At 72.5% G+C, this 55,206-nt stretch carries 51 protein-coding genes (1 of these 51 only partly in view); 27 read left to right on the top strand and 24 right to left on the bottom strand.

Annotation, left to right across the window (positions count from 1 at the left end):
- Together LZ495_RS38910 and LZ495_RS38905 are read left to right on the top strand one after the other, a co-directional pair.
- Positions 1-308 carry the final stretch of a TetR/AcrR family transcriptional regulator gene (locus LZ495_RS38910; protein ID WP_235057932.1) on the top strand. Its footprint begins 334 nt before the window's first position, so only the last 308 of its 642 coding nucleotides appear in the window; its start codon lies beyond the left edge, outside the window; it ends in the stop codon at positions 306-308.
- Positions 309-356: 48 nt separating this feature from the next.
- Positions 357-2,573 (top strand): HelD family protein, encoded by a 2,217-nt coding sequence (locus LZ495_RS38905; RefSeq protein WP_235057931.1) that lies wholly within the window; start codon positions 357-359, stop codon positions 2,571-2,573.
- 67 nt (positions 2,574-2,640) lie between these two features.
- Here the strand turns inward: LZ495_RS38905 and LZ495_RS38900 are convergent, their stop codons facing one another.
- Positions 2,641-3,546, bottom strand: a complete 906-nt coding sequence (locus tag LZ495_RS38900; protein WP_235057930.1) for a LysR family transcriptional regulator — start codon at positions 3,544-3,546, stop codon at positions 2,641-2,643.
- 431 nt (positions 3,547-3,977) lie between these two features.
- Between LZ495_RS38900 and LZ495_RS38895 the strand changes: the two genes are divergently transcribed.
- Together LZ495_RS38895 and LZ495_RS38890 are read left to right on the top strand one after the other, a co-directional pair.
- The gene (locus LZ495_RS38895) at positions 3,978-5,066 is read left to right on the top strand and encodes a Gfo/Idh/MocA family protein (RefSeq protein ID WP_235057929.1); all 1,089 of its coding nucleotides are present in this window, start codon (positions 3,978-3,980) and stop codon (positions 5,064-5,066) included.
- 118 nt (positions 5,067-5,184) lie between these two features.
- Positions 5,185-5,601 (top strand): nuclear transport factor 2 family protein, encoded by a 417-nt coding sequence (locus LZ495_RS38890; RefSeq protein WP_235057928.1) that lies wholly within the window; start codon positions 5,185-5,187, stop codon positions 5,599-5,601.
- 81 nt (positions 5,602-5,682) lie between these two features.
- Here the strand turns inward: LZ495_RS38890 and LZ495_RS38885 are convergent, their stop codons facing one another.
- Together LZ495_RS38885 and LZ495_RS38880 are read right to left on the bottom strand one after the other, a co-directional pair.
- On the bottom strand, positions 5,683-6,342 hold the full coding sequence (locus tag LZ495_RS38885) for a DUF1326 domain-containing protein (protein WP_235057927.1): 660 nt from the start codon (positions 6,340-6,342) through the stop codon (positions 5,683-5,685).
- A gap of 142 nt (positions 6,343-6,484) precedes the next feature.
- On the bottom strand, positions 6,485-7,249 hold the full coding sequence (locus LZ495_RS38880; RefSeq protein ID WP_235057946.1) for a DUF2182 domain-containing protein: 765 nt from the start codon (positions 7,247-7,249) through the stop codon (positions 6,485-6,487).
- A 294-nt stretch (positions 7,250-7,543) separates the two neighbouring features.
- Here LZ495_RS38880 and LZ495_RS38875 point away from each other — a divergent pair, with 294 nt between their 5' ends.
- The 4 genes from LZ495_RS38875 (at position 7,544) to LZ495_RS38860 (ending at position 12,082) form a co-directional block, all read left to right on the top strand.
- Positions 7,544-9,001: an MFS transporter gene (locus tag LZ495_RS38875; protein WP_235057926.1), complete on the top strand. Its 1,458-nt coding sequence runs from the start codon at positions 7,544-7,546 to the stop codon at positions 8,999-9,001.
- 112 nt (positions 9,002-9,113) lie between these two features.
- On the top strand, positions 9,114-9,713 hold the full coding sequence (locus tag LZ495_RS38870) for a TetR/AcrR family transcriptional regulator (RefSeq protein WP_235057925.1): 600 nt from the start codon (positions 9,114-9,116) through the stop codon (positions 9,711-9,713).
- Between the two features lie 216 nt (positions 9,714-9,929).
- Positions 9,930-11,204: an MFS transporter gene (locus LZ495_RS38865; RefSeq protein ID WP_235057945.1), complete on the top strand. Its 1,275-nt coding sequence runs from the start codon at positions 9,930-9,932 to the stop codon at positions 11,202-11,204.
- 116 nt (positions 11,205-11,320) lie between these two features.
- Positions 11,321-12,082, top strand: a complete 762-nt coding sequence (locus tag LZ495_RS38860) for an isocitrate lyase/PEP mutase family protein (protein ID WP_235057924.1) — start codon at positions 11,321-11,323, stop codon at positions 12,080-12,082.
- A 124-nt stretch (positions 12,083-12,206) separates the two neighbouring features.
- On the opposite strand, the gene LZ495_RS38855 is transcribed toward LZ495_RS38860, so the two are convergent.
- On the bottom strand, positions 12,207-13,145 hold the full coding sequence (locus tag LZ495_RS38855) for an alpha/beta fold hydrolase (RefSeq protein ID WP_235057923.1): 939 nt from the start codon (positions 13,143-13,145) through the stop codon (positions 12,207-12,209).
- Positions 13,146-13,241: 96 nt separating this feature from the next.
- On the opposite strand from LZ495_RS38855, the gene LZ495_RS38850 reads away from it, so the two are divergent.
- Both LZ495_RS38850 and LZ495_RS38845 read left to right on the top strand, forming a co-directional pair.
- Positions 13,242-13,934: a TetR/AcrR family transcriptional regulator gene (locus LZ495_RS38850; RefSeq protein ID WP_235057922.1), complete on the top strand. Its 693-nt coding sequence runs from the start codon at positions 13,242-13,244 to the stop codon at positions 13,932-13,934.
- A gap of 45 nt (positions 13,935-13,979) precedes the next feature.
- Complete coding sequence (locus LZ495_RS38845) at positions 13,980-14,141, top strand: hypothetical protein (protein ID WP_235057921.1); 162 nt, start codon at positions 13,980-13,982, stop codon at positions 14,139-14,141.
- Positions 14,142-14,183: 42 nt separating this feature from the next.
- On the opposite strand, the gene LZ495_RS38840 is transcribed toward LZ495_RS38845, so the two are convergent.
- From LZ495_RS38840 to LZ495_RS38815, 6 genes are all read right to left on the bottom strand, one after another.
- Complete coding sequence (locus LZ495_RS38840; protein WP_235057920.1) at positions 14,184-14,555, bottom strand: amphi-Trp domain-containing protein; 372 nt, start codon at positions 14,553-14,555, stop codon at positions 14,184-14,186.
- A gap of 151 nt (positions 14,556-14,706) precedes the next feature.
- On the bottom strand, positions 14,707-16,707 hold the full coding sequence (locus tag LZ495_RS38835) for a CocE/NonD family hydrolase (RefSeq protein WP_235057919.1): 2,001 nt from the start codon (positions 16,705-16,707) through the stop codon (positions 14,707-14,709).
- A gap of 158 nt (positions 16,708-16,865) precedes the next feature.
- Positions 16,866-17,807: an alpha/beta hydrolase gene (locus LZ495_RS38830; protein ID WP_235057918.1), complete on the bottom strand. Its 942-nt coding sequence runs from the start codon at positions 17,805-17,807 to the stop codon at positions 16,866-16,868.
- Between the two features lie 113 nt (positions 17,808-17,920).
- The gene (locus LZ495_RS38825; protein WP_235057917.1) at positions 17,921-20,752 is read right to left on the bottom strand and encodes a branched-chain amino acid ABC transporter permease/ATP-binding protein; all 2,832 of its coding nucleotides are present in this window, start codon (positions 20,750-20,752) and stop codon (positions 17,921-17,923) included.
- On the bottom strand, positions 20,749-23,043 hold the full coding sequence (locus tag LZ495_RS38820) for an ATP-binding protein (RefSeq protein WP_235057916.1): 2,295 nt from the start codon (positions 23,041-23,043) through the stop codon (positions 20,749-20,751). Before LZ495_RS38820 ends, LZ495_RS38825 begins: the two co-directional genes overlap by 4 nt.
- 32 nt (positions 23,044-23,075) lie before the next feature.
- Positions 23,076-24,386 carry a type 1 periplasmic-binding domain-containing protein gene (locus LZ495_RS38815; RefSeq protein WP_235057915.1) on the bottom strand — a complete coding sequence of 437 codons (1,311 nt, stop codon included), beginning with the start codon at positions 24,384-24,386 and terminating at the stop codon, positions 23,076-23,078.
- Positions 24,387-24,506: 120 nt separating this feature from the next.
- Here LZ495_RS38815 and LZ495_RS38810 point away from each other — a divergent pair, with 120 nt between their 5' ends.
- On the top strand, positions 24,507-25,349 hold the full coding sequence (locus tag LZ495_RS38810; RefSeq protein WP_235057914.1) for an alpha/beta fold hydrolase: 843 nt from the start codon (positions 24,507-24,509) through the stop codon (positions 25,347-25,349).
- Positions 25,346-27,733, top strand: coding sequence for an alpha-L-rhamnosidase-related protein (locus LZ495_RS38805; protein ID WP_235057913.1), 2,388 nt, complete (start codon positions 25,346-25,348; stop codon positions 27,731-27,733). Before LZ495_RS38810 ends, LZ495_RS38805 begins: the two co-directional genes overlap by 4 nt.
- Before the next feature lies 1 nt (position 27,734).
- On the opposite strand, the gene LZ495_RS38800 is transcribed toward LZ495_RS38805, so the two are convergent.
- The gene (locus tag LZ495_RS38800) at positions 27,735-28,358 is read right to left on the bottom strand and encodes a TetR/AcrR family transcriptional regulator (RefSeq protein ID WP_235057912.1); all 624 of its coding nucleotides are present in this window, start codon (positions 28,356-28,358) and stop codon (positions 27,735-27,737) included.
- 169 nt (positions 28,359-28,527) lie between these two features.
- Between LZ495_RS38800 and LZ495_RS38795 the strand changes: the two genes are divergently transcribed.
- Positions 28,528-31,059: a beta-glucosidase gene (locus tag LZ495_RS38795; protein WP_235057911.1), complete on the top strand. Its 2,532-nt coding sequence runs from the start codon at positions 28,528-28,530 to the stop codon at positions 31,057-31,059.
- A 246-nt stretch (positions 31,060-31,305) separates the two neighbouring features.
- Here the strand turns inward: LZ495_RS38795 and LZ495_RS38790 are convergent, their stop codons facing one another.
- Positions 31,306-32,385, bottom strand: a complete 1,080-nt coding sequence (locus LZ495_RS38790) for a Gfo/Idh/MocA family protein (RefSeq protein WP_235057910.1) — start codon at positions 32,383-32,385, stop codon at positions 31,306-31,308.
- Between the two features lie 102 nt (positions 32,386-32,487).
- Between LZ495_RS38790 and LZ495_RS38785 the strand changes: the two genes are divergently transcribed.
- Entirely contained in the window at positions 32,488-33,066 is a 579-nt protein-coding gene (locus LZ495_RS38785; RefSeq protein ID WP_235057909.1) for a TetR/AcrR family transcriptional regulator, read from the top strand.
- A 127-nt stretch (positions 33,067-33,193) separates the two neighbouring features.
- On the opposite strand, the gene LZ495_RS38780 is transcribed toward LZ495_RS38785, so the two are convergent.
- Positions 33,194-33,781, bottom strand: coding sequence for a TetR/AcrR family transcriptional regulator (locus tag LZ495_RS38780; RefSeq protein WP_235057908.1), 588 nt, complete (start codon positions 33,779-33,781; stop codon positions 33,194-33,196).
- Positions 33,782-34,078: 297 nt separating this feature from the next.
- On the opposite strand from LZ495_RS38780, the gene LZ495_RS38775 reads away from it, so the two are divergent.
- Together LZ495_RS38775 and LZ495_RS38770 are read left to right on the top strand one after the other, a co-directional pair.
- Positions 34,079-34,681 (top strand): DUF2867 domain-containing protein, encoded by a 603-nt coding sequence (locus tag LZ495_RS38775; protein WP_235057907.1) that lies wholly within the window; start codon positions 34,079-34,081, stop codon positions 34,679-34,681.
- Positions 34,682-34,798: 117 nt separating this feature from the next.
- On the top strand, positions 34,799-35,212 hold the full coding sequence (locus tag LZ495_RS38770) for a DUF6188 family protein (protein WP_235057906.1): 414 nt from the start codon (positions 34,799-34,801) through the stop codon (positions 35,210-35,212).
- A gap of 144 nt (positions 35,213-35,356) precedes the next feature.
- On the opposite strand, the gene LZ495_RS38765 is transcribed toward LZ495_RS38770, so the two are convergent.
- Complete coding sequence (locus LZ495_RS38765; protein ID WP_235057905.1) at positions 35,357-35,968, bottom strand: TetR/AcrR family transcriptional regulator; 612 nt, start codon at positions 35,966-35,968, stop codon at positions 35,357-35,359.
- Between the two features lie 80 nt (positions 35,969-36,048).
- On the opposite strand from LZ495_RS38765, the gene LZ495_RS38760 reads away from it, so the two are divergent.
- Positions 36,049-36,420, top strand: coding sequence for a hypothetical protein (locus tag LZ495_RS38760; RefSeq protein ID WP_235057904.1), 372 nt, complete (start codon positions 36,049-36,051; stop codon positions 36,418-36,420).
- 233 nt (positions 36,421-36,653) lie between these two features.
- Here the strand turns inward: LZ495_RS38760 and LZ495_RS38755 are convergent, their stop codons facing one another.
- Positions 36,654-37,430, bottom strand: coding sequence for a hypothetical protein (locus tag LZ495_RS38755; protein WP_235057903.1), 777 nt, complete (start codon positions 37,428-37,430; stop codon positions 36,654-36,656).
- A gap of 294 nt (positions 37,431-37,724) precedes the next feature.
- Here LZ495_RS38755 and LZ495_RS38750 point away from each other — a divergent pair, with 294 nt between their 5' ends.
- On the top strand, positions 37,725-38,825 hold the full coding sequence (locus LZ495_RS38750; RefSeq protein ID WP_235057902.1) for an ICP22 family protein: 1,101 nt from the start codon (positions 37,725-37,727) through the stop codon (positions 38,823-38,825).
- 217 nt (positions 38,826-39,042) lie between these two features.
- Here the strand turns inward: LZ495_RS38750 and LZ495_RS38745 are convergent, their stop codons facing one another.
- Positions 39,043-39,603, bottom strand: coding sequence for a putative immunity protein (locus LZ495_RS38745; protein WP_372498710.1), 561 nt, complete (start codon positions 39,601-39,603; stop codon positions 39,043-39,045).
- A gap of 292 nt (positions 39,604-39,895) precedes the next feature.
- Here LZ495_RS38745 and LZ495_RS38740 point away from each other — a divergent pair, with 292 nt between their 5' ends.
- A complete protein-coding gene (locus tag LZ495_RS38740) occupies positions 39,896-40,558 on the top strand; it encodes a leucine-rich repeat domain-containing protein (RefSeq protein ID WP_235057899.1) in 663 nt (220 codons plus the stop codon).
- Between the two features lie 99 nt (positions 40,559-40,657).
- Positions 40,658-41,218: an NUDIX domain-containing protein gene (locus LZ495_RS38735; protein ID WP_235057898.1), complete on the top strand. Its 561-nt coding sequence runs from the start codon at positions 40,658-40,660 to the stop codon at positions 41,216-41,218.
- Positions 41,219-41,368: 150 nt separating this feature from the next.
- Here LZ495_RS38735 and LZ495_RS38730 read toward each other — a convergent pair whose 3' ends face one another.
- A complete protein-coding gene (locus tag LZ495_RS38730) occupies positions 41,369-42,604 on the bottom strand; it encodes a serine hydrolase domain-containing protein (protein WP_235057896.1) in 1,236 nt (411 codons plus the stop codon).
- A gap of 324 nt (positions 42,605-42,928) precedes the next feature.
- Here LZ495_RS38730 and LZ495_RS38725 point away from each other — a divergent pair, with 324 nt between their 5' ends.
- Together LZ495_RS38725 and LZ495_RS38720 are read left to right on the top strand one after the other, a co-directional pair.
- Positions 42,929-43,975, top strand: coding sequence for an MDR family NADP-dependent oxidoreductase (locus tag LZ495_RS38725; RefSeq protein WP_235057895.1), 1,047 nt, complete (start codon positions 42,929-42,931; stop codon positions 43,973-43,975).
- Positions 43,976-43,996: 21 nt separating this feature from the next.
- Positions 43,997-44,467 (top strand): MerR family transcriptional regulator, encoded by a 471-nt coding sequence (locus tag LZ495_RS38720; RefSeq protein WP_235057894.1) that lies wholly within the window; start codon positions 43,997-43,999, stop codon positions 44,465-44,467.
- Positions 44,468-44,590: 123 nt separating this feature from the next.
- Here LZ495_RS38720 and LZ495_RS38715 read toward each other — a convergent pair whose 3' ends face one another.
- A complete protein-coding gene (locus LZ495_RS38715) occupies positions 44,591-45,022 on the bottom strand; it encodes a nucleoside deaminase (RefSeq protein WP_235057893.1) in 432 nt (143 codons plus the stop codon).
- A complete protein-coding gene (locus LZ495_RS38710) occupies positions 45,019-45,858 on the bottom strand; it encodes an LLM class flavin-dependent oxidoreductase (RefSeq protein ID WP_235057891.1) in 840 nt (279 codons plus the stop codon). Before LZ495_RS38710 ends, LZ495_RS38715 begins: the two co-directional genes overlap by 4 nt.
- A 94-nt stretch (positions 45,859-45,952) precedes the next feature.
- On the opposite strand from LZ495_RS38710, the gene LZ495_RS38705 reads away from it, so the two are divergent.
- Positions 45,953-46,399: an Lrp/AsnC family transcriptional regulator gene (locus tag LZ495_RS38705; protein ID WP_235057890.1), complete on the top strand. Its 447-nt coding sequence runs from the start codon at positions 45,953-45,955 to the stop codon at positions 46,397-46,399.
- A gap of 69 nt (positions 46,400-46,468) precedes the next feature.
- Here the strand turns inward: LZ495_RS38705 and LZ495_RS38700 are convergent, their stop codons facing one another.
- A complete protein-coding gene (locus LZ495_RS38700) occupies positions 46,469-47,032 on the bottom strand; it encodes a hypothetical protein (RefSeq protein ID WP_235057889.1) in 564 nt (187 codons plus the stop codon).
- A 270-nt stretch (positions 47,033-47,302) separates the two neighbouring features.
- Positions 47,303-48,331, bottom strand: a complete 1,029-nt coding sequence (locus LZ495_RS38695; protein WP_235057888.1) for a DUF5954 family protein — start codon at positions 48,329-48,331, stop codon at positions 47,303-47,305.
- A gap of 133 nt (positions 48,332-48,464) precedes the next feature.
- Here LZ495_RS38695 and LZ495_RS38690 point away from each other — a divergent pair, with 133 nt between their 5' ends.
- The 3 genes from LZ495_RS38690 (at position 48,465) to LZ495_RS38680 (ending at position 50,490) form a co-directional block, all read left to right on the top strand.
- Positions 48,465-49,385, top strand: a complete 921-nt coding sequence (locus tag LZ495_RS38690; RefSeq protein ID WP_235057887.1) for a class I SAM-dependent methyltransferase — start codon at positions 48,465-48,467, stop codon at positions 49,383-49,385.
- Positions 49,382-49,885 (top strand): hypothetical protein, encoded by a 504-nt coding sequence (locus LZ495_RS38685; protein WP_235057886.1) that lies wholly within the window; start codon positions 49,382-49,384, stop codon positions 49,883-49,885. Before LZ495_RS38690 ends, LZ495_RS38685 begins: the two co-directional genes overlap by 4 nt.
- Before the next feature lie 212 nt (positions 49,886-50,097).
- A complete protein-coding gene (locus LZ495_RS38680; RefSeq protein ID WP_235057885.1) occupies positions 50,098-50,490 on the top strand; it encodes a hypothetical protein in 393 nt (130 codons plus the stop codon).
- A 147-nt stretch (positions 50,491-50,637) separates the two neighbouring features.
- On the opposite strand, the gene LZ495_RS38675 is transcribed toward LZ495_RS38680, so the two are convergent.
- From LZ495_RS38675 to LZ495_RS38665, 3 genes are all read right to left on the bottom strand, one after another.
- Entirely contained in the window at positions 50,638-51,534 is an 897-nt protein-coding gene (locus tag LZ495_RS38675; protein ID WP_308268751.1) for an AraC family transcriptional regulator, read from the bottom strand.
- 5 nt (positions 51,535-51,539) lie between these two features.
- Positions 51,540-52,409, bottom strand: coding sequence for an alpha/beta fold hydrolase (locus LZ495_RS38670; protein WP_372498709.1), 870 nt, complete (start codon positions 52,407-52,409; stop codon positions 51,540-51,542).
- Between the two features lie 165 nt (positions 52,410-52,574).
- Positions 52,575-54,437, bottom strand: a complete 1,863-nt coding sequence (locus LZ495_RS38665) for a flavin monoamine oxidase family protein (protein WP_235057883.1) — start codon at positions 54,435-54,437, stop codon at positions 52,575-52,577.
- 321 nt (positions 54,438-54,758) lie between these two features.
- Between LZ495_RS38665 and LZ495_RS38660 the strand changes: the two genes are divergently transcribed.
- Entirely contained in the window at positions 54,759-55,055 is a 297-nt protein-coding gene (locus tag LZ495_RS38660) for a DUF6355 family natural product biosynthesis protein (protein WP_235057882.1), read from the top strand.
- Positions 55,056-55,206: the final 151 nt, after the last annotated feature.

The following is a 55,206-nucleotide window of genomic DNA, read 5'->3' as shown; positions in this document are numbered from 1 at the left end:
AGGTGCTCGCCTTCCACCGCCTCCTGTACGGGACGCCGGCGCTGGTGGCGCGGCTGCATACGCACCTGGAACAGGACGAGGCCGCGCTCGCCGACGCGCTTGGCGGCGAGATGGGCGGCGAGGCGGGCAGCGGTCTCCGCGCGCGTTTGGCCGCGGCGCAGATTGTCGCCGTGCACCGCGTCCTCGCGCAGGAGAACTGGCGGCGGATCACCGCGGGGAGCACCGCGGACGCGCTCTACCCCGAAGCCGTCGCGGCGGCCGAGTCGGCTTTCGCGCAGTTGGGGGTGGGGCTTCCGCAGCTTGCTTGAAAAAGTAACCAAGTTACAAATGTTACTGGGTTGCATTATTGTCGGGGGATGGCACACGACGACCCCGCACTCGCTGACGCCCTGATTTCGGAACGCACCTACCACGACGCCTGCCGGGCGGCCCTGGACGCCATGGTCGATGGCGCGCAGGAGTTGGTGACCGTCGGCGAATCCGCCTTCGCTTCCGGCGCCGACGCCGAGGTGCTCGGCTACCGACTCCGGAGCCAGGCAAAGGAATTCCGGGAGCTTCCGAAGGGGCCGCTGTTCTTCGGGCGCGTCGACTTCGAAGCGGACCCGCAGGCCGCCGGGCATCACGCCGGGCAGGCGTACCACGTCGGGCGCGTACGCATCGCCCACGACCCGTCGGCCCCGCCCATGGTCGTCGACTGGCGGGCGCCGGTGGCGCGGATGTTCTACCAGGCGAGCGCGCGGGACCCGCAAGGCGTGGCCGTACGCCGGCGGTTCGGCTGGTCACCGGCGAGCCGCGGCGACTCGGCCGACCTCACCGGCCTGGAGGACGAGCACCTCGGCGACGGCGAGGCACGCGAGAGCAGCATCGTCGCGGGCGAGATCGAGCGCCCCCGGGTCGGTCCCATGCGCGACATCGCCGCCACGATCCAGCCCGAGCAGGACGACCTGGTCCGCGCGGAACTCGCCACGTCCGTCTGCGTCCAGGGCGCACCGGGCACGGGCAAGACCGCCGTCGGGCTGCACCGCGCCGCCTACCTGCTCTACACCCACCCGCAGCGCATCCGGCGCGGCGGCATGCTGATCCTCGGCCCCAACCGGGCCTTCCTCTCGTACATCTCCGCCGTGCTGCCCGCGCTCGGTGAAACGGGGGTACGGCAGGCCACTCTCGAGGACGAAATCGCCCGCCACCCCGTCACGGCGTACGACAGCGACGCCGCAGCGGCCCTCAAGCACGACGCCCGCATGGCCGAAGTGCTCCACGGCGCGCTCTACGCACGCGTGACCGCGCATGCGGCCTCCGCGCTCGTCCTCCCGGACGGCTCCTATCGCTGGCGCGTCGCCGAAGACGAGGTCGCGCGGATCATCCGGGACGTACGTACCGAGGAACTCCCGTACGCAGCAGGGCGGGAGCGCGTGCGGAGCCGCATCGTCCGGGCCGTCGAGCAGCAGGCCGAGCGCCGGGCCGGGCCGCGCACCAGCACCTGGCTGCAGAAGATCGCCCGGGCGCGCCCGCTCACCGGCCTCCTCGATGCCGTCTGGCCGGCCGCCCACCCGGAGGCGGTCCTCGCCGACCTGCTCGGCCGCCCGGAAACCCTGGCCGCCGCTGCCGACGGCATCCTCACCCCCGTCGAGCAAGAGGCCCTCGCCTGGCCCAGGCCGCCGCGCTCCCCCAGGTCGGCCCGGTGGTCCGCTGCGGACCTCGTGCTGCTCGACGAACTCGCCGGCCTGATCGAACGCCCCGCCGGATACGGCCACATCGTCGTCGACGAAGCGCAGGACCTCTCCCCCATGCAGGCCCGCGCGATCGCCCGCCGGTCGCCGTTCGCCTCCGTGACCGTCCTCGGCGACCTCGCCCAGGCCACCACCCCGTGGGCGGCCCGCGACTGGCCCGAGCTCCTCGCCCATCTGGGCAAGCCGGACGCCGTCGTCACCCCGCTCACCATGGGATTCCGCATCCCCGGCCCGGTGGCCGACCTCGCCAACCGCGTCCTGCGCCACCTCGACGCGGACGTGCCCCCGGCCCGGTCCCTGCGCCGCGACGGGGACCTGACCATCGAGGCAACCGACGACGCGACCGCCGCCACCGTCGCGGCCGTGGCCGCGGCGATGGGACACGCGGGCTCGATCGGCGTCATCGCCGCCGACACCGAATCCGCCCGCCTCCGCCGGGCCCTCGGCGCCGCCGGATTCCCCGCCTCCGGCCCGGACGCATTCGGCCCGGACGCATTCGACTCGGACGCCTTCGTCCCGGACGCCTCCGGCCCCGACTCCCTCGGCCTGGACTCCTTCGGCCCGGACTCCTTCGGTCCCGATGCCCTCAACCCGGACTCCCCCGGCACCCGACTCACCGTGGTCCCGGCCACCGCCGCCAAGGGCCTCGAGTACGACCACGTCGTTCTCGTCGAGCCCTCATCCATCGTCGACGCCGAAGCGCGCGGATTGAACCGCCTGTACGTGGCGCTGACCCGGGCGGTCTCCCGCCTCCACATCGTCCACGCCGCCCCGCTGCCCCTCGCCATGCGCCCGCACGAGGCCTCACCGCAGCCCGCGGGGCACCAGATGCAGGCGTCCTGACGGCACTTCGCCGCGCCCCCGAAAGGAGTCGCAGGCCGATCACCACCGCCGGACAGGCCCCGATGTGCTACAGCTCCGAAGCGCAGGTCGCCTTCAGCTCGCGTACCGCATCGGCGTACGCGCGCATCCGGGCGTTCTCAGACGCGGACGACCACATCAGCGCGTGGTTCAGCGTCGGAGCGTCATGGATCGGCACGTGGGTGACCTCGGGCCGCTGGTAGTAGCGGGTGACCTGGGCGTCGCCCAGAACCACCGCCTTGCCGGCCACGACCAGGGCGAGCATCTCCTGGTACGTCGAACACTGCTGCCCGGTGCGGTGGATGACCCCGCCGTTCGGCGTGCTCCGCGGGAGCAGGCGGTCTGCCCAGGACGCCGGGACGCGGTCGGAGAGGCTCGGGAACGCGTACCCGGCCAGGTCGTCCATGCACAACTCGGTACGTGCGGCGAGCGGGCTGGACGTCGGCACGGCCACGAACGTGGCGCCCTCCACCACCAGAGGACCGACCGAGATGTCCGGTTCGTCGAGGGGCAGAAGGGTCACCAGCATGTCCAGCGCGCCCGTGCGCAGCGGTGTCACGTAGTCGGAGACCTGGATCTCGGTGAACTCCACGGCGCAGTTGGGGTGCCGGGCCTGGAACATGTCGGCGGCCCGGTGTGCTGTCAGTCCCGACTGCACGCCGAGGAACCCGACCCGCAGGACGCCGTGGATGCCGCGCGCTGCCTCGGTGGCCCGGCTGATGGCCTCGTTGAGGCCGTCGTAGTGCGGCCGCATGTCGGCGCGGAGCCGCTGGCCAAGCGGGGTGAGCACCACCTTGCGACTGGTGCGCTCGAACAACTGGGCGCCGATGCGGCGCTCGACCTTCTTGACGGTCTGGCTCACCATTGCGCTCGATACGCGCAGGCGCTCGGCAGTGCGGCCGAAGTGCAGTTCCTCGGCCAGGGTCAGGAATATCTCCATCTCGTGGCGTTCCACGGACGCTCACCCCCTCTCTCGGATCGTTCATCAGGAATTAACAGTCAAGAGCGCTCGTCCGCCGCCTGACTCCCTGTGGTCAGGCAAAACGATATCCCGAGCGTTCATTCCGACTTAACGACGGGTGCGGGATCCGAAGAGCCTTCGGTCGCTCGCGGTGAGCTCTAAGTATGAGTGAACGCTGGGTTCAGGGATTACCCGTTGATCATGGCCTGCGCCGGATCGGACAGTGGAGCAGCACCGGAATCCGGCGGTCGGCGGGCACCCGCCTCGACCGGCACGGCAGCCGCGGCCTCAAGCCGGCGGCCGCACCGCGCGGCCGCACCCGGCGTCCGCACTGCCCGGCCGCACCGAGCGTCCGCGGACGCCCGGATCCGGGGCCACCCGCCGACCCCGTCCGAGAACACCCGTTCCCACCAAGGAAGTCCCCTGTGACAGACACCATCAAGGTCGGCATCGTCGGCGCGCACGCCACGCGCGGCTGGGCACGTGCTGTACACCTGCCCGCGCTGAGCGCCCTCCCCGACTACACGATCACCGCCGTCGCCGGGACCAGTACGGAGTCCGCCCGGGCCGCGGCGGACGTCTGGGGCGCGGCGCACGCGTTCGACGACCCGTACGCGCTGATGGCCCACCCTGACGTCGACCTCGTCGTGATAGGCGTCCAACTGCCGCGCCGCGACGGCCTCGTGGCGGCGGCGATCGCCGCCGGAAAGCACGTCTACTGCGAATGGCCGCTCGCCCTCGACGCAGCCTCGGCCGAGAGCCTCCGGGCCCAGGCGGCGGAAGCAGGCGTCCAGCACGCGGTAGGCCTCCAAAGCCGCAACCACCCCGCGGTCCGGCACCTGCACGACCTGGTGGCGGACGGCCGGATCGGCGAGGTGCTGTCCGCCTCGCTCTCCTATTCGCTGGCCTCTCCGGACGTCTGGTCCAGCCGCTACGCGGACCTCTTCGACGCGACCAAGGGCGTCAACCACGTCGCCGTCGTGGGCGGCCACTCGCTCGACATGTTCCGCTCCGCGCTGGGCGACTTCACGGAACTCTCGGCGACCCTGGCGACCCGCATCACCACCATCACGCTCGAGGAGACCTCGGAGCAGCTCGCGGTGACCTCCCCGGACCAGATCGTGGTGAACGGGCTCCTCGAATCCGGCGCGGCGGCCTCGGCGCACTTCATGACCGGCGGCCCCGCCGGCGAGGGGTTCCGCATCGAGGTGCACGGCCGCACCGGCCGCCTCGTGCTGCGTGCCTCGGACGACTCCCTGGTCGGCCCCGAGTTCACCCTCCACGCATCCGACGGCCCCGGTACGCAGGTCCGGCTGCCGATCCCCGCACGCCGTCTCCTGCCCGACGCGCCGGTGGCGGTCGGCAACGTCGCCGAGGTCTACACCGACCTCGCCCGCGGCATCCGCAGCGGCGAACCGATCACTCCCGACTTCGGCACCGCGGCCTCGATCCACCGCGTACTCGACGCCATCCGCGAATCCGCGTCCACGGGCACACGCCTGCACCTGCGCTGACACGCATTTGGCCGGTCAGCCCGGAGCAGCAAGTCCCGCCCAGGGACACCCCGCCGACCCCCGCCACCCCCGGCACCCCCGCCACCCCCACCGCCCTCCGAACCCACCGAGGAAAACCATGTCCACCGACAACACCGCGATCGCCGACCGCTTCGAGATCACCGACCTGATCAGCCGCTTCGCGCTGCTGCTCGACGAGAAGCGGTGGGACGACGCCGCCACCGTCTTCGCCGGCGACGTGGCGGTCCACTCGCCGCGCGGGGGCGAACTCCACGGCATCGGCGACGTCGTCGGGTTCATACGCCGGAACGAGGTCGAGGGGCAGCAGACCCAGCACACGACCACCGACGTCCTGGTCGACCTCGACGGCGACCAGGCCGCCGTCCGCACGAACGGCATCACGTACTACTACCGCGACGGCGAAGCCCCGCACTTCACCGGCGGCCTGCGCCAGCAGCTGACCGCAATCCGGACCCCGGCAGGCTGGCGCATCCGCGAGATCCGCATCATGCCCGCGTGGACCCGCGACAGCTGACCCCCGCCTGGACCCGCGGCAGCTGACCTCGTCCGGGGCCGCGCAGCACCCGACCGTTCGCTCACCCATGCACCCGATTCGTCAGTCCGGGCCTGTCCAGTCGAAGGGGAAGTACTTGCTCGACCTTCCGGCGCGGTCCCACGCGAAGCCGAAGGCGTCGGCGCGGTCGGTCGTGGCGCGGCCCCACGTGGCCACCTGCCCGGGTCCGACCTCGGCGCCGGGGGCGTTGAGGACCTGGACGCGGGCACCATCGGGCGTGGTGGGCCCGCCGAGGGCCTCGGCGCTCGCGGTGACCTTTCCGGGGATCTCCGCGCTCCACGTCCCGAGGTCGTCGTCGATCCGCACATGGATCGGCGCGAACTCCATGCCGCGCATCTCCGGCTGGAACATCGCACCGAACTGCGCAGGCCAGCCGCCCGCTTCGCCGCCGAAGATCGCGCCCAAGGCGGCGCGCTGCTGCTCGTCGGCGCGTTCGTCGAGGAAGACGGCGGCGTAGGGGTCGGTATGTTCACCGGTCCACACGTTGCCGGTGAAGGATCCCAGCATCAGGACATTGAGGCCGTCGAGCCGCACGTCGCCGTAGCTGCCCTCGCGGATGTGCCAGACGAGCACCCCCTCGCAATCGCCGTACGTCGGCGGCTGCGCGAACGTGCAGGGACACGGGATGGCGCACTTGCACGTGTCGAACCAATCGCCGACCACATGCCATCGGACGGCTTCGGCAGTGGCTTGATCGGTCATCGGGCCGCCCTCCTATCCTCCTCCCGCACGGATCGAGGGAGGAATACAGGCCGACCGCTCCCGAGTCCGTTCCTCGGGAACGGCCTCAGGTCAATCCTCCGCCCCGACCGGCAGAGAGGGAAGCCCGCGGCGGGCAACGTGATCACATGGTCATGCCGCCGCCGGACGTGGTAAGCCCCGGGAGCATCCAGCTCTGGAACGGCACCAGCACCGCGACCACCAGAAACCCGATGCCGGCCACCCGTGCGAGCAGCGGGCCGTGCCGCCACAGCTTCTCCAGGAAGATCAGCACGGCGATCCCGGCCATCGCGGCGATGTTCATGACACCGAGCGGGATCAGCACCACCATGAGCGCCCAGCAGCAGCCGAGGCAGTATGCCCCGTGGTGCGCGCCCACCCGGAAGTCCCTCGCCCGCGGGTGGAAGTTCGCGTACCGCATGAGCTGTGCCATCGGGCTGCGGCAGTGCCGCAGGCAGATGTCCTTGAGCGGGCCGAGTTGGTAGAGCCCGGCCAGCGCGAACGCCGAGGCGCCGATCCAGCGTCCGGCCTGCCGGTGCTCCTCGACCAGGTCGCCGGTCAGGGCCAGTCCGCCGTACGCGAGCAGCCCGAACGCCGTCCATACCAGCAGATAGCCCGACAGGAAGGTGCCGGTGCGCAGCACGCGCTCTGCGCCGTTCGTCCGGCGGGCGATGGCTCGCGTCCACGTCACCGCGACGGGCGCGACCGACGGCAGCATCATCGCCGCCATCATGCCCACCCACATCACCAGGAACAGCGGCAACGCCATGCCCATCGTGCCCGGTTCGATGCCCATGTCCCGGGCCTGGCCCGCGGTCAGCACCCAGGCAAGCGCGGCGACGGCCACGATGCCCGACCAAGCGGCCACGAGCTTGCGCACCGGAAGCAATACGCCTGCCGACAGCGGTCGTTCCACCGGCCGGGGGGCGGTCGCAGCGATGTGTGCCGGGAAGACTCGCACGATTGTGCTCCAGGGGACTCTTCCAGCACACCACACCCCCGACGCCGCAGCCAGGCGAGGCCGCCGAACTCCTCGTCGCGCAAGACGCTTCGACGCAGAAGAAGGACGACGCCCCGCGCGTCGGCGATTCCCCTAACTCAAACACCATTGTCTGAGATGCCTCAGCGCGTTAGCTTAAGTCAGACATCACTGTTCGACTTATTCTGATGCGAGGAGCCTCCCGTGAGCCACGATGCGCACCATCAGCACCATCCGGAAAAGGTGGCGGCGGCGCCGGTGACCGAGGCAACCCCTCGGCACCCGTGGCTGGTTCTTGTCCTGCTGTGCCTTGCCCAGTTCATGCTGATCCTTGACATCACCGTCGTGAACGTCGCCCTGCCGAGCATCGGCGACGACCTCGGCCTCGGGCGCGAGGCACTCACGTGGGTGGTGACCTCGTACGCGCTCGTCTTCGGCGGACTCATGCTCCTCGGCGGGCGGTTGGCCGATGTGCTCGGCCGGCGCACCACCTTCCTGGCCGGGCTCGTGGTGTTCACCGCGGCGTCGCTGGTCAGCGGATTGGCGGACAGCGGTGCCCTGCTGATCGCCGGGCGCATGACGCAAGGCGTCGGAGCGGCGCTGCTGTCGCCCGCCGCCCTGGCGCTGGTCACGACCACCTTCCGCGGCGCCGAGCGCAACAAGGCGCTCGGCGTGTGGGCCGGTGTCGGCGCGACGGGATCCGCCGCCGGGGTCCTCGTGGGCGGACTCCTCACCTCGGGGCCCGGCTGGGAATGGATCTTCTTCGTCAACGTACCTGTGGGCACAGCAGTGTTCGTCGCCGTACTGGCCCTCGTGCCGGAGGCTCGACGCTCCGAGCGGTCCGGCCGCCTCGACATTCCCGGCGCGATTCTGGTGACCGCCGCGACAGCCCTCCTGATCCTCGGAGTCACCCGCTACGGCGACAACTCGTGGACCGACATGACCGTCTGGCTCCCGATCCTGGGGGCCGCCGTGTTGTACCCCGTCTTCCTTGCCGTGGAGAGCGCGACGCAAGAGCCGCTGCTGAAGCCCGCGTTGCTCACCCGACGGGCTGTGGTGACCGGTGCGTTCACCATGCTGGTCGCCACCGGACTGCTGATCAGCTCGTTCTTCCTCGGCTCGCTGTACCTCCAGCAGGTCGTCGGACTCAGTGCCCTGCGAACCGGCCTGGCATTCCTGCCGGTCGCCATAGCTGTAGGCCTGGGAGCGCATTTGGCCGCAAACCTGCTGACACGCTTCGGTCCCGGACCGATCGCCGCAACGGGTCTGGCGATCACAGCGGTTGGTGCCGCGTGGCTGACGCAGCTTCCGGCCGACGGAGGCCTCGCGGACATCCTGCCCGGTCTCATCCTGGCCGGAGTCGGAGTCGGGCCCGCTTTCGTCGCGGCGACGACGACCGCGATGGCGCACGTCGACCACCGCGAAGCCGGGCTCGTGTCCGGGCTGGTCAACACCTTCCACGAACTCGGCGGCGCGCTGGGCGTGGCACTGGTCTCCGCGGCGGCCGCCGCCTCGCTCACGCCTGCGTCGGCAACGGTCGAGGGATACACCGACGCGTTCCTCGGCTGCGCCGCGGCCGCCGCGCTGGCCGCGCTGGTCATGCTGGCCCTCGCGCCGCGCGCACCACTGCCGGTCAGAGACGGTCCTCGACACGTCCACTGACTCGGCACGTCCACTGAACCCGGCGCGCTTGCCGACTCGGCACGTCCACTGAACCCGGCGCGCCCGCCGACTCGGCACGTCCACTGATCGGACTCGCACATAGGCTTCGACCATGGCTCCTCGCGTGACCCCTGACCAGCGCCGCCGCGCCGACGCCGAACGCAACCTCGCCGCGATCATCAAGGCCGGCCGGGAGTGCTTCGGCCGCAACCCGTCCGCCAGCATGACCGAGATCGCGCAGGCGGCGGGCGTCGGACGGGTCACGCTGTACGGACACTTCTCGTCGCGCGAGGAGCTGCTGGAAGCCGTGTTGCACGACACCTTGACGCACGCCCAGCAGGCGTTCGACGCCGCCGAACCGCAATCCGGGACAGCAGCCGACGCTCTCAGCCGCCTGGTCCGGGCCTCCTGGCAGGTACTCGACGGCTGCCTCGGCCTGCGGGCCGCGGCCGTTCTCACCTTCGGAGAGTCCGGCGTCCGCCGGCGGCACGAGGTGATGCTCGGCCGCGTCGACGCACTGATCGGACGCGGCCAGGACGAAGGCGACTTCCGTACCGACCTGCCGCGGGACTGGCTCGTCGCCACGACCTACGGCCTGATCCACCTGGCAGCGGACGAAGTCGCCGCCAGGCGGCTCGCCCGGGACGACGCCGGACGGACGATCGAAGCGACCGTCCGAGCCGCACTCGCGATCCCGCACGGCAGAGGCTGATCCGGCTCCGCCTCGGACTGCGTTCCTCGGCGCCGCAGACTCTTGCCAGTATACCCCCTGGGGGTATACGTTTCATGAGGATGGACACCAGCAACCCGCCCGGATCACGCACTCACCGCAAGGAGCACCACTGATGTGTACGAACGCACGCCGCTGTCCCGGCCCACGCGCCCCGCCCCCAAGCCGCGCACCACCCCACGCCCCAAGGAACCCGCCATGCGCCTCTTCGCGATCCGCGACTACCGCTACCTCTTCAGCGCCCAGCTCATCGCCCTGTTCGGCACCGGTCTGACCACAGTCGCCCTCGGACTCCTCGCCTATGAGCTCGCCGGCCCGGACGCCGGCATCGTGCTCGGCACCGCCCTGACCGTGAAGATGGTCATGTACGTGCTCATCGCCCCGCCGGCCGCCGCCTACGTGGGCCGCTTCCCCAGACGGACGGTCCTGGTCCTCCTCGACGTCGTGCGCGCAGCGGTGGTCCTGGCTCTCCCCTTCGTCACCGAGGTCTGGCACATCTACGTCCTGATCGGCGTGCTCCAGGCGGCCTCGGCGGCGTTCACTCCGACCTTCCAGGCCGTCATCCCCGACGTCGTCACCGACGAGTCCGACTACACGCGGGCACTCTCCGCCTCGCAGGTCGCGTACACGATGGAGAGCCTGCTCAGCCCCGTACTGACGGCCGTGGCCCTGGCGTTCATGAGTTTCGACCGGCTCTTCCTCGGCACGTCCGCCGGCTTCCTCGTCTCGGCGCTGCTCATCCTTCCCACGCGCATCCCCGACGCCCGCCCCAGCGCGCACACCCGGGCGTGGGACAAGGCAGCCGCAGGCATCCGGACCTTCTTCACGACGCCTCGGCTGCGCGGCCTCTTGGCCCTCAACCTCGTGGTGGCGGCGGCGGGTTCGATCGTCATCGTCAACACCGTGAACCACGTACGCGACAACCTCGGCGGCTCGCAGTCGGACGTCGGCTGGATGCTGGCCGCCTCCGGCGGCGGCACCCTTCTGGCCGCTCTGGCGCTGCCGCGCGTGCTCGACCGGGTCGCCGCCCGCTCGGTCATGCTGACCGGCGCCGGCGTCCTCGTCGGCGGCACGATCGCCGCAGTCGCGCTCGTCGCCTCGGGCCTGGCCACCCGAGCCGGTACCGCAGTCGTCTGGGCCGTGATCGGTATCGGGATGGCGTTGATCGTCACGCCGACGGGCAGCGTGCTGAGGGCGTCCGTCGCCCCGAACGCGGTCCCCGAGGTCTTCGCCGCCCAGTTCTCCCTGTCGCACCTGGCCTGGCTGATCACCTACCCCATCGCGGGATGGCTCGGCACGAACGCCGGCTTCACCGTCACCTGGTCCCTCCTCGCCGGCCTTGCCGCGGCCGGCACCGTCGCCGCACTCCTCTTGTGGCCGCGCCAGGACGCCCGACCGGCGGTGGACACCCTCGCAGAGACCGCTCGACACACAGCCCGGCCCGACCGGTCCACCCTGACCAAGGCCGCTTGAGAGGCCCCGGGGGCCGTGGGACACAGAGCAAACGTGTCCGCACGGCCCCCGCACATATGTCCCCCGCACCAGGTCGAAGCGCCCGATGCCGTGATCCGGGGGGTAGCGTCCATGGCATGGACTCACGCGTCACCGTCGAGCGCGCTCGACGCCTCAGCCAGTTGCATGCCCAACACCAGCCGCTCGTACTGCCGACCGTCTGGGACGTGTGGTCGGCGCGGACCGCGGTCGCCGCCGGGTTCCCGGCGCTGACGATCGGCAGTCATCCGCTGGCGGATTCCCGGGGAGCCAAGGACCAGGAGGGGCAGACCTTCGAGGAGGTGCTCGCTGCGGTCAGGCCGATCATCGCGGCAGTCGATGTCCCGGTGTCCGTGGACCTCGAAGCCGGGTACGGGCAGCAGCCCGCGGACCTCATCGCCGGTCTCACCGAGGTCGGCGGCGTCGGCCTCAACGTCGAGGACACCGTGCATTCGGAAGGCGGACGCGTACGCAGCACGCAAGAGCACGCCGCCTACATCGCCGGACTGCGTGCCGCGGCCGACGACGCGGGGATCCCCATCTGGGTCAACGGGCGCACCGACCTGTTCATCCACGCGCCGGATCCGGCCGGCGTCCTCGACGAAGCGATCGAACGGCTGCGCGCCATGGAGCAGGCCGGCGCCGACAGCCTCTATCCCGTGCGCATCCAGGACAATGACGAACTGCTCGCAGCCGTGGTCGGCGCGGTCTCCGTCCCGGTGAACTCCACGGCCCACCCCGTCAAACACGACCTCGAGCGCTTCCGCCGCCTCGGCGTCGGCCGGATCACGTTCGGCCCGCTCCTGCAGTTCGCGGCGACGGACGCCGTCAAGGAGATGCTCGGCCCCTGGGCCCCCTGAAGCACCACCGCTCCCGGGACACCCCCGGGAGGGGACGCCTGAAGCTCCACCCGGTCCCGTCGCCCGCCCCGGAAGCGGCGGCGGGACCACCGTCTTGTCGCAAGCCCAAGCAGAGACCGGCAGTTCAGCGGCCCGCTCCGCGGTCGGACGCGAGTCCGGCCACGCCTGCGACCTCCGCGGCCACTCCGCTCCACAGCGCGGCAGGCAGGTCGTGGCCGACACCGGGGAAGGTGACGAGGCGGGCGCCGCGTACCGCCTTCGCGGTGGCGTGAGCGGCCCGCACCTTGAGGATCGGGTCGTCTTCGCCGTGCAACACCAGGGTCGGGTGCCGCAGTTCCGCCAGTTTGGCGCCGTGCCACTGCGCGCCGATCTGCCGGCTCTGCGCCTTCTTGTCGCGCGGCCCGCTGTCGACCTCGGCCTCGACCCACGCGCGGGCCGCCTCCTCGTCGAACGGGTAGCCCGGGGAGGCGATCCCGCGCCACACCGCGAGTGACGCCTCGATATCGCCCTCGCGCCCCTCGGGGAACTTGGTGCGTGCGAGCTTGGCCAGCAGGCCGAAACGCAGGTAGCGCAGCACGCCAAGCCCGGCGACGTCACTGGGCAGCGCCGCCGAGGACGTGACGCTCAGCACCCGGTCGGGGTGCCGCAGTGCGGTGCGCTGGGCGATGAGGCCGCCCATCGAGTGCCCGAAGACATGGGCCTTCTCCCAGCCCAGCTCGTCCATCACGGCGATGGCGTCGTCGGTCATGTCCTCGGACGTGTACGCCTCCCCGCGCTTGCCGAACAGGGCCTTGAACGGGTTGCCGGTCTTCGTCTCCGGCAGCCGCGTCGACTCGCCGGCATCGCGCTGGTCGTAGCGCGCGACCTCGAAGCCCGCGTCCGCGAACGCGTCGCACAGGCCCGCGGGCCACCAGAAGCGGGCGGTCGCCAGGCCCATGACGAGGAGGAGCGGCTCGCCGTGCGAGCCCTCGAGGCGGTCGTACGCGATGTCGACACCCCCGTTTCGGGCGTACTGCGTCGCGGTCCACACGCGCGGGGTCCGGGCGAGGGCGTCCGTGGTCATGGTGGTCTCCCTTCCTCTCAATAACTGCGATCAGCGTTCGCAGTTACTTCCCGATAGCCTACTGCATACATCGTTCGCAGAAAGAGGAAGGCAGTCGTGCCCGCCGCCGACAGCATCTGGCTCCGCCCCGAACGCGCCTCGCGCGGACCGGCCCCCGGCTACGACCGCGACGCCCTCGCCTCGGCCGGCGTCGCCCTCGCCGATGCCCAGGGGCTGGCCGCCGTCACGATGCGCGCGGTCGCGGATGCCCTCGGCGCGGGGCCCGCATCGCTCTACCGGTACGTCACCACGCGCGAAGAGCTCGTCGAACTCATGGTCGACCGCGCCCACGCCGAGATCCGGTACCCGGCGCGCACCGGCGACTGGCTCGCCGACTTGCTGGCCCTGGCCCGCGAGTCCAGGCGCGTGACGCTGGCGCACCCCTGGCTCCTCGACGCCACGGCGACACGCACGCCGCTCGGGCCGAACACCGTCGCGTACCTCGAACACGCCCTCGGCGCCGTCGCCGACCTGGACGTGCCCACCCGCGACAAACTCGAAGCCATCGCCGTACTGAGCGCCGTCGTCTCGGCACTCACCCGCACCGAGATCACCCAGGCCCAGGCCGGCCAGGGGATCCCGGAGTGGCAGCAGGCCCAGGCCGCATACCTGACCCACGTCGCCTCCGACGGCGAACACCCCCACCTGGCAGCTGCGTTCGCCTCCACGGGTACCGACTCGGAGTCAGTGGACGCCCTGTTCACACGCATCGTGACGGGAGTACTGACAGGCCTGCTGCGCGCTTCGTGAGCCGGCCGGCAACTCCGGGCCGAGGCGCGGCGCAGACTCACCGCGGTGCTGCACGGCAGCCGTACGCACGTGCGTACCGATTCAGGCCTGGCCGCCGCGCTCTTGGTCGAGGACGCCGAGGCGGCGGGCTCCCTCGCGGTTCCGGGATCACGCGCCTCGGCGGCGACACGCCAGATCCTCACGGCGGCCGTGGCACCCGGCCCCTGATCCGCCGCATTCGGCCGGCGAGCCGAGGTCGCCCGAGAAGGCTCAGGACTTTCTTGTGGCGGAGCGCTTCGTGTTCGTCTTCCGGCCGGTGCCGGGGGTGCTGCGCTCGGGCTTGGCGGGGGTGCGCTTGCGCCTTGCCGGGGTTTCCTTGGTGCTGCTCGGGGTCGGCGACGGCGCTGCGGGGGTGCGCCGGATGGGCCACTTGAACTCGATCTCCAGTTCGATCTCCCCGTCGCCTACCTCGATCTCGATCTCGCTGCGCAGGTCGTCGGGGATGCGCAGGCTGAGCGTCCCGGAGCCGAGGTCGACGTCGGTTTCCCCGCCCTCGCGCAGTGCCTCGGCGAACGCCATGAGCTGATCCGCCGCCTCGAGGCGTGACATCGGGCGCTTCTGCTCGAACTTGAGATCCGCCATCGCCGTCTCCGATCTGACAAAAAGTGACAATTAGCACCATTCTGGCGCTGGGCGGCGGATCTGACATCCTCACGGCCGGGCGAGCGCGGGGCATGGGCTGCGGCCGCCCCGGGGGTGGTCCGGGGCGGCCGCAGCGGTCAGGGTGCCGGTGTCACGGGCAGACGCTGGTGCAGGGAGTGCCGAAATTGGCGGCCGGGGCCAGGGGGACGGTGATCGAGGACGGGGTGCCCGGCCCCGACTTGAGCTGGTAGACGCCGGCGAGGAGCTTGAACGTCTGGGGTGTGGTGGCCGACAGGTGGGGCGTGTCCGCCGTGGTGATGACGACGCGGAGGCGGTGGCCCGGGGCGAGGGACGCGAAGGTCGGGAAGACCTCCAGGTCGTAGCGGGTGGTCTGGAAGGCGGGGACCGGGGTCGCGGACGCCTGGGTGGAGGGGTGGTACGGCATCAGGAGCGACCCGTCCGGGGCGTACCAGCTGCGCGCGGGGTCGACCGCGCGGTGGGTGCCGACCAGGGCGCCGGTGCTGAGCGGGACGGAGGAGCCGTCGGGGCCGACGTCGGTGATGGTCGCGACGAACTGGGTCTCGTTGGTGTTGGCGGACGCGTACAGGGTGGCGCCGATCGGGCCGGCGAGGACCGTGGTCTCGGTCACCGGGTCGGTCGTGTAGACGAGTGCGTTGGGTCCGCTCTCCCGGGCGAGGTTCGAGTCGTCGCACGCCGGGTTGCGGAGGAAGCCGCCGAACCACTGCGTGGACGAGCGTGTGCACGGGTTGTTCGACGCCGTCCAGGTGATGAACTCGGAGCCGCCGGAGGTGGGCGGGGTCGGGGTCAGCAGGCCGTCGTTCGCCGAGGAGCCGGCCGTGCCGGTGCGGCCCTTGTCGAAGTAGAGGCGCGACGCGGTCGCCTCGGTGAACGGGTAGTTCCGGGTGTCGAGCCAGCGGTTCGAGCCCAGTTCCTTGACGTGCAGCGGGTTGGCGGTGCCGGTGATGCCGGTGTCCATGCCCTTCAGCCAGCGGTCGTACCAGCGCAGTTGCAGAGCCGACAGGTCGAAGGCGGGGTCCTGGCGCGGGTCGTGGTACCACGGGCCCATCAGGAGCTGGTAGCGGTCGGTGACCTGCTGGCCCGCCACCATGGGGGCGCCGACCGGACGGCCGGCCCACGCGTTCTGCAGGCCCGAGTAGTTCATCAGGGCACCGCGCTGGAACAGGTCGAACCAGCCGCCGACGAGGAAGGCCGGTACGCCGTTGGCGACCACGTTCGCGAGCTGGTCGGCGGGGCGGCGGGCCTGCCAGAAGGCGCCGTCGTAGGAGTGCTCGCCGCCGGTCATCAGGCCGTTGAGGATGGGCAGGTTGGCCGTGGCGATTCCGTTGATGTGCTGCAGTTCGAGCGCGAGCGTGTCGAGGATGTTCTGCGGCGAGCCGCCGTTGAGCGCGTCGGTGATCGGGTTGGTCAGGTTGCCGAGCCCGGTGTAGAGCAGCCAGAACGGCATGAACTCGGCGTTCGGCAGCCCGCCCATCGTCACCAGCTCGCGGTACAGGTCGTTGCCGGCGACGACCGGGAAGATGGCCTTGAGCGGCGAGCCGGGGCCGACCGCACCCGCGGTGGTGATCTGGTTGATGCCGGTGTACGAGTCGCCGTACAGGCCGACGCCGCCGTCCGCGGACGGGAGGGCCGCCGCCCAGTCGACCAGCGCCGCGCCGTCCTGCGCCTCGATCGGCGCGAACGGCGACCAGGATCCGGTGGACGAACCGGTGCCGCGGACGTCGACGGCGACCGCGATGTAGCCGCGCTGGACGAAGTACGCCAGTTCGGCCTGCTTGAGGCCGCGCCCGTACGGGGTCTGGTTCAGCAGCACCGGGAACGGCCCGGGCGCCGCGGTGGTGGTGCCGGGGAGCGCGGGTGTGTAGATGTCCGCGCGCAGCACGGTGCCGTCGGCCATGGTGACGGCCACGCCCTTCTGCGCGCTGATCCCGTAGGCCACCGGGCTGGCGGCCGGGGGCGACGCGGTGGCGGCCGGGCCCGACCCGGCGAGGGCGGTGGTCGCGACGAGGACGCCGGCCAGGAGGGCGCCGATCCGCCTGCGCAGGCGGCCGAACGGGCTGCGCCGTCTTCCGGTTCGTCCGGTACGGGCGGGGTGGAGCAACTGGTGGAGCACCGTGACCTCCCAGGGTCGCGAGACAGGGCGGGACAAGGGCTGGGTGGTGCGTCTTGCCGGCACATCCGGAATAGAGAGTTCCGGTTCCGGGATGCGGGTCCGGGGTGGTACGCGCGTCCGGGCCGCCACGGGGGTGCGGCCCGGACGCGGGCGGCAGGTCAGGGCGCGAGCGACCCCGCGAACGCGTGCCGCAGCGCTGCGGCGCGCACCTCGCGGACGAGGGTGAACGTCGCCGTGATCGGGATGATCCACGTCCCGTGCCCGTGCGCGGACACCCGGAACGCAGCGCCGGGGACGCCCGCTTCGTGCAACCGGGCCAGGTACCGCTCCCCCTGGTCGCACAGCACGTCCAGTTCGGCGACGGTGAGGACGACGGGCGGCAGGCCGCTCAGGTCGGGGGCGTGCAGCGGCGAGGCCAGCGGGTCCTTCGGGTCGCCGTGCTCGCCCAGGTACCAGGCGGCGTACTCGTTGACGGCGCTCGCGGTGAGGCCGTCGGACGGCTCGTCTTCGGCGACCGGCAGCGGGGTCAGATCGAGCGCGGGGACGTCGAGGAGTTGGAGGCACGGGGCAGGCAGGCCCCGATCGCGTGCCGCGAGGCACAGCGCGGCGGCCAGGTTCCCGCCCGCGCTGGCGCCGCCGACCGCGACCCTGGCCGGGTCGATGCCCAGCTCGGCGGCGTTCTCGTGCAGCCAGCGGTAGCCCGCGATGCAGTCCTCCAGCGGCGTGGGGAACGGGTGTTCCGGCGCAAGCCGGTAGTCCGCGGACACCACGACGCAGGGCACCATGGCCGCCATCGGCCCGCACTCGACCTCGCCGGTGTCGAGGTTGCCCAGCGCCCAGCCGCCGCCGTGCAGGAAGTAGAACGCCGGTGCCGGGGAATCCAGTTCGGCTGGGCGCAGCACGCGGACGGCGATCTCGCCGCCGTGCACGGGGATGCGGTGCTCGGTGGCGACGACGCCCGGGCCGCGGCCGGTGGAGGCAAGGACCATCGTGGCGGCGGACATCCGCCGTCGCTCGTCGAGGTCCGCGGCTTCGCGTTCGGCCGCCCCGGCGGCGGCAAGTGCGTCGACGAGGGCGCGGATCGGTGGGTCCAGTGGCATGGCTCTGCCCTCCGTGCTCAGGGGAATCGGGCGCGGGATGCCCGGGTTGCGGGGAATGCCCAGGTGTTCGGGGCGTACGGGATGGTCGGGCGGCCCGTGCGGGCGGTGGGCTGTCAGACCACGCCCGACCGGTCGATGGCGCGGTCGTCCGTGCCCAGGTAGCCGGCGATGACCGCCGGGTCGCTGCGCACCTGTTCGGGTGTTCCCTCGGCGATGACGCGCCCGGCTTCGAGGCAGTAGAGCCGGTCGCTGAAGGACATCAGGAACGGCATGTCGTGCTCGATCACCACCATGGCCGCGCCGAGTTCGCGCCGCAGCCGGAGCAGCAGCGGGCCGAGGGCCTCGGTTTCGCGCTGCGCGACGCCGGCGGTGGGCTCGTCGAGGCACAGCACCCGCGCGTCGAGTGCGAGCAGGTTGGCGAGTTCGACGATGCGCCGGGTGCCGGTCGACAGGCCGGCCACCGCCTGGTCCGCGTACGGGCCGAGGCCGACCAGGTCGATCAGGTCGGCGGCTTCGGCGCGCCGCCGGCGTTCGGCGCGCACGGCGCCGGGCAGGAAGGCGGCCGTGGCCGCCAGTCCGGACCGGCCGCGTGCCTCGAGCGCGACGAGGACCGTCTCGCGGACGGTGAGTTCGGGGAACAGCCGGGCGGCCTGGAAGGTGCGCCCGAGGCCGAGGGCCGCTCGCCGGGCAGGCGACCAGCCGGAGACGTCGTGTCCGAGCAGTTCCACGGTCCCGGACGCGGGGACGAAGCCGCCGATCGCGCCGAGCAGCGTCGACTTGCCCGCGCCGTTGGTGCCGATCAGGCCGACGATCTCGTCGGCCTGGACCTGCATGCCCACCCCGTCGACGGCGGTGTTCCCGCCGAACCGCACGGTGACGTCGCGGACCTCCAACACGGGCTTTCCCGACGCGGGTTCAGGACGCTCCCGGCGTTCGGCGCGGGCCGTGGCAGGCGCCCGCGCCGGCCTGGGCACGCGCGCTGCCGCGACGTCCGCCCCTGCCGCGCCCAGGCGCCGCTCGGCAAGGTCCAGCACGGTGCCGCGCAGGGCGTACCCGATCTGCACGAGCCCGCCGGGGAAGTACATCAGCAGGACCAGCAGCCCGAGGCTGGAGGCGAACAGCGGCACCAGTTCGTTGCCGGGGAAGAAGGCCGGCAGCCCGATCACCCACACCGAGCCGAGGACCGGCCCCCATACCGAGCCCAGTCCGCCGATCACCACGATGGCGACCAGCATCAGCGAGTCGCCGACCTGGAAGAACCGCTCGGTCACCGGCACGGACTGGACGGCGCCGGCGAGCAGTCCGCCGCCGAGCCCGGCCAGGGCTCCGGACAGTGCGAACGCGACGAGCTTGGTGCGGACGGGCCGCACGGTGGCGGCGGCCGCCGCGTCGGGGTTGTCGCGCACCGCGATCATGCGGCGCCCGGGGCCGGTGCGCCGCAGCCGGGACAGCAGCGCGACCACGAGGGCCAAAACCGCCAGGAGCACGTAGTAGTAGGTGCGTTCGCGAGACAGGTCCAGGCCGAACAGCGTGCCGCGGGGGAACGCCACCGAGTCGCCGGTGCCCGCGCCGAAGATGTCCATCCGGTACAGGAAGCCGACCGCGGCGGTGCCGAGCGCGAACGTGCTGATCGCCAGCAGCATCCCTTCGACCCGCAGTGCGGCGAACCCGATGACCGCGGCGAGCAGCGCGGTGCCCGCGGCGGCCGCCAGGATGGCGACCGGGAACGGCAGGGGTTCGACGATCAGCCGGGTGTCCCCGCCGAGCCCGATGGTGAGGCCGCGCGTCAGGAGTGCCGCGGTCAGCGCGCCGAGTCCGGCGAACCCCATCTGGCCGAGGGAGAGTTGGCCGGACCAGCCGGTGAGCACGGTCAGTGAGCACGCGCAGATCGCGTACGCGAGGACGGTGGCGTACAGCAGGTGCCGCGACGACTGCGTGACGACCAGCGGGAGGAGCACCGCGGCGGCGGCCACCGGCAGCGCGGCGAGCAGGCCCAGATGCCGCACCCACCAGATGCGCCGCAGGTGTTCCGGCACCGCACGGACGCGCGGGCCGAACGCCACGGTCTCGGACCGGGCCCGGTCGTCGCGGCGGGCGTACGCCCATACGGCGGCCAGTACGGCGCCGAGCAGCAGCAGGTCGACCAGGCCCGGCTCGGTGACGTACTCGAAGCGGACGTACGCCTGGAGCACGCCGATCGCGACGCCTGCGAGCATCGACCAGCGGAACGAGACCATGCCCGCGACGACCGCCGCGGCGAGCGCCCGGATCATGGTGCCGGGGCCAAGGTCGGTGACCGCGGTGACGCCCCCGGACAGCCCGGACACGAGGATCATCGCGAGGCTGGAGAGCAGTCCGGCGATGGTCCACACCAGGGTGGAGATCAGCTTCGGGTTGATGCCGAGGGTCCGGGCCAGCGGCATGTTGTCCGCCGAGCCGGTGACCGCGCGTCCCACGGTGGTGCGGTTGAGCAGCAGCGAGAGGGCGCCGGCCACGAGCGGGACGACGACCAGGACGGAGGCCTGCGCCCCGGTGACGGTGACGCCGCCGACCGACCAGGTCCCCTGGACCGGGACCGGGTACTGCGCGCTGAGCGCGTTGCGGACGTCGGGCAGGGCGGCCACGACGGCGACGGCGGCCTGGGAAACGCCGATCGTCGCGATCAGGACCGTGACCCGGGGTGCCGTGAACAGGCGGCGGATCACCGACAGTTCGACCAGCGTGCCGGTCAGCGTGCCGACCACGAGCGCGGCCGGCAGAGCCGCCCAGATCGGCCAGCCGTAGTTGAGGCAGACGAGCGGCAGCAGGGCGGCCGCGAGGACGCCGAGGTTGCCGACCGCGAAGTTGATGACGCGGGTGGACCGGTAGACCAGGACGATGCCTTGGGCGATCAGGCCGATGGCGAGGCCGTTGACGAGGCCGTCGAAGAGGACCTGGCTGTTCATGTCGCCTCTCCCCCGCGCGCGCCGAGCGCGTCCTCCTCGGTGCGGAAGAAGACCGCCCGGGCGATGTCGCCCGCCGCGAGGTCGGCGGCGGAGCCGGTGAAGCGGACCCGCCCCTTCTCCAGGTAGACCGCGCGGTCCGCGATGGACATGGCGACGTTGAGGGACTGCTCGACGATGACGATCGCGAGCCCGGATTCGCGGAGCCGCCGGACGACGGCGAGGAGTTCGGCGACGACGCCGGGGGCCAGGCCCAGGGACAGTTCGTCGATCAGGAGGACCTCGGGGTCGTGCAGCAGGGCCAGCGCGAGGGCGAGGACTTGCTGCTGCCCGCCGGAGAGGGTCGAGGCCCGCTCGCGCTGCCTGTCGCGCAGCTGGGGGAAGATCTCCAGGACGCGTTCGATGCGGCGCGCGACGTCGGCCGGGTCGCCGCGGTGGACGAAGGCGCCCAGTTCCAGGTTCTCCCGGACCGACATGCTCGGGAATACCCCGGCACCGCCGGTGAGCGACACGACGCCGAGCCGGACCCGCTGTTCGGGCGAGACGTAGGTGATGGTGCGGCCGTTCAACCGGACCACCCCGCGCTCGGGGGTGGCCAGGCCCGAGACCACCTTCAGCACGGTGCTCTTGCCGGCGCCGTTGGTGCCGAGCAGCGCGAGGACTTCGCCCCGGCGGACCTCGAATCCGACGCCGAACAGCACCTGGACCTGTCCGTAGGAGAAGTCCGCGCCGCTGACCTGGAGGACCGGGACGTCATCCGGGGCCGCCGTACGCCGCTGGTGCTCCTCGTACTCCTCGCGCAACTCCTCGGCCACGTTCGCCAGATCGCGCTTGACGAGCCACGAGCTGCGCAGGATGAGCAGGCCGCCGACGATCGTCGAGGGGATCATCGTGGTGAGCACGGCAGCCCGGATACCGAAACTGTTGATCAGCGGGAACGCGATCAGCGCACCGCCGGTCGCCCCGATGAAGAACACGTACACCGAGCCCATCGCGGAGCCCATGCCGCGCAGCCGGTACGGGACGATCGTCTGGAGCAGGGGCCCGATCATGGCGAACGCCGCGGACAGCAGGACCACCGGCCCGATGCTGAACAGCGTGAAGAGTTCCACGTTCGGCGCGTAGTACTGGAAGGGCAGGAAGAACGCGGACGGCAGGGTGAGCAGGCCGATGAGCCGCAGCGCGCGGGACGGGTCGTGCCGGAACTGCCGGTCGTAGTACCGGCCGACGAACGGCAGGACGAGCAGACCGGCGGCTCCGCCGACCGTGCCGACCACGCCGCGGCCGAACACGCCGAGGTCGAAGTGCTGTTCCAGGTAGAGGTTTCCGAGGACCGGAGCGGTGAAGAGGCCGAATCCCATCGCGGCGAAGGCGAGGACCACGGTCTTCAGGGTCCGGATGCGTCCGAGCCGCGCGAACGCCGCCTCGACGGAGATGGGCGGGGGCTTCTCGTCGACCACGACTTCTCCGACGACCGCGGCCTTCTCCCAGCGCCCGCGTACCGGTTCGGGCAGGAAGAACGCCGCGGCGGCGACCACCGCGACCGGGAGGCCGAGCAGGAAGTACGCCCAGCGCCAGCCGTCGTCGCCGCCGAACGCGGCCGCGATGCCGCCCACGATCAGGGGGCTGAGCACCCCGACCAGCCGCCCGCCGACGCCGATGGCCGCACCGATCCGGCCGCGGATGCCGATGGGGTACGTGTCCGCGAGCAGCGACCCCTGCACGGGCCCCTGATTGGACTTGGCGATGCCGGCCCCGAAGCGGGTCCAGAAGAACATGAAGGCGTTGACCGCGAACCCGGACGCGAACACCATCGCGGCGAAGAACGCGCTCGCCGCGCCGACGATCGGGCCGCGCCGGAACCGGTCGGCGACCCAGCCCATCGGCACCGCGCCGATCACGATGAACGCCCCGGCGGCGACGGACAGGAACACGATCATCCCGTCGCTGATGCCGAAGCTGTCGCGGATGTCGGGCGCGAGCACCCCGAGGGCCGCGCCCTCGAGTTCGTCCAGCGAGGTCAGCAGGAAGAGCACGGCGAACGTCGCCGGTCCGGCCCGGCGCAGGCCGGCGCGCAGCGTCGCGGGTTCGCTGTCGTCCCCGAGGAGACCGCCGGCCGGCTCCCCGGGATCGGCCTTGGGCCCTCCGGATCGCGCCGCGGCTCTCGTTCCGGCCTTCGCACGGGCCTTCACTCCGGCCCTCGCCTCGGATCCCGCCTCGGAATTCGCCTCGCTGTGCAGCAACGCACCCGCGAGGTCCGCGAGTCCGTCCTCGCGGGTCGTGCGGTCGTTCATGGTCGGCCCTTCCGCCCAGGTCCCGGAACGCGTCAGCCGGCTGCGGCCGCAGCCGGACCGGTGGGCACCATTTGCGCGGCCGCCGGGTCGAACTTGTACACGCCGACGGCGTCGCCCACGCTGTGCTTCCCCGGGGCCAGCGACCCCATCGGGACGCCCGGCAGGGTGAGCTTGCCGAGCCCTTCGGCGGCCGCCTTCCAGCCGTCGAGGGTGATGTCCTTGCCGGCCTTGTCGGTGGTCTGGACGAAGAGGCGGAACGCCGCGCACTGGTGCGCGATGCCGCTCAGCGTCTCCGCGGACGCCGCCGCCGGGTCGACCCGGGCGGCCGGGAAGGCGTCGTTGTACTCGGTGACGCACTGCACCAGGCCCTGGTCGGCGACCAGTTCGGCCTTGGTGGGGGCGTACGGCGCCGCGACGACGAGCGGCGCCATCGTCGCGGGCTTGATGCCGGTGGTCTGCATGACCGCGGGGCTGAGGGCCTGCTGCGAGGTCGCGAGGATCTGCCGGGGCAGCCAGCTCTTGCGCTGGAACGCGTTCATGAGGCCGGCGAAGTTCGAGGTGTTCAGCACCGTGTCGGCCCCGGAGGACTTCAGCTTCTCCACGATGGTGTCCAGCGCCTGGTTCTGCGCGGCCTGGTCGGTGCCGAGGTTCGGGAGCGGCGTCTCGACGACGACGTCGACGCCGGCCGCCTTCAGCAGCGGCTTGACGACGTCCTTGGTGACCGCGTCGTCCTGCGCCTCCCAGTACAGCGCGACCTTGCGCCCGGTCAGCAGCCCCTGGTCGAGCAGCGCCTGGACGCCGGCCTTGCGCTGCCGGTCGTCGGCCATCTCGACGGCCAGGAACGGCGCTTTGGTGGACTTCGCGTCGCGGTCGGCGGACTGGCCCCACAGGCCGATGTACGGGACGCCCTCGGTCTGGGTGAAGCAGAGCGGGGTGTCGCCGGTGAAGATGCCGATCGCGGCGAACACGCCCTGGTCCTTGGCGAGTGCGACGCAGGCGGACTGCGCCGCGGCCGGGCCGATCGGCAGGAACGGCTGGAAGGCCAGCTCGATCTGCCGGCCGCCGATGCCGCCGCGCTTGTTCTGCGCGGCGATCCACGCGGTATAGAGGTCCTTGGTGGCCGGGCCGTCGGCGGGTATGCCGACCGCCTTGAGCGCCGCGGGGTCGGTGCCGGCCACGCCCAGTTTGACGGTCGTGGCGGTGACCCCCCGGGCGGGCGCGGCGGCGGCCTGGCCGCCGCCCGTGCTGCTCGTCTCCTTCGGGGTCCCGCTGCTGACCGAGCAGCTGGTGACGGCCACGAGTACGGCCACGGCGGGAACGGAGACCCGGAGTCTTGGTCGCATGCCACGCATCCCTTTCCTGGGCGGTGCCTGGAATTTGCCTTCGCGGAGAAATAGGCGTCACAGCGAAGCGCGGCGATGCTAACATCCAATACCTGCCAGATGGAAGGGTTTCATGACGGCATGACGAACGCCCAGCTCACCGCGGGTGACACCGCCCTGAACTACGAGGACCACGGCAGCCCCGCACCGGGCACCGAACCCCTCGTCCTCTTGCACGGATTCGTCGGCAGCACCGCGGACTGGTCCGGCGTGCTGCCGGAACTCGCGGCCGACCGGCGGGTGTTGGCGTACGACCACCGCGGACACGGCGGCAGCGCCAAACCCGGGCGCGCCGAGGCCTATTCGTTCGACGCCCTGGAAGCGGACCTGGGCGCGTTTCTGGACACGCTCGGCCTCGGGCCGGTCGACCTGCTCGGCCATTCCATGGGCGGCGTGGTCGCGCAGCGGTACGCACTGGCGCACCCGGACCGGGTGCGCTCGCTCGTGCTGATGGACACCGCGCCGGAACCCTCGGGCGGACCGCTGTCGCTGCTCATGCGCCCGCTTGAAATGCTGGTCCGCCGCCGGGGCATGGGGGTGGTCGGCACGCTCGCGAAGCTGCTCCCCAAGCCCCGGTCCGCCGATGCCGGCGGCGCGCGCGGCGCCCTCACCGCGGAGCAGCGCGACCGGCAGGCCGCGGCGTTCCTCGCCACCGATCCCGAGGCCTTCGCCGCGTTCGCCCGGGCGCTGCGCAGCTACCCGCCGCTCACCGCGCGGCTCGGCGGCATCGCCTGCCCGACCACGGTGCTCGTCGGCGCGGGCGACAAGGCACTGCGCCGGGGCGCCGGCCAACTGGTCGACGGCATACCCGGCGCCCGCCTCGTGGTCGTCGACGGCGCCAAGCACAGCCCGCAGACCGAGCAGCCGCAAGCGTGGCTGGCCGCGGTCCGGGCCCACTTCGAACGACTGGAGGGCCCCCGATGACGAACTCCCTCGCAGACCGGGCACCGATACCGGCACCCGGATCGCACGCCTTCCCGCCGGGACGGTGGCGCGGGCGGTGGATCTGGGCCGCGGAACGGGCGCCCGGCGGCGGGCGCGAGGTCGTCGCGCTCCGGCGCACCCTGGACCTGGCGTCGGTACCCGACCGGGTGCCGGCCCGCATGGCCGCGCTGTCGCGGTACGCCCTGTGGGTCAACGGCACCGAGGTGTCCCGCGGCCCGGTACGCGCCAACCCCCGGCAGCAGCCGTACGACGACGTCGACTTGGCGCCGTACCTGCGCCCCGGCGCCAATGCGGTCGCGGTGCTGGCCTGGCGCTACGACGGCCCGAAGCCGTGGTGGATGCCGCCGTCGCCGCTCGCGAACGACCTGCACGAGGGCGCGTTCGTCCTCGAAGCACGCCTTGCGGACGGCTGGTTCGTCTCCGACGAAAGCTGGCAGGCCCGCGTCCTGCCGGGGTGGGGGGACAACGTCGTGGACCGGTTGTCCGGGCGCGGCGAGGAGCACGTCGACTGCCGGGTGCTGCCGGCGGCCTGGTGCACGGCCCTCGCCTCCACCGGGGCGGGCGGCCAGGCCGGCGACTCGTGCGGGGATGCCGGCTGGCCGGCCGCGACCGCGCGGCGGGCGATGACCACCGGCGAGCCCGGGCGCGCCGAGCCGCCCAGTTTCCCGGGCGGTCCGCTCGGCGCCCGTCCCATCGCGCAGGCGGCGCCCGTCGAGGTGGCGCTGCGGCGGACGGCGGCCGGGGCGTACGTCGCCGACCGGATCGAGTCCGGCACGCTGGTCGTGGACGCCTCCGGGCCGCCCGGGGCGTCCGTGACCGTCCGCGTCGCGGAGTTCCTCGCCGGCGGCGAGCCGGCGCCGGGCGAGCACGACGCCTGCTTCACCGTCACCCTCGACGGCACCCGGCGGACCGCCGAATCCCTCGACCTGTACGGCCTGCACGGCGCGCTGGTCGAGGCCGGCGACGGGGTGACCGTGCACGGCATCGGCGTTCGCACCCGCACCTACCCGGTGACGGGCGGGGCCGCTTTCCGGTGCTCGGACCCGGTCCTGGAACGCATCTGGGAGATCGGCCGCCGCACTGTCACGCTGTGCTCCGCCGATGCGTACATCGACTGCCCGACCCGCGAGCAGCGCGCCTGGGTCGGCGACGCGGTGGTCCACCAGATGGTGGACTTCGCGACGAACTCCGACTGGCGGCTGGCCCGCTGGTACCCGCGGATGGCCGCGTCGCCGCGCAGCGACGGCATGCTCCCGATGGCCGTGGCCGGCGACGTCGAGTACGCCGACTTCACGGTCATCCCGGACTGGTCGCTGCACTGGGTGCACGCGGTGTGGAACTCGTACCGGTACGTCGGCGACCGCGACGAGATCGGCGGGCTGCTGCCCGCGGTCGAGGGCGTCCTGCGCTGGTTCTTGCCGTTCCGCAATGCCGACGGCCTGCTCGAGGACGTGTTCGGCTGGGTGCTGATCGACTGGGCGTCGGTCACCACCGACGGCGTCTGCGCGGCATTGTGCGGTCTGTGGGGCCGGGCGCTGCAGGAGTTCGCCGAAATGGCCGCATGGCTCGGCGACGAGGGCCGGGCCGCGTGGGCGCGCGGCATGCACCGGCAGCTCGCCGCCGGGTTCGAACTCCTGTGGGACGCCGAGCGGGGCCGGTACGCGGACTCCCTCACCGAGGGGGGCCGCGGGACGGCGGCCTCGCAGCATGCACAGGCGGCGGCGATCGTCGGGGGGCTCGCGCCGCGGGAGCGGTGGGCGCGCCTGGTCGAGGTCCTCACCGACACGGCGGCGCACGTCGATGCGGCGTTCAGCAGCCCCGACGCCCCTGCGGTCCCTGGCGGCGATCTCCCGGTCGGCGGGGCCTACTTGCGCATCGGCCACCCGGAGCCCTGGTGGGACACCGACAAGCAGGTCGTCCGGGCCCAGCCGTTCTTCCGGTACGTCGTGCACGACGCACTCGCCGCCGCCGGGCGCGCCGACCTCGTCGCGGGGCTGTGCCTGGACTGGACGGCCGCACTGGAGCGCTGCGCGACCTCGTGGTCCGAGACCTGGTACGGCGGCACGGTCAGCCACGGCTGGTCCTCGACCCCGACCCGCGACCTGGTGGTCCGGGTGCTGGGCGTCGAGCCTGCCGAGCCGGGGTTCGGCGTGGCGCGCATCGAGCCGGCGCTCGGCGCGCTGGACTCGGCGTCCGGCGAAGTTCCGTGCCCGGCCGGGCTGATCGCGGTCGCGGTGACCGGGACGCGCCTGGACGTCGACAGCCCCGTCCCGTTCCGGCACGGCGGCGGAGAATACGCCGCGGGACGGCACAGCATCCCGCTCGCCGGCGGCCGGTCCGTCGCATCGGACGGTGTGCGGTAGGTCAGTCCGCCGCGCCGGTCGACGTCAGATAGGTGAGGAAGCGGTCCACGAACTGCCGGTAGGCGCTGACCATGTCGACGTGCTCCGGATCCAGCAGCCACTGGATCTGGAGCCCGTCCATGGTCGCCAGCAGCGACTCCGCGGCCGCTTCCGGGTCGGTGTCCGCCCGGATGTCGCCCTGCGTCCGCGCGTACTCCAGCTCCCGGGCGACCAGGCTCCGGGCGACCCGGTAGCGCTTGACGAAGTAGTTGTGCGCGGGGTGCTCCGGATCGGTCGCCTGCACCGAGAGCGTCGCAAACAGCCGGATCACCAAAGGCTTTTGGGCGTTGAACGCGACGAGGTCAACGCTCGCCCGGATCCAGTCGACACCGCTGATCTCGTGGTCCGGATCGGGGGTGAGGGACACCTGGTCGTTGTAGTGCAGGACCGCGGTGAGCAGTTCCTCCTTCGAGGCGAAGTGGTGCCGCACGCCGCTGTGGGTGATCCCCACTTTCGCGGCCACCTCGCGCAGCGACACAGCGTCGTACGTGCGCGCCGCGAACAGTTCGAGCGCGGCCACGACGATCTCCTCGCGCCTCGCGAGCCCGCTGGCGTACGACCCGCGACGCCCCTTCTGCTCCGCCATTGCCGCCCTGCTCCTTGAGATCCCGCACTCGACAGTGAAAACATGCCACCTGGAAGGTATTATGCATCGCCTGGTGAACCCCGGTCATGATGACAGCTCGCCGCCCGCGTCCCCCAGCTCTTCGGACGGCTCTTCGGAAAGCTCTTCCGACAGCTCTTCCGGCGGCCGGGTGGAACGCACCCCCGGCTCTCCCGAAGCCCTGGTGGAGCACGCTCTGACCCGGCTCGACACCGACCGGAAAATCCGCCTGCTCACCGGCTCCGGCTTCTGGCGCACACACGCCGAACCTGCCGTCGGGCTCCGGTCCATGCTGCTCTCCGACGGCCCCGCCGGAGTGCGCGGCGAGCGGTACGACGAGCGCGACCCGTCCGCCGTGCTGCCCTGCCCGACCGCGGTCGCGGCAAGCTGGGATCCGGCACTGGCGCGGCGACTCGGCCGCCTGCTCGCGGCCGAGGCCCGGCGCAAGGGGGTGGACGTCGTCCTGGGTCCGACCGTCAACCTGCACCGCACCCCGTACGCCGGCCGCAATTTCGAGTGCTACTCGGAGGACCCCCTGCTCAGCGGCGCGATCGGCGCGGCGACCGTGTCCGGCATCCAGTCCGCCGGCGTCGCCGCGACCGTCAAGCACTACGTGGGCAACGACTTCGAGACCGACCGCTTCACCGTCGACGTCCGCATCGGCGAGCGCGCGCTCCGCGAGGTCTACGCGGCGCCGTTCGAGCACATCGTCCGCACCGCCGCACCATGGGCGCTGATGGCCGCCTACAACTCGGTCAACGGCACGACCATGACCGAGAGCCCCCTCCTGGACGAACCGCTGCGCGGCGAATGGGGATTCGACGGACTCGTCGTATCCGACTGGTTCGCCGCCCGGAGCACCGAAGGCGCCGCGCTCGGCAGCCTCGACCTGGCCATGCCGGGCCCGCTCGGCCCGTGGGGCGAGGCGCTCGCCGCCGCCGTCGAGGACGGCCGCGTCCCGCTCGACGCCGTGGACGCCAAGGTCCGCAATCTGCTGCGCCTGGCCGCCCGCGTCGGCGCGCTCGGCGGTCCCGGGGAGGACGCTCCGGCCGTGGGCGCGGGGGATCCCGAGCCGCAAGCCGATCCCGATCCCGAGCCCCATCCCGAAGCCGAACTCGACACCGACACCGACACCGACACCGACACCGACACCGACGAGCGTGCCCTCCTGCGCGCGGCCGCGGCGTCCGGAGCCGTACTCGTCCGCAACCACGACGCACTCCTGCCGTTCTCTGCCGGACAACTGCGCCGGGTCGCCGTCCTGGGGCCGAACGCCGCGGCCGCCCGTGTCCAAGGCGGCGGCAGTGCCACTGTCCACCCCCGGCAAACCGCCGGCCCCCTCGACGGCCTGCGTGCAGCGCTCGGCGACACCGTCGAGGTCACCCACGCGCCCGGCGTCCGCACCCGGCCGCGCCTGCGGGCCCTCGACCACCGCCAAATGACCGACCCGGTCACCGGCGCTCCCGGCCTCCGGGTGCGCTTCCACGCCGCCGACGGCTCCCTCGTCCTGGACGAACTCCGGCTGACTTCGCGCCTGTTGTGGCTGAGTGACACCGCCATCGAGAAGGCCTGCACGGTCGAGGTCGAGGCCGACGTGCACATGCCCGGCGGCGGCCCGCACCGGATCGGGGTGGCCGGCTCGGGCCGGTTCCTGCTCACCGCCGACGATGCCGTCCTCGTCGACGAGGACATCGCCAAGGACGACCCCCTCAGCGGCATCCTGCATCCCCCGGAGCGGTCGACGACGCACGTCCTGGCGCCCGACCGGCCCACCCGGCTGCGCCTCCGGCACGAGTTCCCGGCCGGCGCCCTCGCCGTCGGCTTCCTGCTCGGCGTCGAGGCGCCCGACTCGCCCGCCGACGAGGAACTGCGCCGCGCCGTGGCCCTCGCCTCGGACGCGGACGCGGCCGTCGTCGTGGTCGGCACCGACGAGCAGCTGGAGTCGGAAGGCGTCGACCGGACCACCCTCGCCCTCCCCGGGGCGCAGGACGAACTGGTCCGGCGCGTCGCCGCCGTGAACCCGCGCACCGTGGTCGTCGTCAACTCCGGCGCCCCGGTCCTGCTCCCGTGGCGCTCCGAGGTCGGCGCCGTACTGCTCACCTGGTTCCCCGGCCAGGAGTATGGGCACGCCCTCGCGGACATCCTCCTGGGCCGGTCCGAACCCGGCGGCCGCCTCCCGATGACCTGGCCCGCGGACGAGGCATCCCCGGCGCTGCGCTCGGCCACTCCGGTCGACGGCGCCGTGGCGTACGGCGACGACCTGGACATCGGCTACCGCGGCTGGGCGGCCGGAGGCCACCGGCCCGCCTACCCGTTCGGCCACGGCCTCGGTTACACCACCTGGGAGTACGTGGCGGTCTCGGACCCCGCCGATCTCCCGGTGGACGGCGATGCGGTGGTCGCGGTGACGTTGCGCAACACCGGCACGCGCCACGGCCGCCACACCGTGCAGGCGTACCTGAGCCGCGAGGTCTCGGGCGTGGACCGGCCGCCCTTGTGGCTGGCCGGCTTCACGATCGCGGAGGCGGCACCCGGCGCCGAGACCACGGTGTCCTTGCGCCTCCCTCGGCGCGCGTTCGCCCACTGGGCCGAGGGGTGGCAGATCGAACCGGGCAGGTTCACGGTGCTGATCGGCGACAGCGCGGAGGTCCATCCGGTGCGGACGGAGTTGCGCGCGGGCTGAGCCCGCTGACGGCTCTCGGCGGCTGACCCGCCGCGCACCGGTCGAGGCGGCAGGGTGCCACGACGGCAGTGAAGGGTGTCCATCGACGTGCCGACGGCAAGTACCGACGGCGCGTCGGCCCCTTCCTGCCGTACGTGGGCCTGCATTCGCCGCCGTGGGCCCCTTTCGTGCGCCACCGCGTCACCACGTCACCAGGCTCGGCCGCGACCGTTGCGGCTTACCTGCCCGGTGGGATGCGCGACAGCTTCACGGGACTTGCTGCGGGGCCGTGGTGGCTGCGGCACGTTCGATCGCGGCGAGGAGCCGGTGGTGGCGCAGGCCGGCGGCGAAGTCGGGTTCGGGACGGCGCTGTTCGGTCAAGGCGGCGGCGACCTCCCGGTAAAGTGCGGCGATGTTGGCGGGCGGGCCGGCAGGGATGCCGGCGGGGATGGTCCGGTACGACTCCGGCACTGCCAGGAGTTCGCCGTCGACCCGGATCTCCCAGTCGCTCCAGTGGATGAACGACCCTGGTTCCGCGGGCGTGGCGGTGAGGGTGCCGGTGCTTCCTGCGAGCTTGAGGAGGAAGCCGTCCGGGGTGCGCCCGTTGCCGCCGTGGATGGTCACCGACGCGGTGGCGCCGCCCTCCAGCAGTCCGTGCACCAGTACCTGGTCGGGGGTTGCGTTCGCCTCGGTTCGGTCGGTGTCGCCGATCCGGACGCGTTCGTGCACGCGAGGAAGTCGCGCCGAGACCTCGGTGAAGCGGCCGGCGACGCGTTCCAGGGTCGCCAGGAAGTGGCCGGCCATGATCGTGAGGATCGAGTTGCCGGCCGCGGGGTCGAGGCTCCAGGCGAGTTCGGCGGGGATGCTGCTCCCTCCGAAGGGGTCGCCTGCCGCGATGAGCGCGGCCGACTGAAGCGTCCCGATGCGGCCCTCGGCGAGCAGGTCGGCGGCGAATGCGGCGCTCGCGGAGTGGCGGCCCTGCAGGACGACCGCATGGTGGACGCCTGATGCCGCGGCTGCTTCGGCCAGTTCGCGCGCCTCCCGTTCGTCGACGGCGAGCGGCCACTCGGACACGACGTGTTTGCCCGCGTCCAGTGCGGCCCGGATCACCGCGGCGTGCCCCGTCACCCGGACCGAGACGACGACCAGGTCGACGTCGGGGTGGGCGACGAGCTCGGCGGCGTCCGCGAAGGCGTGCCGGACGCCGTGCGCGGCGGCCACGCGGTCCGCGCTGGCCTGGTTGGTCGTCGCGACCGCGGTCACCTTGTACTCGGGCAGCCCGGTGAGAGCGGGCAAGTGCGACCCGTCCGCCCATCCGCTCGCCCCGACGACTCCGACTCGGATCATGACTCACTCCCCAGTTATGTACCGAACGGTATGAAACTAGAGGCGGAGCAAGGCCGGGCGCAAGAGGTAACGTACCGATAGGTATAAAACTAGGGAGGACACATGCCCGGCGGACGCCCGCGCGCATTCGACGCCGACACCGCGCTCGACCGCGCCCTCGAGGTCTTCTGGCGCCAGGGCTACGAGGGCACTTCGCTGACCGACCTGACCACCGCCATGGGCATCAACAAGCCCAGCCTCTACGCCGCCTTCGGCAACAAGGAGGAGCTCTTCGGCGCAGTCCTCGCGCGCTACCTCGAAGGCCCCGGCGGCTACGCCGCCGCCGCGCTGGACGCGCCCACCGCCGACGAGGTCGTCCGGCTCCTGATCCACGGCGCGATCGAGCTCACCGCGGGCCATGGCGGCTCGCGCGGATGCCTGTGCGTCAAGAGCGTCCACGCCGGAGGACCCGACTCGGAGCCCGTCCGGCGGAACGCGGTCGCCGTACGAAAGGCCGGCGAGGCGGCACTGCGCAAACGCCTGGAACAGGCCGACGACCTGCCGCCCGGCTACACGGCGGCCGAGTTGGCGGCACTCGTCCACACCATCTCCGACGGCATCGCCGTCCAAGCAGCCGCCGGACGCACCCGCACCGAACTGAGCCGCGTCGCCGACACGGCACTGCGCGCGCTTCTCGGCTGAACATCCCGGCAACACAGCATCCGGACTCGGCATTGCCGGATCCGACCGGTCATGCGGCAGCTCTCGGGCAGGGTCGCGCGGTTCGCGAGGACGATGCCGACGTCCACGACGGCCGGCACGATCAGGGTTACGTGTCGCCGGTGAGGGCGGCATGCATGAAGCGGGCGAGGCGTTCGGGGAAGCCCTTCGGGGGGCGGTGGTGGACGAGGAGCCAGGCCATGACGGCGCCGCCGAAGGCGGAGTGGAACAGCTCCACGTCGGGCATCTCGGCGAGTTCGCCCCGGTCGACGGCGCGCTGCAGGAGTTCGGCGTTGCCGGCGACTTCGGGTTCGACGAAGGTCGTGAGGAACTGGCGGGTGAGTTCCGGGTCGTTGCCGATCTCGCCGAGGAGGCTCATCAGCGCGCGGGACGCGGCCGGATTGCTCAGATGGCCGACGATCACCTCGGCGAGCGCGGTCAGGTCGCCGAGCAGGGAGCCCGTGTCGCCGGGCGGGCGGAGGTCGACGCCGTGGACGGCGGCCGCGAAGGCGACCTCCGGCTTGGTGGAGTAGCGGCGGTAGATGGCCGCTTTTCCGACCCCGGCGCGGGCTGCGACGGCATCCATCGTCAGACCTGCGTAGCCGACTTCGGCCAGGAGTTCGCGGGTGGCCGCGACGATCGCCGCGTCCACCCGGTTGTCGCGCGGCCGCCCTGCGCGTGGCCCGTCGGTTGCCATCCGGCCAGTATACGGAACCCCTGGTTTCAGAACTATGGACCGGGTCGGCACGGGACGCCGACGTGGCGGGCCGCGCATGGACGTGCGCCGCAGGCCGCCGTCACGGCCACCCCGGCCGTTGTCCGGAGGGCACCCTTCTGTCAAAATACGAAACTACGAGTTCCGGAACCAGCAGTTCGGTATTTTGAGCGAAGGGATGCCATGCCCGTGGCGGCCGCAGCCCCGGTGCCGTGGGCGGCGTGCTGTCGACCCTCCCCCACGCCACCGAGAGCACGACCACTTGGAGAGGACCCGCACATGCGGCTTCCCCGTACCGCCCACGCCGAACGCCCCTGGCGCATCCACGAGATCGCGGGCGACTTCACGGTCGAGGACGTATGGGCACTGCCCACCCCCGGCGGCCCCGACGACTTCGTGTGGCTGGTACGCCAGGTCACCGACGGCGTCAGCGGCGGAGTGAACGGCGAAGGCCCCGTCTCCCGCGCACTGTTCGCCATCCGCTGGAGACTCGGGAAGCTGCTCGGCTGGGACAAGGCGGATGCCGGCGTCGGCTCCCGCCTGCCGTCGCTGCGCGACCGCCTTCCGGAGGATCTGCGGGACGGCCCCCGCGGTCCCGACCTCGGTGCATCCCCGTTCACCTCCGTGTACCTCACGGACGACGAGTGGGCCTCCGAGATGGGCAACAAGACCGTGCACGGCGTGATGCACATCGGCTGGGTCCCGGACGGGTCGGGCGGCTACCGCGGCCAGATGGCCGTCCTGGTCAAACCGAACGGGTTCTTCGGTACCGCGTACATGGCCGCCATCAAGCCGTTCCGGTACATCGGGGTCTACCCGGCGCTGATGCGCTCGATCGGCCGCGAGTGGCAGGCGAACGCGGCGAAGCGGAAGGCGGGTTGACGCCTTCGCCTGACGTCGTCGCGGCGCGGCCGCGATGGCGTTCACGGGCGGCCCGCGATCACTCAGTCGCAGGAAAATCCGCGGCCGCGGCGGCCGACCGCTCGCTACGGTGACGGCATGGATCAGGGCATCGTGCGGGTGGACGACGGTTGGCGCGTACCCGCTTTCCGCGGGCTGGGCGTCAGCCAGGTGGTCGTCGACCACGAGCTGAGTCTCCGCATCGGGTCGCACGAGATCGCGCTCTGCACCTGGGCGGAACTTGTCGCCGACCAACGCAGCTACAGGGTGGCGGCCTGGCCGCAGACGAACCTCGCCAAGGCGGTCGAGCTGGTACGTCAGGTTGTTGCCGAGGTCGAGGTGTCCGATCAGGGGACGCTCCGCGTGCTGTTCGCGGACGGACGGCGGCTTCGGGTGCCGGCCGATGACGTCCGGTCGGCCTGGACGGTGGCGGTGCGCGGTCAGGGATTCCTGACCGCCAAGCCGGGCGGCGGGGTGCAGATGAACGACGTCGGCTCCGCCGCGGGCTTGTAGGTCTCAGGCTCAGCCTCAGGGCGCGAAGGGGGAGCGAGCCAGGCCCCGGTAGCGGGCCGGGTCGACCTGGCGCCCGAGCATCGCAGGTTCGAGCGCCTTCGCCCTCCTGACAGCCATCCCCCTTGCCTACCAGGCGAGTTCCCGTCAGACACCGTCACTCTCGCGCGGCGGCGCCGCCCCGGTGAGCGCGGCGTGCATGAACCGGGCCAGCTTCTCCGCGAGCCCGTCCGGGGCCCGGTGGTGGACGAGGAGCCAGGCCATCACCGTGCCGCCGACCACCGAGTGGACCAGTTCGGCGTCCGGCGGGGCGGCGAGTTCGCCGCGGTCGGCCGCGCGCTCGAGGATTTCCAGGTGCCGCGCGACTTCCGGCTCGACGCAGGCCTTGAGGAACTGCGCGACCGAGGCCGTGTCGTCGCCGATCTCGCCGAGCAGGCTCATGATCGCGCGGGACGCGGCGGGGTCGCCCAGGTCCCCCGCGACCGCCTCGGCGAGCGCGGTGAGGTCGCCGAGCAGCGAGCCGGTGTCAGCGAAGGTCCGCGGATCCATCCCGTACACCGTGGCGGCGAACGCCATCTCGGCCTTGGCCGCGTGGCGGCGGTAGATCGCCCCCTTGCCGACGCCCGCCCGGGCCGCCACCGCGTCCATCGTCAGGCCCGCGTAACCGACTTCGGCCAGCAGTTCGCGGGTGGCGGCGACGATCGCCGCGTCCACCCGGTCGTCGCGCGGCCGGCCTGCGCGTTGCCCCTCGATTGCCATTCTGCCATCATACGGAACTACTAGTTTCGGAACTAAGAGTTCTGTAATTGCGCCCGCCCCCCGGCACCCCGGAGGTACCCGTGACCACCATCCCCGCCGCCCCGCCGCCGCCCGAGGGCCCCGCCCCGCCGCGCTGGGTGATGTGGGCCGCGCACGCCGTGCCGCTGTGCGCGCTCGGCCTGTGGCGGTTCGCCGCGGCGGGGTTCCCGTTCGGCCGGGTCGGCGAGGCGCTGCGGACCGACGTACGCGCGCCCGAGTGGGGCATCGCGTTCGCCGTCGGCGCTGGGCTGGTAGCGGGCGGCGCAGCACTGGTGACGCTGAGCCGGGTGCGGCCTCGGGGCGGACGGCGCGGACGGATATCCGGGAGCCGACACGATGGCCGGCGGCCCCCGCGCCGCGGCGCCGCGCGCACGAGCAGCCGCATACGGGAACGCCGCAGCAGGGACGTGTGACCCAGGGAAAGCGACCCGGCACCGAGACACCCGCGTGAACGCGACGGCGACGCCATCGGCCTGTGGTCCACGAACCACGACGGCGTCCGGTGCGCGCAGTGGGCGTACAACGCCGTGGCCGGGCAGGGGGCTGCAAGTCGACGGTCAGTAAACGCCGTTGACCGCCACAGCGACGCGGAACCGGCAGCCTGCCCAGCCACCGCTCGTACTGACCACGGGCCCTGGCCTACTCCTCAGCCCAGCCACAGCGACAGCGCTGAACGGGCCGCGCTGCGAGTGATGTCGTCCACGATTCCCGGCTCGGCCATCCGGTCGCCTGTCCGGTCCTCGGTGACACCGATCGTCTCCAGTTCCGGAACGGAGGACTCCGGCGTCGCCGGCCACATGCGCTCCGCGCCCGGCGTCCACATCAACGTCGTGAAACGCAGATCGCCGCACACCCACACGGCGCCGAGCCCATCGGCCATGCCGTGCCAGGCGTCGTCCGACATGACCCCGAAGTACGTACGGAACACCGCACCGTCCGGGGCGAGCAGGTGGATGCGGTGGCCGGCGGCTCCGTCCCGGAAATCCCGGAAGGACTCGACGCCGATCACCTCGTCCATGCGCTTGGCCGTGAACTTTGGTCTCTCGTGGGCACGTTGCTCCACCCGGCAGGGCCATACCTGCCAGGCGTGCCCGGACAGCAGCCGGTTGCGGTCCTCGATCGCCTTGATCGCCTGCCTGCCGCTGCCGCGCGTCGCGGCGAACATGACCAGGAAGAGCAAGGCCATGAGCCCGAGGAACACCGTGGCGGCGAGGGCCGGTCCGATCGCCATCGGTACGGCTTGTACGGCGAGCACCGCCGCGAGGGTCACTCCGGCCAGCAGGGCGAGCTTCCGCGCGTGCCGGTCCGCGTCGCGCTTGATCGCGCGCATCCGGCCCTCGACCTCGCGCGCCGGCTGCGAATCGGCCGCCGGCCGCGGCGAGACCTCGTACCCGAACTGCTGCGCCTGACGTGCCTCGTGCATGGCTGCCCCCATGAGCCGGCGCCGCCGGGTCGGGCACTGCGGGCAGGTCCGGTCTGCCCCGGGACCTGGCCTCGTCCGCCTGGCCCCGGCCTGGGCGGCACCGCGTACACCCTGCCAGAGCCTTACGCGGGCGGCCAGTGCGCAGCCGGGCATCGGCGGCATACGCGCACGAAGCCGACCGACCTCCGCGAGGACCGCCGCCACCAGCCGTCGGACTCGCCCGGACGGGCGGAGGACGCCGGTGCCGCGTGTCGCCGGACGCGGCCCGCCCGGGCGCCCGCCACGCTGGTCCGTGTGGACGACCAGCACGACGAACATGCCGAGCGCGCGGAGCATGCCGAGCACAACGAGCGCGACGAACCCGCGGAGCACACGGAGCGCGACAACAGCGCGCAGGCACCCGGCACCGCCCCCGACGGACCTACGGGCAAGGCTTCGCAAGGGCGTTCCGATCCTGCGTCCGCCCCCGGCCCCGCCCCCGAACGGCCGGTCAGCCCCGCAGTCGCCCCCGACTCCGAGCCGAAGTCCGGCCCGGAGTCGGGCCCGGAGTCGGGCCCGGCCCCAGGCCAGACGTCCCGCCCTGCCCTCGAACCGGCATCCGCCCACGCCGCGCACCGCGAAGCCGAGGAGCGCACCGCGGACCGCCATGGCGGCCCCGGGCACTACGTCCTGCTCGTCCTGCTCATCGCCCTCCCCATGGTCAAGCTCGCGTGGACGGTCGGCGGCGGGACCGAGACGCGCGATGTCATCACGGCCATGGGCCCGGCCAACTGGCCCGACGTCCTGGTCGGCATGGTGCTGGGGGACGCCCTGCTCGCCGCCCTCGTCGCGGTGGTCGGCTCCCGGGTGAGCTTCGCGTACTTCGCGGCCCGCGGTGCTGTCCCGCACGGCGACGACCGCGTCGCGCTGGCACGGCTGCTCGGCCTCGCCTGCGCGGTGCCGATCTCCCTCGCCGTCCTGATGGCGGTGTTCTTCGGGCCGTGGTGGGCCCTGGCCACCGGCGTCACCGCGTGCGCGCTGCGGGTCGGCGTCATCGCCGAATACCGCACCGGACGCCGGGGCCGCGACAAGCGCGGGCGGGCCGTACGCCACCAGCAGACCTCGTCCGGCCGCCGCCGGATCACCGCGGTCGGCCAGTGGTCGGCCCTCGTTCTCACCGTCGTCGCCCTGCCGGTCGCCGCGCTCGCCAACGCATTCGACGGCCGCTCGTGGGCCTCCGTCGTCGTCTGCAACGTCGAGGCCGGCGACACCACCGAGCAGGCCCGGATGATCGAGATCGACCGGCGCGGCGACGGCGTCGTCGGCTGGGACCTCGACGCCGACGAGATCGCCAACGGCACCGCATGCGTCGCCGACTCTTCGGACGTGATCCGCGGCCCGGCATGGCGCAGTTGACCCCGGCCCGGGCAGCGGACGCCGCAGGCGCAACGGCCTCGACTCACCGCCGGCAGCTCGGCAGCTCGGCAGCATCGACCGTCACCAGAGTCGACCGCCGTCTTGAGCCGAGGCCGCAGCGGAGCGCGTGAGACAGTCCCGTTCGCGCCGAAGACAGGCCGACGGCTGCCCGCCCGCCCCGCAAGCCGAGAGAGCTACGGCGTGTATCGAGTCGTGATCACTCCGGGTCTTGGTGACGGCTTCGGAGGGCCGCATCCAGCTCGCGGAGCAGTTCGCCGACGCGCCCTCCGCCGGCAGGTGCCGGAGGGTAGCGCCTGAGCACGTCGACGACGTCTGCTGCCGCGCGCCGGCGAGCTTTCTCGATGTGATCAGCACCGACAGCCCGGTCTCCGCCCGCCGCCAGTTCGGCCGCTCTCGCCGCGTGGGCCGCTGCCCCCAGAATGTGCTTCACCTGATGAGCGTCGGCCAGGGGATGCAAGTACGCAGCAGATGCCGCGCTCATCGCTGCTCGGGCTGCATCGCCCGCAGAGGCGGTGTCCGCGTCTCGGGCCGCCTTGTGTGCTGCCCAGGCGCTATCACGCTGGGACTTCCCGCGTTCGCCACCTCGAGCGAACGTCCATGCGGCGTCGATCGCGTCGCGAGGCCGCGCGTCGGCCGGGTGGGCGCTCTCAAAGATCTCCAGGACTTCCTGCGCGCTCTCGGCGGCATAACCGGCGACCGCACGAAGGTCCTGCTTGCTCAGAATGATCTCGCGGTTTTCGTCGACCACGGGAAGCATCCTCGTCGACCACACCGGCACGCCGCCACCGGACGCCGCATCGCCACCCGCTATGCCACGACCCCCGCGAGCGACCTCGCCGGCCTCCTGCCATAGCCGCTCGGGGTAGGGGCCGTGCTCGCCGATCGGCAGATAGGGTGCACTGAACTCGCAGTCAACATATGTCATTTGCGCTCGCTTAACGCACACGATCCACCAGATCCGATCTCATCGCGTGGGTGAATCCCACAGATGGATCACGACCCGATACGCACCCCAGGAGTGATACGTCATCGAGCACTTCGAATACCCGATGGAGCCGCAGGTCCGGGAGGGGCTGGAGCGCGCGCGGCTGCGTCAACGGCTGAGAGGCCGTGGCACGGAGGCGATCACCGACCTGCGTATCAGCAACGCCGCGTCGCTGAACGGCGTGCGCAACTTCCCGGCGCTCGAGGTCCTGATCCTCGACGGCTGCGACCCGGTGTCGCTCGCCGGCCTTCCCCGGATGGATCAGCTGATATCACTGACCGTCCAGGACAGTGGCCTGCGGGACCTCGACGGCATCGACCGGTTCGCCAATCTCTCGGTGCTGACCGTGCAGAGGAACCTGCTGCACGATCTCGGCCCACTGCTTGCCTGCAATGCCACGAACATCGCCGTCTCGGGGAACCCCCTGTCCCGGCAGTCCTACGAGGAGATCCTGCCGGAGTTGGCCGCGCGTGGCGTCCGCGTGTCCGCCGACGAGCCCAGGGAATGGCAGCTCACCTGCCGCATGCACGCCGCAGGCGTCCCGTTCAGCTGCTGGAAGTCCGGCAGTGAGCACTTCCTGTACGCCCCGGGGCTTGGCTTCCGGGAGAGGGATCGGATAGCGATCGACGTCGACGAGGTGGAGGCCACCATTGCGCGGAATCCCCGCGAACTGCTCACGCTGTTCGAGCGCTTCGCCGAGGATGCCGCACACGCGACGGAGGAATGAAGCCACCGCACATGCCCACGGCCACACCGACCGCCTGACATCCTCCCGGGCGGTGTGCGAATCCCGCTCGCTGCCTGCCGGACCGCTACGCTCGCGGCCGTGAGCGACGACAAACTGACGCCCGAAGAGTGGTACGCGCAGCGCCCCTCGGTCTACGCGTCCGCAGGTGCCTTCATTACCGACGAGCAGGGCCGCGTCCTGCTGGTGAAGCCGAACTACCGCCCTGACTGGCTGTTCCCGGGCGGCCAGATCGAGATGGACGAGTACCCCCACCTGGCCTGCGCACGCGAGGTGCGCGAGGAGGTCGGACTCGACCTGCCGGTCGGCGACCTGCTCGTCGTGCACTGGTCGCCGACGCGCGCGCCGCGTCCCCGCCCGATGGTCACGTGGCTGTTCGACGGCGGCACGCTCGACGCCGCGCGCATCGCGGACATCCGTCTGCAGGAAGAGGAGTTGGACGACGCCGCCTTCGTGGAGCCGAAGGCGGCGCCGGAGCTGCTCGGCTACACGGGCGTGCGCGTCGCGGCCGCGTTCGAGGCGCGGACGTCCGGCCGGACGGTGTACATCGCGGGTATGGACGCCATCCCGAACCACGGCCCTGGCAGCGGCACCGCCGACACCAGCACGGGCACCGCCTCTGGCGACCACACGGCAAGCTGACGCGGTGCCGCATCCCACGGCTCGGTCCAAGCGCCGACGCAGCCTTCCGGTCCACGCTCGGCCAAAGCGCCGACCCCGCGCCGGCGCTCCGAGCCTCCTCGCTTTGCCCCTTCGTCCCTCGTCGCCTCGTGGCCTCGTGGCCTCGTCGCCTCAGCCGAAGTTCGGGATCGGATGCCCCGGCGCGAGCGCTGCCGCGATGCGCTGGGCGATCAGGTGCGCGGTGTGCCCGCCCTGCGCGCCCGGGTTCTGCGTGGTCGAGACCGCGATGGCCAGGCGGGCGCACGGCAGGTAGTTCTGGGTGGCTGAGTAGCCGAAGAACAGCGGGTGTTGCGAGACCCAGTCGCCCAGGACCAGCACGCCCATGCCGTAGTGAGTGTTCTGCGTCTGCGCGATGCAGAGGGTCGCCGGGCACTTCTCGGTGGGGGTCCCCAGGCCGACCGTCCCCGGGTTCAGGAGCTGCTGGTACGCAGCCGGGGACAGCAGTTCGCCCGCGCCGATCGCTTCGGCCGAGCGGGCCAGGTCGCAGATGTCGGTGGTCTGCACCGCGCCGGGGGCGGTCGTCCACGAGGGGTTCCAGAACGTCGTCTCCTCGTACGTCCCGCGGTCCGCGGTGAACGCGTGCAGGACGGGCTCGGGGATCTCCGGGGTGAAGCTGTTGGCCGTCTGCCGCAGGCCGAGCGGGCCCATGATCTGCTGCTGGAGCAGGTGGTCCAGCCGGGTGCCGGTGATCTTCTCCAGTGCGGCGCCGAGCAGCACGAAGTTGGCGTGCGAGTAGTTCCAGTTGGTGCCCGGGGCGTACAGCAGGTCCTTGGTGGTCGCGATGCTCACGAGCTCGTCGGCCGTCCACTGCCGGAACGGGTTCGCGCCCACCGCGGGAATGAAGCCCGGGTCCTTGACGTAGTCGATCAGCCCGGTGGTCGAGGCGGCAAGCATCCGCAGCGTCACCGGCGCCATGGCGGGCGGGAGACCGGGCAGCCAGTGCGAGACGGGATCGTCCAGGTTGACGCGGCCCTGGTCGACCAAGCGCAGGAGCGCGGTCCCCATGTAGCTGATGGCGATGTTGCCGTTGCGGAAGTGCATCGCGGGCGTGGCAGGTACCGCCGTCATCGACTCACCGAGCGCCGTCGTGACGACCTCGCGGCCGCCGGACGTGACCCGCAGGATCACCGACTTGAGCCCCATCTCGGCCTTCGCCTGCTCGGCGATCCGCACGATGTCGCGCGCGGGCCCGCTGTCCGGCACCTGCGATCCGACGCAGAGCCGGGGATACCGGGCGCTTCCCGCGGCGGCGTCGGCCGGCCCCGCGGGCGCGCCGAGCGCGAACAACGCGACGAACGCGGCGGCCGCCGCCAGGTACGAGCGCGACTTCAAACGGGTGATCCTCATGCGCGCAGTATCAGCCGCACTCCCCCGGCGCCCGGGTCGGCAACTTCCGACCCACAAGAAGATCACCCGTAGGGCCGCGTCCCGCAGCCGGCGCGCGTGCCGCGGTAGGGCACCGCGCCGCCCCGCCCGGCACACCGGGCTTGCCTTTGACCCGCACGTCAGGGGTTAACGTCGCCGCGGCGCCTCGGCGGTTGCCGGATGCCCGGCGCCGCAGGGCCCGGCTGTCCGGTCGCACTGCCGGTCAGTCGCACTGCCGGTCAACCGGTCAACCGAACAGCCGCCCGCGCGGCCGACCACACCCCACCCCACCCCAAGGAGTCCTCCATGACCGCAACGTCCGTCTCCCCTGCGCACCCCCACCCCCTCCCCCGCATCTCGCGCGAGGTCCGGCTCGCCGGGCAGCCGCGGGGGCTGCCGACCGCCGCCGATCTGCACATCGCCGAGGTTCCTGTCACGGCCCCAGGACCTGGTGAAGTCGTCGTCCGGAACCGCCACTTCCTCGTCTTCCCAGGGCTGCGGACGCTGATGGGCGACGAGACGGACGGTGTGCCCCTGCCGCCGCTGCGGGCCGGCGACACGCTCTTCGGTCCTGCGGTGGGCGAGGTGGTCGCGGCCGGCGAAGGCGCGGGGCTCCGGCCCGGGGCGGTGGTCGTCCACCTCGACGGCTGGCGGGAGTTCGCTCGGCTGCCCGCCGACCACTGCACTCCCGCGACGCTCCCCGACCCGGTGGCGCACCTGTCCAGCGGGTCGGCGGCGTACGGCGCGCTCACCCGCCTCGCGCCCGTCCGGGACGGCGAGACGGTGTTCGTCAGCGGTGCGGCGGGCGCGACCGGGGTGCTTGCGGGGCAGATCGCCCGGTTGTCGGGTGCGGGCCGCGTCATCGGCAGCACCGGGTCGGCAGACAAGGCGGAGCGGCTGCGGGCGGAGTTCGGGTTCGACGCCGTCGTCGTCCGTGGGTCCGCGCCGTTCGGGGACCTGCTGGCCAAGGCCGCGCCCGAAGGCGTGGACGTGGTCGTGGACACCGTCGGCGGCGAGCAGTTGACCGCCACGGTGGCCGCCGCACGGCCGGGCGCGCGGATCGCGCTGGTCGGTGCGCTGGCCGGGCAACTGTCCGGGGATCGCGCGGGCGGCAGTGCGCCCGCCGAGGTCGACAGCTACCGGCTCGTCGTCCAGGGCGTGTCGGTACGCGGCTACCGCGGCGCCGACCATCCGGACGTGCCCGCCGAATGGGAGGAGCGCTTCGGCGGCTGGCTGCGCGAGGGGCGGATCCGATTCCCCTACGTCGCGCTCCCGGGCATCGACCGCGCCCCCGCGGCGTTGCAGGAACTGATCGAGGGACGCCACTTCGGCACAGTCGTGGTGGCGTTGTAGGCGTACGAGCGGGAGGCGTGCATGAGGATCGGGGACGCGGCTGCGGCCGCCGGGACGACACCCAGGGCCCTGCGGTTCTATGAGCAGCGCGGCCTGCTGCCCGCACCGCCGCGCAGCCCGTCCGGCCAGCGCGTGTACGGACCGGGCGACGTCGCCAGGATCCGCGCCGTCCGCGAACTGCTGCAGCACGGACTCACCGTCGAGGACGTCCGCGGCTTCGCCTCCCGCCTCGACCTCCTCGCGGCCGGCGCACCGCCACACTGCACCGCCGTGGTCGAGGACCTGGCGGAGCCCCCGGCAGCACCCCCGCACACCGGCACGCCCTCCCCCACACCCCCCTCATCCCCCGCATCCCCTGCCGCGGAGGCAGTCGACCGCCGACTCGCCGCCCTCGACGCCGAAATCGCCCGCCTGACCCACCTGCGCACCCGCCTAGCCCAAGCAGCAGGCCGCCCCGCCGCCCCCGCCGCCTCCCCCACCCCGGCAGACTGACCGCGACCAGGCGCGGCACGCCGACAGCGAACCGTCCGCGGATGCCGCACGGCACCGTGCGGGGTCCATGAATGCCGCGCGGCAACGCGCGAGTTCGGCGGATGCCGCGCGGCGCCGGGCGTCCTACAGCTTGCAGAAGTCCACGATCGGGCCGCGTGCCTCGTCGAACAGGGCCGGGCCGTCCTGGGGGACTTCCGGCCAGCCGCCGGAGGGGTTCAGGGCGACGAACTGGTCGGTGGACAGGGCGTATACGACGCGGCCGAGGCCGGAGCGGACGATGCCGCCGGTGCACATCCCGCACGGCTGGCAGCTGGTGTACATCGTGGTGCGCGCCGCGGTCTCGCGGTCGAGTTCGCGGGCGGCCCAGCGGGCGAGCTTGAGTTCGGGGTGGGCGGCGATGTCGTCGTCGCGGGCGACGGTGTTGTGCGCTTCGATGAGGACGTCGCCGTCCGGGCCAGCGAGCAGCGAGCCGTAGGGCCCGTCCCCCAGGGTGACGGCACGGGCCGCGATGGCGATCGCGCGGCGCAGCAGGGCCTCGTCGGCTGGAGTGATCATGATGCGGCCTCTCGCTCGGCCCGGTGGGCGGGGTACTGGGTGGCGACGGCGGTGAGCGCGCGCCAGGCCTCGTGCGGCCGGCGGGTCTCGTCCGGGTCGAGGTGGTACGGGTCGAGGACGACGGTGCCCGCGCCGAGCTCCCGCAGTTCCTCCAGGTCGGCGAGGATCTGGTCCAACGTGCCGGTGCCCGCGGGCCGTTCCGGGTCGTCGACGGGCTGGGCGGTGAGCTTGAACGCGATGCGCGGGGCGAAGCCCGGCATCGGGTGCGCCGCGAGGATCTCGCGCATCGCCGGGACGGTGAGCCGCAGCGGATGCCAGGCGTCGCCGTACCGGATCGCGCGGCGCAGCGCGGCGGGGCTGTGGCCGCCGACCCAGATGGGGACCGTCGGCAGCCCGTCGGTGAACGCGGGCGCGATCGGCTCGCGGAGCACTTCCAGGCAGGCGTCCGTCAGCGCGCCGCGGTCCGCATGCGCGACATCGAGCGCCGCGAACTCCTTCGCGGACCATCCGGCGCCCACCCCCAGCACGAGGCGGCCGGCGCTGAGCGCGTGCAGGTTGGCGGCCATGCGCGCCACCAGGCGCGGGTGCCGGTACGGCAGGATCAGCACGGTTGTGCCGAGCCGGACGCGCGTGGTGAGCCCGGCGAGCCACGACAGCGTGGTGAACGGTTCGTAGAACGGCTCCGGGTAGCGTCCGGAGAAGTCGTCCGTGACGACGACGTGGTCCGACACCATGAGGACGTCGAAGCCGAGGCCCTCGACGACCCGCGCCCACTCGCGCAGCACGCCGGGGTCGGTACCCGGCCCGAAGTTCGGTACGTTCACACCCAGTTGCATGATCGCCAAGCTATCCCGCCGACCGGGCGCAAGGTAACCGACATCTCCCGGCTTCCCGGCCCTTCCGCCGTGGATCCACCGGTAGATTGCCCGGATGGCCGCAAACCTCGACGACACCGACTGGGCGATCATCGCGCAGCTCCAGGCGGAGGCCCGCATCTCCCTCAGCGAGCTGGGCCGGCGCATCAGCCTCAGCCCGTCCGCGACCACCGAACGCGTACGGCAGTTGGAGGCGCAGGGCGTCATCACCGGCTACCGGGCCGTCGTCGACCTGGAGAAGGCCGGCTACCCGGTGCTCGCCGTCGTCCGCCTCAAATACCCCGGCAACCGCCACGAGCCGCTCCGCCGCCTCCTCGCCGAACGCCGCGAGATCCTCGAGTGCCTGCGCACCACCGGCGACGACTGCTACACCCTCAAGGTCGCCGCCACCTCCATGGGGCACCTGGAGACCCTCATGGACGAACTGGCCGGCCTGGGCAGCACGACCACAAGCGTCGTCTACAACCAGACCCTCCCGTACCGAGGCCCCGACCGCCCCTGAACACCGGACCGCGGCCACGGCTCGCACCGGGCGATCCGGGCGGCGGTCCGCGGCCGGGACGCAGAGCCCTCAGTCGGCCCAGATGTCCGATGCGGTCAGGTCGACCGCGTCGTCCGGTTCCGCCGGTAGATCCACGGCCGTATCGAACTCCCGGAACTCCACCTTCACCCGGTCGAGCCCGTCCACGGTCATCACCGACGGGAAGAGAGGACCGGGCCGTGCGGGAAGGGTGAACGCCACGTTCCCCCAGGCGCTGGATCCGACGAGCTCCCGGGAGCCGTCCGCGGAGGCCGAGAGCGACCAGGTGAAGGCGTCGTTCTCCAAGTAGGAGACCGGATCCAGGCGGAGCTCGAAGCGTCCCAGCACCACTTCCTCGGCCGGCACCTCGGCGGCACGCCCGGCGAGGACCTCCGCAGGCATCTTCCCTGCGGCCTGCTCGCCGACGGCCGCCTCCCAGAATCTGCCGTTCCCGCGCCCGAAGACGGTGCTGTCCCGGACGGTGAGCTCACCGGCGAGGCCGGCCCCGGTCAGCCGCATGGTGCGGCCCGGCTGCCCGGACGCGCGGTACTCCGCGTCGACGTGGAGTTCCAGGCCGGTGCCTTCGTCATCGACCAGCACCGCTCGAGTGGTCATGGTCCGGAAAGACGACATCACGTCCTCCAGCTGCCGGGCGACCTCGCGAGGCGACTGCGTGTGTGCCGCGGGCTTTCCGTCATCGCCGCAAGCGCCGAGGAAGGGCACGGCAAGCAGGCACGCGACGGCGGCTGCGACGGCGGATCGATGCACTTTGGGCCTTCCATGGCGGAGCGGCGGCCCATCGTAGCTTTGTCGATTTTTGAAGTTCCCGGGGGCTCGCTCGGCGCACGCGGCAGCGCGCACCGCAGCTTCTCCAGTGGCCTGCCGTCAGTCGTAATGCACGGTGCCGTCGTCGGACATGGGCGGGTGCGGGCTCTCCATCGGGTCGGTCGCGTCGATGTCCGACGGGCGGGGGCCTTCGGGGCCGGCGTCGCCTATGCGGACGACGCGGCCTATGCGGGTGACGAGGAACTGGCGGCCGAGCAACTCGTAGCTGTGGGAGCGGGGTTCCTTGCGCAGCGCGGCGGCCGCGGGGGCGTAGTCGTCGGGGTGCGCGCCGCCCAAGGCGGGCATGCGGGGCCAGAGCCAGTCCAGGAGGAAGTGCAGCTGCTTGCGGGCCTCCTGCGGGGTGGATTGCGGACCGGTGACGGGCGCCCAGCCATCCTCGGTGCGCTGCAGGATGCCGAACGCGGGCGGGAGCAGCACGACCCCCGGGTGGGTGTGCAGCGCCTCCGCGGAGTCGGCGCGGACGTCCGGCGGGTAGCGCTGGGCGGCGTAGTGCAGGTCGCCCATAGCGAAGCGCTCCGCGGCCTCCATCGGCGTGACGGGCAGCGCCGGGTCGATGACGAAGCCTTCGTCGAGCGGAGGGCCGTGCCGCTGGGTGCCCCAGTCTGCTTCGGCCGGCTCCGGGTCGGTGGGGCGCGGTGCCTCGGGCCTGCCCGCGTCCAGGCGGACGAATTCGTCGGCGCGGACCACGCGGTAGCGGACTCCGACGGCGGTGAGCGCGTCGACCTTCTCGGTCTCCAAGCGCCCGACGGCGGCGAGGAGTTCGCGGCGCTGGGCGACGTCGTCGGCCTCGTCCTTGGCTCGGAACCACAGCACCGACAGGAGCGAGTCGCGGACGGACTGCGCGTCGCCGCTGGTGATGGACTGCAGGATGCGCCAGCCGGGCCCGTCGTCCGGCGTCTGCACGGCGAGCCCGAAGAGGGGGCCGCGGATGACGTAGTGGCCATACCGCTGGGCGGCGTCGCGCGCGTCCGCCTCGACGGCGGCTTCCACGGGATGCTCGGGCCGCCGGACCAACGTGACCCACGGCGGCAGCACCGGCTCCTCTTCCCCACCCACGTCTCCACCCATGGTCGACATTGTGTGCGCGGAGCAGCACTGTGCGCAGCTGCCTTGGGGGATTACTGTCCGATCCGATACGCCCCCGGCCGCGCGGCTCGGTATACGTTGCGGCGGCTGCGCGGTGCTGACGTACCGTGTCCGGGTGCCGCTGCTCGAAGTGTCCGACCTGCTCGTCGCCCACGACCCTGCCACCCTTGCCCGGGTGCCGGTGGTCCGGGCCGATGCCGAGCGGCGCCTCGCCGCGGCCGGCGACTCCCGCGGGGTCCGGCTGCTGCGCTCGGTGCCGGTACGCGATGGCGGGATCCTGGACGAGGCCGCCGTCGACGCCCGCCTGATCGCCGTCCACACCGAGTTGCAGCGCCTCAGTCAGGAACTGCGGATCGGCGACCGCCTCGCCGAACTGCTGCGGCCGCTGATCGCTGCCGTACGCGCCGGCCATCCGCTCCCCGACGGCCGAATACGCGTCGTGGACGTCGGCTGCGGGCTGGGCTTCCTCGTCCGCTGGTTGGCCGCGCACGACATCCTGGGCGACGACGTGGACCTGATCGGCGTCGACCTCCACGCCGCGCTGGTCCATGAGGCGCAGCGGCTCGCCGACGCGGAGGGGCTGCGCTGCCGGTTCGTGCATGCCGACGCGTTCCGCCTCGATGTACCGGCGACCGTGTTCGTCTCCACCGGGCTGCTGCACCACTTCCGCGGACCCGACCTGCCGGCGTTCTTCGCGGCGCAGGCCGGGCCGGACACCGCCGCGTTCTGCCACTACGACATCGCCACGACGGCGCTGTCGCCGATCGGCGCGTGGATGTTCCACCGCGCCCGGATGCGCGACCCGCTCGGGCGGCACGACGGCGTGATGTCCGCCCGGCGCGCGCACGACGACGCGACGCTGCTGACCGCGGCGTCCGCGGCCGCGCCGCTGGTGCCGCTGGTCTTCGAACCGCGCGAACGCAGCAACCCCTTCTGTACGACGCTGCGCCCGGTGCTGGGCGTACGGCCCGGCCTGGTCGAACCGTTCCGGGCCGGACTGGGCCGCGCCGCGCGCCGCCTGGCCGGGGCGCGATGAACAGCGCGCTGCTGCTGCTCATCGCCCTCGCCGACGCCGCATTCGCCGGGTTCCGGGCCTACGCCGGACGCGACGCCCGGATCCGCCGCCGGCCCGCGATCCGCCGGGCCGCCCTCCGCGGGCTGACCGCCGGGGTGGCCCTGGCCTGCGTCGCGTTGCTGTGCGCGGCAGGCATCCTGCTCGCCGCCGCAGACCCCGATGCCGCGTACCGGGACCTGGACGCGGCGGCCGGTCGCGCGCTGTGGGTGCTCGTCCCGTACGCGGCGGTCGTCGGTGCAGCACTGCTCTGCTACTTCGGCGGGCCGTTCCGACTCGGCACTCTGGCGGTCGTCGCCGGACTGGGGCCGCTCACCATGCTGCGGCCGGTCGCGGTAGCGGCGTGCGTGGCGCTGGCCGGATCGGTCTCGCTGCCGGCCGCGGCGGTCATGGCGGTGGGCGGGGTGGGCGTGCTCGCTGTCGAGCCGTGGGTGCATCGCCGCTGGTATCCGGTGCCGGTGTAGGCCCCAAGGCCGCGTACCTGCACTGGTCACCGGACTCGGCTTCCGCACCCGGTGGCAACCGGAACCGGAGGCTTCGGGTGGCGTTTCGGTACAGGTCGAAAGTGGGTGACGGGGCAGTTGCCGGGCGCCAACGATGGGTCCGGCGCCGGGGTTTGTGCCGGTGCCGGTCATGAATCGTCGGCAGGCGTTGTCGGAGGACAGGGGGATCTCGCATGATCCGGAAGTTGGCCATGGTGGCCGGGGCTGCTGCGGCGGCCGTTGCGCTCGTTGCCCAGCCGGCGGCGGCCGGGCAGGGCGGGCACTGGTTCGACGAGTACGGCGGGGGCGGCAACGCGTGGGGCACCGTGGTGGTCGACGGTACCGCCGTCCGGGCGCAGAGCATCTTCGTCAAGGACACGGACTGCAACAGCCAGTGGACGTCGCTGCAGATCTACGTCGAGGGCTCCGGCACCAAGCGTTTCACCACGGCCGGCTACACCTGCGGCCAGACCGTCGGCCCGTTCAACGGCCCGCTCGGGACGCTGCCGCACGTCAACGGTGAGGTGTCCGTCCGCATGTGCGCCCAGTCGGGAAGCTGCAGCGGCTGGCGGCAGCTGCACCCGTAGCGGTCGCGGGCCGAGCTTGGAACGGTGAGTGACCGTGCGCGTATTGCGGGCCGCCAACCCACCCGCAATACGCGCACGGTACGCCGTCGGCGACGCTGCGGGGCGGGCATCTGACGCAACTTGCCACCGTGGCCGAGGGCGCGGGCGTCAACGCGCGTCGGCAGGAGCCGTCGGCCAGGTGGTGGCGTCGATGGACAGCCAGGGCGCCGCGGCCAGCGCGGCCGGGGTGTGTCCGGTGAATGACTTCACGTCGCGGTGGAGGTGGGGCTGGTCGGCGTAGCCGCTGAGGGCGGCGGTGTCGGCGGCGGTATGCCCGGCGGCCAGCAGATGCGCGGCGCGGTCGAAGCGGACCAGGCGGGCGGCGCGCTTGGGGGTGACCCCGAGTTGGGCGGCGAAGCGGGCGGAGAGGCGTTTACGGCTCCAGCCGGTGTCATCGGCGAGGGTCTCGATGCGGCGGCGGCCTCCGGTGCGGAGGGTGCGCTGCCAGGTGTAGGCGACCTCGGCGTCGACCGGCGGGCGGGCGGCCGCGATGCGGCGGCGCAGCGCGGACGCGGCGAGGGCGAAGCGCTCGTCCCAGGTGGCGGCGGCGCGCAGCGTGGCGTGGAGACGGCCGGCATCCGGGCCCCAGACGTCGGCGAAGGAAGCTACCGAGCCGGTGAGTTCGGTGGACAGGCCGCCGAGGACGGCGGCTGCGGCGATCGGAGTCAGGCGTATCTGCAGGCCCTGGTCCAGGCACCCGCGGAAGCTGAGGTCGCCGGGGAGCAGGCCGATGGCCACGCTACCCCGGCGGGAAGCGGCGCCGTCTCGGCAGAGGAGCGGATCGCCGTCGCCCAGGTCGAGGAGAAGCGTGATGGACGGATGGGCGACCATCGTGATCTCGCCCTGCTTCGGGCGGAGTTGGCGGAATCCGGCCATGGACACGCCGGGGATGCGCAGCGGCGGCGTCGGGGGCGGGACGGCCACCTCGACATTGCTCCAGTCGAGGGCCGCCCCGATGGCAGCGGCGTTGCCGGGCTCGCGCTCGGGTGGCGGCGCCGTCATCATGCCCTTCAGCGTACGGCCGTCGGACCTCCTGCGGCCTCCAGGACCAGGGCGGCGGTGGCATCCGGAGCCTCCCAGAGCGGGACGTGGCCGACGCCGGGCAGCATCTCGATGCGGGAGCCCGGCACGGCCGTGTAACTGCGCGCGGACTGCGGGTCCCAGCGGGGGTCCGCACCGCCGAACACGACGAGCAGCGGGATGCCGAGCCCGGCGAGGCGCTCGGGCACGGCCTGTTGCCGGAGGTATGCGGTGTTCGCGCGGATGATCCGGCGGAACGTCCGGTACGTGGTGCGACGCAGCTCCGCGACCGCCGCGTCCGAGATCTCCACGGGACGGGCGGCGGTGGCGCTGATGCCCTTGCGGATCATGGCGTCCGAGCGGCGCGGCCACAGCAGCGGCCCGAACGGCGGTGCAAGGAGCACGCGCAGGACGGCCGGCTGCGGCAGCAGCGCGTCCACGCTCGGGCCGGTGCTGATGAGGACGATGCGTCCGACGAGGTCGGGACGCCGCTCGGCGAGCGCAGTGGCCGCGTACCCGCCGCTGGAGTGCCCGACGACGGTCGCGGAGCTGATGCCGAGGTCGTCGAGGAGGTCCGCGAGGCGGCGGGCCTGGTCGGTGACCTCGTACGAGTCGGCCGGCGGGGAGTGGCCGCACCCAGGGAGGTCGACGCGGATGACGTGGTGGCGGGCGGCAAGGGCGGGAATCATCGCCTGCCAGGAGATGCCGGCCACGCCCGAGCCGTGGATCAGGAGCAGGGGCGGGGCTTGGCGCGGGCCGTCTTGGACGACGTGCATGCCGTGCGCGGTGTGCACGTGGGCATCGCGTTCAGCATGCGTGCCGCTGTTGGTGGTGTCGGTGTTGGTACCGGTGTCCGTCATGCAGCCGATGGTGCGCGGACCAGCGGCCGCCGGTCTTGAACAAAAGTCGGGCACCGCCGGAACAGGCCCGGGGTGCTCCGGCCGCCGGGGGGCCCCGCCGGGGCCCCGCGGCCGGCCCCGGCCCGGCGCCGGGCGCCCCCCGCCCCGACCCGCACTGCCCGCGGGTCAGACCTGCCGCAGGATCTCGTCCGCGGCCCGCTCTCCCGTCACCACGGCCGCGTTCAGGGTCGCGCCATAGTCGCTGGTGTGCTCGCCGGCGAAGTGGATCCCGCCCTCCTGGACGCTCTCGTACCCGGCGAACGCCGTGAACTGGCCTACCTTGTAGAAGTGGTACGCGCCGTAGTGCCACGGGTCGACCGACCAATGGTCCTCGTACGCACGGCCGTTGTACGCCGCCCGAGTGCCCGGCAGCAGCTTCTCGATCTGGTCGAGGAAGAACTTCACGTCCGCTGACGGCGCCGGCCCGTGTGCGGCGCCGGTGTAGCGGTAGCGGGCGGTGTTGCCGCCGGGGAAGTTCACGAGCAGGGCCGGGGCGCCGGTCTCGCCGAGTTCGACCGAGCCGTCCCACGCGGTCTGGTAGCCCTCGGGGCCGGTGAGCGTGATGCCGTTGCTGCCCGCGGCGGGCCAGGTCTTGCGGTCGAGCTGCAGGACGAGCTTGGCGTTGTGGCCCATGCCCTGGGTGGCGATCGCCTGCCGCTTGAGACCGGACAGTCCGGCGCGGCTCAGGTCGACGTTGCGAAGGGTGCGGAACGGCAGGGCCAGGACGACATGGTCGGCCACCACGTCGACGATCCGGCCGCAGTTGTCGAACGTGAGGGTGTAGCTGCCGCTGCTGTTGCGGCGCAGCGCGATGAGCTCGTACCCCTGCTTCACCGAGCCGGACGGCAGTTCCGCGGCCATGCCGGTGACCACCTGGTCGTTGCCGCCCTTGAGGTGGTACCACTCGTCGAATCCGCCGGGCGCGCCGTCGCCGCCCGCAGCCGTGGCCGTGGAGGTCGCCGTGGGCGCCGCCTCGGCCGGCGGTCCGGCGAAGAAGCTGACGAAGTTGATGGCGGAACTCTCCGACGGCTCACCGCCGTTCTGCAAGAGGCGGCTCTGCACGAACTGGCCGAGCGAGGAACGGGCGTCGAGGCCGATCTCGGCCATGTAGTCGAGCGCCGACATGCGGTCGAGGCGCAGCGCCTCGGGCGTGAAGTCGTCGTAGCGCGGCCATCCCGCGGCCTCCGCCGACGCGTTGATCGCCGGCAGGAACGCGTTGAGGTCGCTGTCGAACGTCGTGTAGAGCGCATTGTTGATCCACGACATGTAGTCGCCGGTGGCCAACCCGCCGCCCGCGTGGACCTCGGTCTCGATGCCGTAGCGCCGGGCAAGGCCGAGCATCTCGCGGTCCTCGGAGCTGACGAACGAGCCGCCATGCTCGCTGACTTGGCCGTTCGCGAAGAAGCCGCGCAGCGACCAGCAGCGGCCGCCGATGTGCGTGGTGTCGGCTTCGTAAACGGTCGAGGCGATGCGCCGCGGACCGGTCCAGAGCTTGTGCGCGCAGCGCAGGCCGGCGAGTCCGGCGCCGACGACCGCGACGCGCGGGGCGGTCGGGCCGGCCGCGTGGGCCGGGACTGCCGCGGCAACAGGGATGGCCGCGGCGGCGGCGACGGCCCCTGCCCCGGCGAGGAACCGGCGGCGCGACGGCGTCGATTCCGCTGCCTCGGCTGCGTGTTGCGCGCGCTGCTTGGACTGTTCGCCGAGCAGTCCGGCGAGTTCCGCGGGCGGCATGCCGAGTCGGGCGGCCTCCTGGTGCACCGAGACCGCGGCGCGCAGCGGGTCCGGGATGCCGACCCTGTTTGCGGCACGCAGGCGTGTGAACGAACGGCGGGGCGATGCTGAGGGTTTCGGGGCCATGTACTCCCTCTCCGGGACGACTTCCGCTTCGAGTGCTCGGCAGTGAAGCGCCCACCCATCAGCGTTGTCAACGGTGTTGCCGCCGGTCGCCGCGAAGAACTCGTCCCGCATCGCGAAGGACTTTTCCCGCATGCGGCATACCCGCCGAACCCGCCCGCGGCGCGATCCGCGGCGGCGTCCGCGGGGACATCTCAGGCAGCAGCCGAGGCGGCAGTCGCGGCAACGCCGCACCCGGGCCCGGTCCAGCCCGACCCGGCCCCGACACCGCCTTCGACCGGGCGCCGCGGCAGTGCATGCCGCGGACTGCTCCGGATGGCGTACGCCCGCTCGCTGCACCGGGTGAACGTCGGGCCGCCGCGTCGACCGGCCGCGTACGCCGTCGCAATCATGTGCGGTGTCCCGCCGCCGACCCGCAGGTCGGCATGCATCGCCTCTCCGACCCGGGAGTTCCTCGTGCACCTCCGCCGCCTGATGGCCTGCGCCCTCGCGTCCTCCGCCTTCCTGCTCGCCGGTACGGGCGTGAGCGCGGCGAGCGCCGCCTCCGCGCCCGTCCTCCGCAACCCGTGCGGCTTCTTCGAGACCAGCTCGGACGCGTTCTACAACCACTGCACCGACGACGGTTCGAACATCGTCATCCACGTCGAGGTCGCGTGGGCACCCGACTACGAGCGGTGCGTCGGCCCGGGCCAGCAGTGGCTCGGCTCCGCGTCCAAGATCCAGGGCGCGTACTACACCGGACGGACCTGCTGACCCGACGCCGACGCCCGCCACGGGCCCGGCAGCAGCAGTACGCGTCGGCCGACCGCGACGGTCGGCCGACGCGGCCCGACAAGGCACAGACGCAGACCCAGACACAGCCGCAGCCGCAGCCGCAGCCCCCTCGTCGAGGGGCGGGACACCC

The sequence above is a fragment of the Yinghuangia soli genome (assembly GCF_021502675.1).
Lineage (GTDB): Bacteria > Actinomycetota > Actinomycetes > Streptomycetales > Streptomycetaceae > Yinghuangia > Yinghuangia soli.
This window is presented reverse-complemented; position numbering and strand designations above follow the sequence as displayed.

What these genes read in the sequence shown, in the direction of transcription:
- LZ495_RS38730 (WP_235057896.1), bottom strand. Translation starts at nt 42,604, where the DNA reads ATGAGGATCACCCGTTTGAAGTCGCGCTCGTACCTGGCGGCGGCCGCC.
- LZ495_RS38755 (WP_235057903.1), bottom strand. Translation starts at nt 37,430, where the DNA reads ATGCACGAGGCACGTCAGGCGCAGCAGTTCGGGTACGAGGTCTCGCCG.
- LZ495_RS38830 (WP_235057918.1), bottom strand. Translation starts at nt 17,807, where the DNA reads ATGCCACTGGACCCACCGATCCGCGCCCTCGTCGACGCACTTGCCGCC.
- LZ495_RS38905 (WP_235057931.1), top strand. Translation starts at nt 357, where the DNA reads ATGGCACACGACGACCCCGCACTCGCTGACGCCCTGATTTCGGAACGC.
- LZ495_RS38860 (WP_235057924.1), top strand. Translation starts at nt 11,321, where the DNA reads ATGGACTCACGCGTCACCGTCGAGCGCGCTCGACGCCTCAGCCAGTTG.
- LZ495_RS38705 (WP_235057890.1), top strand. Translation starts at nt 45,953, where the DNA reads ATGGCCGCAAACCTCGACGACACCGACTGGGCGATCATCGCGCAGCTC.
- LZ495_RS38685 (WP_235057886.1), top strand. Translation starts at nt 49,382, where the DNA reads ATGAACAGCGCGCTGCTGCTGCTCATCGCCCTCGCCGACGCCGCATTC.
- LZ495_RS38710 (WP_235057891.1), bottom strand. Translation starts at nt 45,858, where the DNA reads ATGCAACTGGGTGTGAACGTACCGAACTTCGGGCCGGGTACCGACCCC.
- LZ495_RS38825 (WP_235057917.1), bottom strand. Translation starts at nt 20,752, where the DNA reads ATGAACAGCCAGGTCCTCTTCGACGGCCTCGTCAACGGCCTCGCCATC.
- LZ495_RS38840 (WP_235057920.1), bottom strand. Translation starts at nt 14,555, where the DNA reads ATGGCGGATCTCAAGTTCGAGCAGAAGCGCCCGATGTCACGCCTCGAG.
- LZ495_RS38665 (WP_235057883.1), bottom strand. Translation starts at nt 54,437, where the DNA reads ATGCGGGAAAAGTCCTTCGCGATGCGGGACGAGTTCTTCGCGGCGACC.
- LZ495_RS38855 (WP_235057923.1), bottom strand. Translation starts at nt 13,145, where the DNA reads ATGACCACGGACGCCCTCGCCCGGACCCCGCGCGTGTGGACCGCGACG.
- LZ495_RS38885 (WP_235057927.1), bottom strand. Translation starts at nt 6,342, where the DNA reads ATGACCGATCAAGCCACTGCCGAAGCCGTCCGATGGCATGTGGTCGGC.
- LZ495_RS38890 (WP_235057928.1), top strand. Translation starts at nt 5,185, where the DNA reads ATGTCCACCGACAACACCGCGATCGCCGACCGCTTCGAGATCACCGAC.
- LZ495_RS38865 (WP_235057945.1), top strand. Translation starts at nt 9,930, where the DNA reads ATGCGCCTCTTCGCGATCCGCGACTACCGCTACCTCTTCAGCGCCCAG.
- LZ495_RS38820 (WP_235057916.1), bottom strand. Translation starts at nt 23,043, where the DNA reads ATGAACGACCGCACGACCCGCGAGGACGGACTCGCGGACCTCGCGGGT.
- LZ495_RS38720 (WP_235057894.1), top strand. Translation starts at nt 43,997, where the DNA reads ATGAGGATCGGGGACGCGGCTGCGGCCGCCGGGACGACACCCAGGGCC.
- LZ495_RS38745 (WP_372498710.1), bottom strand. Translation starts at nt 39,603, where the DNA reads ATGCTTCCCGTGGTCGACGAAAACCGCGAGATCATTCTGAGCAAGCAG.
- LZ495_RS38670 (WP_372498709.1), bottom strand. Translation starts at nt 52,409, where the DNA reads ATGACGGACACCGGTACCAACACCGACACCACCAACAGCGGCACGCAT.
- LZ495_RS38725 (WP_235057895.1), top strand. Translation starts at nt 42,929, where the DNA reads ATGACCGCAACGTCCGTCTCCCCTGCGCACCCCCACCCCCTCCCCCGC.
- LZ495_RS38740 (WP_235057899.1), top strand. Translation starts at nt 39,896, where the DNA reads ATGGAGCCGCAGGTCCGGGAGGGGCTGGAGCGCGCGCGGCTGCGTCAA.
- LZ495_RS38700 (WP_235057889.1), bottom strand. Translation starts at nt 47,032, where the DNA reads ATGACCACTCGAGCGGTGCTGGTCGATGACGAAGGCACCGGCCTGGAA.
- LZ495_RS38815 (WP_235057915.1), bottom strand. Translation starts at nt 24,386, where the DNA reads ATGCGACCAAGACTCCGGGTCTCCGTTCCCGCCGTGGCCGTACTCGTG.
- LZ495_RS38870 (WP_235057925.1), top strand. Translation starts at nt 9,114, where the DNA reads ATGGCTCCTCGCGTGACCCCTGACCAGCGCCGCCGCGCCGACGCCGAA.
- LZ495_RS38675 (WP_308268751.1), bottom strand. Translation starts at nt 51,534, where the DNA reads ATGATGACGGCGCCGCCACCCGAGCGCGAGCCCGGCAACGCCGCTGCC.
- LZ495_RS38715 (WP_235057893.1), bottom strand. Translation starts at nt 45,022, where the DNA reads ATGATCACTCCAGCCGACGAGGCCCTGCTGCGCCGCGCGATCGCCATC.
- LZ495_RS38790 (WP_235057910.1), bottom strand. Translation starts at nt 32,385, where the DNA reads ATGATCCGAGTCGGAGTCGTCGGGGCGAGCGGATGGGCGGACGGGTCG.
- LZ495_RS38810 (WP_235057914.1), top strand. Translation starts at nt 24,507, where the DNA reads ATGACGAACGCCCAGCTCACCGCGGGTGACACCGCCCTGAACTACGAG.
- LZ495_RS38780 (WP_235057908.1), bottom strand. Translation starts at nt 33,781, where the DNA reads ATGGCAACCGACGGGCCACGCGCAGGGCGGCCGCGCGACAACCGGGTG.
- LZ495_RS38800 (WP_235057912.1), bottom strand. Translation starts at nt 28,358, where the DNA reads ATGGCGGAGCAGAAGGGGCGTCGCGGGTCGTACGCCAGCGGGCTCGCG.
- LZ495_RS38695 (WP_235057888.1), bottom strand. Translation starts at nt 48,331, where the DNA reads ATGGGTGGAGACGTGGGTGGGGAAGAGGAGCCGGTGCTGCCGCCGTGG.
- LZ495_RS38770 (WP_235057906.1), top strand. Translation starts at nt 34,799, where the DNA reads ATGGATCAGGGCATCGTGCGGGTGGACGACGGTTGGCGCGTACCCGCT.
- LZ495_RS38765 (WP_235057905.1), bottom strand. Translation starts at nt 35,968, where the DNA reads ATGGCAATCGAGGGGCAACGCGCAGGCCGGCCGCGCGACGACCGGGTG.
- LZ495_RS38680 (WP_235057885.1), top strand. Translation starts at nt 50,098, where the DNA reads ATGATCCGGAAGTTGGCCATGGTGGCCGGGGCTGCTGCGGCGGCCGTT.
- LZ495_RS38785 (WP_235057909.1), top strand. Translation starts at nt 32,488, where the DNA reads ATGCCCGGCGGACGCCCGCGCGCATTCGACGCCGACACCGCGCTCGAC.
- LZ495_RS38775 (WP_235057907.1), top strand. Translation starts at nt 34,079, where the DNA reads ATGCGGCTTCCCCGTACCGCCCACGCCGAACGCCCCTGGCGCATCCAC.
- LZ495_RS38805 (WP_235057913.1), top strand. Translation starts at nt 25,346, where the DNA reads ATGACGAACTCCCTCGCAGACCGGGCACCGATACCGGCACCCGGATCG.